Source organism: Nocardioides marmoraquaticus (assembly GCF_054777915.1).
On sequence record NZ_BAAHAA010000008.1, the window covers coordinates 108,987 to 164,456 of the forward strand.

A 55,470-nucleotide genomic window follows, 5' to 3' on the forward strand; every position below is an offset into this window, starting at 1 on the left:
GCCTGGGTCAAGGTCAAGCCCCGCCACACCCTCGACCTCGTCGTGCTCGGCGTCGAGTGGGGCAGCGGACGACGCCGCGGCTACCTCTCCAACATCCACCTCGGCGCCCGCACCGACGACGGCTTCGTGATGCTCGGCAAGACCTTCAAGGGCATGACCGACGAGATCCTCGCCTGGCAGACCGAGCGCTTCCTGGCCCTGGAGACGGCGCGGAAGGGGCACGTCGTCCACGTCAGGCCAGAGCAGGTCGTCGAGATCGCCTTCGACGGCGTCCAGCGCTCCACCCGCTACCCCGGCGGCGTCGCCCTCCGCTTCGCCCGCGTCCTCCGCTACCGCGACGACAAGCCCCCCTCCGAGGCCGACACCCTCGCCACCGTCCGCTCCCACCTGCCGTGACCCCGATCGGGGCATGGTTCGCCGCCCTCCTCCTCTGCATGGGCGGAGGCCTGGTCCTCGCGACCTCGTGGTTCGTCGACTGGCCGCCAGCCGTGCTGATCGGCGCGAGTGTGGCGTTCGTCGTGGGTAGCGCGGCGTTCGGCGTCCTCGCCCACCTCGACGCCCGTCACGAAGGGTTGTCCTGGCTCCGAGCGGTGCGCCGGGGGTTGTCGACCGCGATCCGTGCCTTTGTCAGCCTCCTCCCCTGACGCAGCGTCGGCCGAGATGCGACACGTGCCCTGCTCCCGCGCAGCGACCGTCGCTTGGTCCCTGAGGAGGTCGCGCAGCGACCGTCCCGAAGGGCCTCGCCGTCGCCTCGCCGGGTCTCGAGGCTCGTCGCTAGCGCTCCTCGCACCTCGACCACCGTAGGGCGCCGCATGGGTGGTCGAGGTGCGAAGAGCCCCCGGGCGAGGAGCCTCGAGACCGTACGATGAACGCACCGCTCTCTCGGGAGGCCCCTCGTCTCGCCGGGCCTCGAGGCTCGACCACCGATCGCGGGAGCTGGGCTGGTCGAGGTGTGACGAGCCCCTGGGCGAGGAGCCTCGAGACCCCGCAACCCGGACGCGACCCTGTGCACAACCCGCACCTTGTCGGCGGGCACAGTTAGAATCGAACACATGATCGACATCCTCGCCGACGCCGCCGCCACCCTGGTGACGCGCCTCGGCACCGAGGACGTCGACCACCTCCCACCCGAGGCACTTGTCGACCTGCTCGCCGCCTGCGAACGCCTGAAGGGCGCAGCCGCAGCCTGCCAGGCGAGGGCGACCGTCGCGTTCGCCGACCACGAACGCGCAGCCGGGCGGGGTGACGGGGTCGCCGCGCAGGTGGGGCTCGCCACGAGACAGTCGCCGTTCAAGGCCCGCCGGTTCGTGGGGTTCGCCCACGCGCTGGCCGAGCTGCCCCACACCCACGAGGCCCTCGCCGCCGGCGAAACCTCGGAGTTCCGGGCGTTCTCCATCGCGAAAGAGACGATGCTGCTCTCGCGCGAAGACCGCGCGGCGGTCGATCGGGAGCTCAGCCAGCGCCCCGGCGGCATTGGTGCGCTGTCCGACCGCGGCGCGGAGGCCGAGGCCCGGCTCATCGGGCAGCGTCTCGACCCTGCCGCCGCGGTCCGCCGCAACGCCGCCGCCGTGAAGCAACGCCGGGTCTCGCTGCGACCCGCCCCCGACGGCATGACCCGGCTGTCCGCCGTCCTGCCCGTCGTCGACGGGATCAGCGTGTGGGCCGAGCTCTGCCGCACCGCCGACACCGCCCGCGCCCAGAGCGATGGACGAGCACGGGGTGAGGTGATGGCCGACGAGCTCGTCGCCCGCCTGCTCGGCCGGAAGCCGACGGAGTCGACGGTCGAGGTGTCACTCGTGATGACCGACGCCGCCCTGCTCGGGTCCGACGACCCGGCCGCGCACCACGAACCCGCCCAGGTCGTCACCGACACCGGCCTGCAGGCCACCATCCCCGCCGACCACGCCCGCGCCATCGTCCGCGACGCCGCCGAGGTCTACCTGCGCCGGCTCTACACCGACCCGCAGCGCGGCGACCTCGTCGCGATGGACTCACGAAGACGCACCTTCACCGGCCAGCTCCGCAAGCTCCTCGTCCTGCGCGACCAGAGGTGCCGCACCCCCTGGTGCGACGCCCCCATCCGCCACCTCGACCACATCCGCCGAGCCAACGAACGCGGCCCCACCAAGGCGAGCAACGCCCAAGGCCTCTGCGAAGCCTGCAACCACGCCAAGGAGCGTGCCGGCCTCGCCCAACAAGCCAAGCTCGACGGGAGCGTCGTCACCCTGACGCCCACCGGCCACACCTACCGCGGGCACCGACCCAGGCCACCCGGCCCGCCACCCCCACCACGAGCCGACTGGTCACACCTCGAGACCTGGCTCCGCTCCGAGCTGCCCGCGTAGGTCGTCGTCTGGTCCGTGCGTGAGTCGCGGCGCTAACGCACGGGCCTGCGCAGTCGGGTCACCGACGCGCGAGCCGCCGCTGCAGCCGAGCGGCCCCTGGTCCGCTGAGCTCGTGGGCGACGCCCCGGCGGCCCGAGAGCACCATGAGCACCGCCTCTCCGGGGCCGCGGGCCTCGGGGCCCCGACCGTGGGCGAAGTCGACGTCGGTGGCGACGACGCGGGTGCCGCGCACGTGCCAGAAGCCGTGCAGGGGCGGGGCGGTGACGGCGAAGCCCAGGGCGTACCGCAGGCGCTCTGCCGGGATCTCACGCGGCCGCCCGAGCGGGCGCCGTACGTCCTGCTGGTGCACCACGCCGTCGACGAGCCCGACGGCGCCGCCGCGGGCGGCGGTGATGCCCGAGGGCCGCAGGTGGGTGCGCAGCCGGTCGACGAGACCGTCGTCGCCGAGGTCGCGCGTCCGGTCGAGGAAGTGCCGGTTGAGCCGGGCGAAGGAGAACCGGGACGGCAGCAGCTGCCGTCCGACCTCGCGGTAGCCGACGTCCTCGTAGCTGAGCAGGTGGGCGACGACGTCGCGCACCGACCAGCCGTCGCAGAGGCTGGGCGCGGCCCACTGCGCCGGCGTCAGCGACTCGAGGAGGGCCAGGAGCTCGCGGCGCTCGAGCTCGGCCTCGCGCATCACGTCCATGCCGCGCAGGCTACGCAGGAGGCGTGACCTGACTCTCGGTCACAGGTGTGCAACTCGCAGTTGCACTACCCTCGCACCATGTCCGCCACGTCCTCGACCTCCCGCAAGCCCGCCGCGGCCCGTCGCCGCGCACGGGAGGCCGAGATCCTCGCCGCGACGCGCGAGCTCTTCGACCGCGCCGGCGTGCGCGACGCCCAGGTGGAGGACATCGCCCGCGCGGTAGGCGTCAACCGGGCCATCATCTACCGCCACTTCAGCGGCAAGGAGGAGCTGTTCGCGCTCACCCTGGTCAGCTACCTCGACGACCTCGGCCAGCAGCTCGCCGACGCCGCCCAGCACGGCACGACGCCGCGGGAGCGACTGGTCGCGGTGACCGAGGCGTTCATCGACTTCGGCCTGTCCCACCCGGCCTTCGTCGACTGCGCGATGACGATCATGCGCCGGCCCGGGCCCGAGCTCCTCGAGGAGATCAGCGAGAGCGCGATGTTCCGCCTCGGCCGCGGCATGACGACCTGCCTGGCCACGCTGCGCGACGTGTTGTCGGCCGGCAACGAGTCCGGCGACTTCCACGTGGACGATCCCGAGCTGCTCGCCAACCACATGTACGCCAGCGGCCTCGGCGCCCTGCAGCTCGCCCGCGTCGGCATGCTGGTGCGCGAGCAGTCCCCCGGCGTCCCGGCCGTCGCCGACGTGTCGGCCGACGACGTGCGCCGCTACGTCGTCGCCACCGCGACGGCGCTCGCCGCGGGCGTCTGACCGGGCCCGGTCCCGGCTCAGCGCTCCAGGATCGCGACGACGCCCTGGCCGCCGGCGGCACAGACCGAGATCAGCACCCGTCCGGAGCCCTTCTCCTCGAGCAGCTTCGCCGCGTTGGCGATGATGCGCGCGCCGGTGGCCGCGAAGGGGTGACCGGCGGCCAGCGACGAGCCGTTGACGTTGAGCCTGGTGCGGTCGATCGAGCCCAGCGGCTCGTCGAGGCCGAGCCGCTCCTTGCAGAACACCGGGTCCTCCCACGCGGCGAGCGTGGAGAGCACCTGCGAGGCGAAGGCCTCGTGGATCTCGAAGAAGTCGAAGTCGGCGAAGCTGAGGCCGTTGCGGGTCAGCAGCCGGGCGGCGGCGTACGCCGGGGCCATCAGCAGGCCCTCGCCGCCGTGCACGAAGTCGACCGCCGCGGTCTCGGCGTCGACGAAGTACGCCCGGACCGGGATGCCGTGCGCCTCGGCCCACTCCTCGGTCGACAGCAGGGCGACCGAGGCACCGTCGGTCAGCGGGGTCGAGTTGGCCGCGGTCATGGTGGCCGCCTCGCCCTTGCCGAAGACCGGCTTGAGCTTGGCGAGCTTCTCCAGCGACGAGTCGGCGCGGAGGTTCTGGTCGCGCTCGAGGCCCTTGAAGGGGGTGATCAGGTCGTCCTGGAAGCCGCGGTCGTACGACGCGGCCAGCCGGTGGTGGGAGGTGACGGCCAGCTCGTCCTGCGCCTCGCGCGTGATTCGCCACTCCAGCGCGGTGAGCGCCTGGTGCTCGCCCATCGACAGCTTGGTGCGGGGCTCGCCGTTCTGCGGGATCGACGGGATGATGTCGGCCGGCCGGATCTTCGCCAGCGCCTTGAGCCGACCCTGGGTGGTCTTGGCGCGGTTGGCCTCGAGCAGGATCTTGCGGAGCTTCTCGCCGACCGCGATCGGGGCGTCGGAGGTGGTGTCGGAGCCGCCGGCGATGCCGGAGTCGATCTGGCCGAGCGCGATCTTGTTGGCGACGTAGATCGCCGCCTGCAGCCCGGTGCCGCACGCCTGCTGCAGGTCGACCGCGGCCGTCTCCGGCGCGAGGCGCGAGCCGAGCACCGACTCGCGGGTGAGGTTGAAGTCGCGGGCGTGCTTCAGCACGGCACCGGCGGCCACCTCGCCCACGCGCTCGCCGTCGAGGCCGTAGCGGACGACGAGGCCGTCGAGCGCGGCGGTGAGCATCTCCTGGTTGGAGGCCGTGGCGTAGGCGGTGTTGGACCGGGCGAAGGGGATCCGGTTGCCGCCGAGGACGGCGACGCGACGGGTCTGCTGCGGCATGGGGTCAGCTCCTGTGAGGTCAGAGGTCACGGGCCTGCGGCGGTCCCGCCGGAGCGGGTACCAGCACGTCGACCCTGGCTCATGGTGCCGGTCGCGGGCCGCGAACTGAACGCCATGAGGGGCAGGTCACGAAAGGTGGACGCGGAGTTACACGCGTCGTTACATTTCCGTCGTACTGTCGAGTAGCCCCACTGTAGAGGAAGCCATGAGCGACCGGTACCAGTTCTTCACCTCCACCCCCATCGGCAAGTTCCTGGTCAAGAACCTCGGCCTGCCGGACCCGACCCCGCTGGAGCGCTGGCACGAGGGCGCCCCCCTCGTCGACGGCACCGTCGTCGTCGGCGGCGACGGCCGGCTCGCGGGTCCCGTGACCACCACGCTCGACAAGCTCGGCGTCGCCGCGGTCCGCACCGGCACCCCGGAGCAGAAGTACAAGGGCCTCGTCCTCGACGCCACCGGCCTGACCTCCTCGGGCGACCTCGTCGCGCTGCAGGAGTTCTTCACGCCCCTGCTGCGCAGCCTGCATAGCTGCGCCCGGGTCGTCGTGCTCGGCACCGTGCCCGAGGGTCTCGAGGGCAGCGAGCGCGTCGCCCAGCGGGCGCTCGAGGGTTTCACCCGCTCCCTCGGCAAAGAGATCGGCCGCGGCTCCACCGTCAACCTGGTCTACGTCGCCCCCGGCGCCGAGGAGGCGCTCGAGTCGACGCTGGCCTTCTACCTCTCCCCGAAGAGCGCCTACGTCTCCGGCCAGGTCGCCCGGGTCGGGGCGACCGGCACGACCGAGGCCGCCGACGTGGTCGACCGGGCCCGCCCCCTGGCCGGCAAGACCGTGGTCGTCACGGGCGCCTCGCGCGGTATCGGCGAGCAGATCGCCCGGGTGCTGCACCGCGACGGCGCGACGGTGCTCGGCATCGACGTGCCGCAGGCCGCGAGCGAGCTGCAGGGCGTGATGCGCGAGATCGAGGGACACCACCTGGTCCTCGACATCACCGCCAAGGACGCGCCGCAGCGCATCGCGCAGCACGTCAAGGAGACCTTCGGGCAGGTGCACGGCATCGTGCACAACGCCGGCATCACGCGCGACAAGAAGCTGCAGAACATGAAGCAGGAGCGCTGGGAGCAGGTGATCGGGGTCAACCTGACCGCCCCCGAGCGCATCAGCCGCGAGCTGCTCGCGCAGGAGCTGATCGCCCCCAACGGCCGCATCGTCGGCGTCGCGTCGATCGCGGGCATCGCCGGCAACGTCGGACAGACCAACTACGCCGCCTCCAAGGCCGGCGTGATCGGCCTCGTCGACGCCCTGGCACCCGAGCTCGGCGCCGGCATCACCGTCAACGCCGTGGCCCCCGGCTTCATCATCACGCAGATGACCGCGGCGGTGCCGTTCGCGACCCGCGAGGTCGGACAGCGGCTCAACGCCATGTCGCAGGGCGGGCTGCCCGTCGACGTCGCCGAGGCGATCTCGTGGTACCTCGACCCGGGCTCAACGGCCGTCAACGGCAACGTGGTCCGGGTGTGCGGCCAGATGATGCTGGGCGCCTGATGGCCGAGCAGGAGCCCGGCGGCACCCACCGCACGGTGCGCGGCGAGCCCGGCGGGGTCGGCGTGATGCTCAAGGCGGCGCTGCCCGTGCTGCCGGGTGTCAACCTGCTCCCCGGGGTCGGCAAGTCGGGCGCGTCGGTCGAGCAGGGGCTGCCGCTGCTGACGCTGCACCGTGCCGACGTCGCGATCGACCCCGCGCACGTCGCGGCGTACGCCGCGGTGTGCGGGTTCGAGCCGAGCCAGACGCTGCCGTTCACCTACCCGCACATGCTGGCCTTCGGCCTGCACATGGGGATCATGACCGACGGCTCGTTCCCGTTCCCGGCGATCGGCACCGTGCACCTGGCCAACGCGATCACCGCCCACCGGCCGATCGCGCCGACCGAGCGGCTCGACGTCAGCGCCACCGCCCGCGACCTGCGGGCGCACCCCAAGGGCATGGTGTTCGACCTCGTCACGACGGTCCGCAGCGCTGGTCACGGGGAGATCGAGACCGTCTGGGAGTCGACCTCGACCTACCTGCGGGTCGGTCGCGGCGACGACCAGGCGGTCAGCCCGCCCGACCTCGACCTGGTGCCCGGGACGGGCACCGTCTGGTCGCTGCCGGGCGACCTCGGCCGGCGCTACGCCTCGGTCTCGGGCGACCACAACCCGATCCACCTCTACCCGCTGACCGCCAAGGCCCTGGGCTTCAAGCGCCAGATCGCCCACGGCATGTGGACCAAGGCCCGCAGCATCGCCCACTTCGCCAACCGGCTGGGCGACGCCGCGACCGTGGAGGTGCAGTTCAAGAAGCCGGTCTTCCTGCCCGGGAAGGTCGCCTTCGGCTCGCGCACCGTCGAGACCGGTCTCGACTTCTCGCTGAGCGACCCGCGCAGCGGCAAGCCGCACCTCCTCGGACGTGCCCGGCGGCGGTAGTCCCGCCGACGGGCGCGGCCGTGGGCGTCAGCCGCGTCGGGCCCCGAAGTACGTCGTGACCGTGCGGCCGGTGCTCGAGTGCTTCATCGTGCACAGCCCGCTCGACGGACGCCAGGTGCCGACGTCGTCGGTGCCGTCACCGTCGAAGTCGCCGACGAGCGGCAGGTCGCCGGCCTGGCCGAAGACCAGCGTGCGGGTGGTGGTGCCGACCTTGAGCCGCCACGTCGCCGTGGTCGGCTCGAAGGTGCCCACCTCCGCGACCCGGTTGCCGTCCCAGTCACCGACCACCGGGGTCTGACCGGTGCCGCCGAAGACGGTGGTGCGCACCGTGCCGTCGGGCCAGCGCAGCGAGAACGTCCGGTTGGACCAGCGGTACCAGCCCAGCTCGGCGCGGCCGTTGCGGTCCCAGTCGCCGACGACGGGCACGTCGGCGGTGCCGCCGACACCGGCCACGGTGGCGGTCGCACCGGAGGCGCTGCGCAGCTTCCAGGTGCTGCTGCCGAGGCCCTTGGAGCCGACCTGGGCGACCTTGTCGCCGTCGAAGTCGCCGGCCACCGGGGTGTCGCCGGCGGCGCCCCACCGGATGTCACCGGCGGAGGTGCCGCGCTGGGTGCGCACGTAGCTGCCGGTCAGGCGGGGTCGGAAGACCGCGGGCTCGTCGACGCCGTCGCCGTTCCAGTCGCCGACCAGGGGTCGGTCGGCGCAGCTGACCGAGGCGGAGGTGGAGCCGAAGCGCCACGTGGCGCGGTGGAAGTACGGCGGGAAGTAGCTGCCGTTGCGGCGCTGCTCGAAGTGCAGGTGGGGCCCGGTCGAGCCACCCGTCGTGCCGAGCAGGCCGATGAGGTCGCCCTGGTCGACCCGCTGCCCGACGGTCGCGGCGAGCGAGTCGAGGTGGGCGTAGAGCGTGCTGTAGCCGCCGCCGTGGTCGATGACGACGTACTTGCCGTAGCTGTAGGTCAGCGACCGCACCAGCGTGACCGTGCCCGGGGCCGACGCGAGCACCGGCTTGCGGTAGTCGTCGGGGGCGTTGAAGTCGATGGCGTACGCACTCGGGCTGTGCGAGCTGCGCGAGCTGCCCGTCCACGACGAGCCGCAGGTGAAGGGCATCTCGAAGTCGGGGCCCGTGCTGGGCGACGCTGCGACGACGCGCTCGCTGGCGGCCGCCATGCGGGTGCGGGCCGCCTGGGCGGTCGGCGCCTCGACGCCGAGGGCCTCGGCCAGCTCGGCGGCGTCGGCCGGCTTGAGCTGGTAGCCGGGACCGTCGATGTCGCGTCCGGGGTCGGTACGCCGCTCCGCCGAGCTGGAGGGGCCGGCGAAGGCGGCTCCGAGGGCCAGGACCAGCGCGATGGTGGGAGCCACCACGCGCCGCAGGGGGGTCGACACCGTCACCACATCCGTCTCTGTCGTCACACGAGTGAGCAGAAACTAACCCAGGTCACGGCGTGTCGTCTCGCAGATGTCCGAATCGTGCGGTAGCGCCCTACTCGCCCGTGCGGTGCCGGATGAGCCCCTCCTGCGCGACCGTGGCGACCAGGCGGCCGTCACGGCTGAAGACCCGGGCCAGGGCGAGACCGCGCCCGCCCGACGCGGACGGCGAGGTCTGGTCGTAGAGCCACCACTCGTCGGCGCGGAAGCTGCGGTGGAACCAGATGGCGTGGTCGAGCGAGGCCGCCTGCATGCCGGGCGAGGCGATGTAGAGCCCGTGCGGCACCAGCGCCGCCGCCAGCAGCGTCAGGTCGCTGGCGTAGGTGAAGGCCGCGACCTGCGTGCGGTCGTCGTCGGGCAGCCGGCCGTTGATGCGGATCCACAGCCGTGAGCGGGTCGCGACGTCACCGGCGTCGACCCCGCCGCCGGGGCGGCTGTCACCGGCGTAGCGGATGTCGAGCGTCGACCACTCACGATGCCAGCGCTCGGCGACCTCCGGCGGGCCCGGCATCAGCTCGGGCAACGACGGGCAGTCATCGGGCTCCGGCACCGACGGCATCGCGTCGGCGTGGTCGAGCCCCTCCTCCGGGATCTGGTAGTCGACCGTGAGCGCGAAGATCGGCCGCCCGTGCTGGCGGGCCAGCACACGGCGGGTGGCGAAGCTGCGCCCCTCGCGCAGCGTGTCGACGTCGTAGACGATCGGCACGGCGGTGTCGCCCGGCCGCAGGAAGTAGGCGTGCAGCGAGTGCACGACGTACTGCTCCGGCACGGTGCGGGTCGCGGCGGTCAGCGCCTGGGCGGCGACCTGGCCGCCGAAGACCCGCTGCAGCTCGGTGTCGGGCTGCTGGCCGCGGAACAGGTCGTTCTCGATGGTCTCGAGGTCCAGCAGCTGCAGCAGCTCATCGACGGACTGGGGCACGGGGCTACTCCTCGGGATCTTCGAGTCGGGCGAGGAACTGCTCGAACTGCTCGCCCAGCTCCTCGCCGCTCGGCAGCGGCTGGTCGTCGGCCAGCAGCTGCGCGCCGGCCTCGTGGAAGGCGTCGTACTGCTGCTCCAGCCCGGAGACCACCTCGCGCACCTCGTCGGAGTCGGAGATCTGGGTCGCGATCTCGACCTGACGGGCCTCGCCGGCCTCGCGCAGCGCGGTGGTGCCGAGCCGCAGCCCGGCCGTCTCGGCCAGCGCCTCGAGCAGCGTCACGCTGGCCTGGGGGTACGCCGCCTGCGCGACGTAGTGCGGGATGTGCGCGACGAAGCCCATCGCGTCGTGGCCCCACTCCCCCAGCCGCAGCTCAAGCAGCGCCTGGGCCGACGACGGGATCCGGATCTCGCCGCGCCAGACGTTCTGCTGGCTCAGCAGCCGCGACACTGTGGCGTGGTGGGTCAGCTGCACCGGCCGGGTGTGCGGCACCGCCATCGGCACCGAGCCGAGCGAGACGGTCAGGGTGACGCCGAGCCGCTCGACGACCTCGCGCACCGCCCGGGCGAAGCCCTCCCAGCGGATGTCGGGCTCGGGGCCGTGCAGCAGCAGGAAGGGACGACCGTCGTCGTCGACCATGCGTCGCACCACCAGCCGGGGGGCGTCGTAGTCGGCGTAGTGGTCCTCGAGGAACGACATCGGGGGCCGACGGGCGCGGTAGTCGTAGAGCTCGTCGACCTCGAAGCTCGCGACGACCCGGCCGGCCGCGGGCGCGGAGCCCTCGGCCACCAGGTGGTCGACGGCCAGCTGGGCGGCACTCCCGGCGTCGAGGAAGCCGGCGAGGGCGACCACGAGGACGAGGCCGTCGTCGCGCGCCGCACCGACCTCCTCCGCCACCTCGTCGACGACGTGCACGAGCCGTGACTGGCTCACCACCGACCTCCTCCGCACCGGGTGCGTCCCGGGCGGGACGACAGCCCGAGCCTAGTGACCGGCGCCGTCAGCCGTAGAGGCTGGTGATGCGTCGTGCCGCCAGCCGCGCGAGCCGGCGCTCGTCCAGGCCGGTGACCCGACGCAGGACCTCGGCGCCACGGCGGTCCATCGCGGGGGCGGCGACCCGGTCGAAGGCGGCGAGCAGCCGCCACAGGACCTCCTCGCCCTGTTCCGCGACGAGGGCGTCGACGGCCATCCAGCTCAACGCGTAGTGCCAGTCCTGGTCGGGCCCGTTGAAGGAGCGCGAGGCCGGCATCGCGCGCACCGGCTCCCGGGCCCGGGACAGCGCCGCGGTCGGGATCCGGCGCAGCCCGCTCGGCACCGACCGCGCGCCGACGTACTCGGCCAGCCCTTCGGAGAACCACGTCGGTGCTCCGTCGTCGCGCTCGGCGACGGCGACGTGGGACAGCTCGTGGCGCACGATGCGGCCGAGGAACGGCTGCCCGGCGGCCACCGAGGTCGGCAGCAGCAGCATCCGGGAGCCGGCCTGCTCGGTCCGGTCGGGCGTGGCGTGCACCGGGAAGGTCAGCGCACCGAGCAGGTCGACCGAGCCTCCCGGGACGTCGGTGAAGGTGTCGAGCACGGCGCGGTCGCGGACGACGTAGGCCATCACGCTCCGGGGCCAGTCGAAGGGCACGACGTCGTCGACCTCGCGGACGCCCTCCTCGAGGGCGGCCATGACCTGCGGCGCCGAGCCCAGCATGGCGTCGTCGAAGATCCCGAGGACCCCGTCGCCCTGCTGCACGTGGACCCGCACCAGGTCCCACGGCGCGGGAGAGCCCTCGAGGAGCTCGGCGCCGTCGGCGTCGCGGTCGCCGGCGACGACCAGGCGGTCGCCCCGGACGACCACGACGAAGCCGACGGTGCGCTCGACGACCTGGCTGTCGAACCCCCGCAGCCGGGTGCGCAGGGTGACGCGCGGCATCAGCACCTGGGCACCGGCCCGTCGTGGGACCGGTCGGAGCCACGCGGTGTCCTCGACCTCGTAGGAGAACCGCTGCCACGGGAGCTGGCGCACGTTGGAGAACAGCAGCCGCTGCCGCTCGCGCCACGCGCGACCACCACCGAGCTGCGCCAGGAAGGCCGCCTCGTCGCCCCGTCGTACGGCGCGGGCGCGCGCGTCGAGCAGCCGCTGGACCCGGGCCCGCAGCTCTGGCCCCTGCAGCGACTCCTGCGGCGCCGGGGCGCCGTCGGCCGTCGGGTCGCCGAGCGCCCCGCGGGACCGCTCTCCGGGGTCAGCTGCCCCGAGGCACCCGGTGAGCAGGGTCAGCGTCAGCAGGAGCGCCAGCAGGCTGGTCAGCCACCTCATCGTCGAGCGCCGTGACCTCCTCGACGATGCCGCGCGCCAGCGACTGGGCGGTGAGCCCGATGCGCTCGAGGATCGCGTCTCGCTTGGCATGGTCGAGGAACTCCTGGGGGATGCCGTGCTGGCAGAACGGCGTGCGCACCCGCTCCTTCGTGAGCAGCTGCTGCAGCGACGCTCCCACGCCGCCGACCGTCCCGTTGTCCTCAACGCAGACCACCAGGCGGTGGTCACGGGCCAGGGCGACGATCGCAGGATCCCACGGCTTGACCCAGCGCGGGTCGACCACGGTGACCCCGATCCCCTGGTCGACGAGGCGCTCGGCCACGTCGACACCAGTGGCCGCCATCGAGCCGACCGCGACGAGCAGCACGTCGCGCGCGCCCTCACGCACGAGCACGTCGAGCGAGCCGACCCGGTCGACGGCCTCGAGGTCGGCGACCGGCGGGGCGCCCTTGGGGATGCGCAGCACGGTCGGCGCGTCGTCGACCGCGAGGCACTCGCGCAGCAGCTCGGCCACCCGCGCGCCGTCACGGGGCGCGGCTAGGCGCAGGCCGGGCACGACCTGGAGGATCGACATGTCCCACATGCCGTTGTGGCTGGGCCCGTCGTCGCCGGTCACGCCGGCGCGGTCGAGCACGAAGGTGACCCCGCAGCGGTGCAGCGCGACGTCCATCAGGACCTGGTCGAAGGCGCGGTTGAGGAACGTGGCGTAGATGGCGACCACCGGGTGCAGGCCGCCCATGGCCAGGCCGGCGGCGCTGGTGACCGCGTGCTGCTCGGCGATGCCGACGTCGTAGACGCGCTCGGGGTACGCGGCGGCGAAGCGGTCGAGGCCGACGGGGTAGAGCATCGCGGCGGTGATGCCGACGACGTCGGGGCGCTCGGCCCCGATCGCCACCATCTCCTCGCTGAAGAAGTCGGTCCAGATGCGGCCCTTGGGCCGACCGACGCCGGTCTCGACGTCGAACGGGCCGATCTGGTGGTACTGGTCGGCCTCGTTCTGCACGGCCGGGTCGTAGCCGAAGCCCTTGTGGGTGATGACGTGCACGATCACCGGCGCCTCGAAGCGCTTGGCCTGCGTCAGCGCGCGCTCGACGGCGACGCGGTCGTGGCCGTCGACGGGGCCGACGTACTTCAGGCCGAGGTCCTCGAAGAGGCCCTGAGGCGCGAGGGCGTCCTTCATGCCCTTCTTCATGGCGTGGAGCGCGTCGTAGACGGCGGGGCCGACGCCGCGCACGCCGTGCAGGCGCCGCTTGACCAGGTCGAGCACCTGCTCGTAGCGCGGGCTGGTGCGCAGCGCGGTGAGGTGGTCGGCCAGGCCACCCACGGTGGGCTGGTAGGAGCGGCCGTTGTCGTTGACCACGATGACGAGGCGGCGGTCGGGGCCGTGGCCGGGCGTCGCCGCGATGTTGTTGAGCGCCTCCCAGGCCATGCCGCCCGTCAGGGCGCCGTCACCGACGACCGCGACGACGTGCCGGTCCTCGCCCCGCAAGGCGTAGGCCTTGGCGAGCCCGTCGGCGTAGGACAGCGCGGTCGAGGCGTGGGAGTTCTCGACCAGGTCGTGGTCGGACTCGGCGGGGTTCGGGTAGCCCGACAGGCCACCCTCCATGCGCAGCGTGTCGAACTGGGCGGCGCGGCCCGTGACCATCTTGTGCACGTAGGCCTGGTGGCCGGTGTCCCACACGACGCGGTCGCGCGGGGAGTCGAAGACGCGGTGCAGGGCCAGGGTGAGCTCGACGACGCCGAGGTTGGGGCCGAGGTGGCCGCCGCGGGGCGCGCAGGTGCGGACCAGCTCGTCGCGGATCTCGCTCGCGAGCTCGGCGAGCTCGTGGTCGTCGAGGTCGCGGAGGTCGGCGGGGCCGCTGATCTGGCGGAGGTGGCCCATGCGCGGTGGTCCTCCCGGGGGCTGGGTGAGTCCCCGGACGGTGGCCCGGGGCGCTGTCGAGTCTAGGCGAGGGGCCTCAAGCCGGATCGAGCACCGCGAGCGCTGCGTGCTCGAGGCTGGCCAGCCACACCGTGCCGTCGTGCTCGCGCACGCCGGTGACCATGGAGAAGGCCGCGCCGGGGCGCTCCCGCACCTCGCGCACGAGGCCGAGCGGCCCGTCGCCGAGGGCGTAGGCCTGCGCGTGCACGGAGGGCGTCGGGGCGGGCAGCAGCCGCTCGGGCAGCAGCCCGACCAGCAGCCCGAGCAGCCGCCGCACGACGCGGGGGGCGCGGCGGGCGACCTCGAGCGGGGCCACCCGGGGCGAGGCCAGCGCGACCCACAGCAGCCCGTCGGTGCCGAGGGAGAGGTTGTCGGGGTAGCCCGGCAGGTCGGTCACGACGACCTCGACCTCGCCCGTGCGCTCCCCCGCCACCCAGAGCCGGCGCACCCGCCGCGCGCCCGACTCGGCCACCAGCACGCTGGCGCCGTCGGGGGCGACCACGACCCCGTTGGCGAAGTCGAGACCGGTGAGGCGCTCCTCGAGCGTGCCGTCGGGGCAGCGCCGCAGCAGCCGACCGGTGCCCGAGCCCTCGACCATCTCGGCACGCCACCGCTCGCGCCGGTGCACCTGGCTGGCGTCGCTGAACCACACGCTGCCGTCGGGCGCGACCGCCGCGTTGTCGCAGAAGACCAGCCGCCGTCCGGCCACCTGGGTCGCCAGCACCTCGACGTCGCCGGAGCCGAGGTGCACGGCCAGCAGGCCGCGGGTGGCGTCGCAGACGACCAGCCGCTCGGCGTCGAGCAGCTCGACGCCCAGGGGCCGGCCGCCCGTGGTCGCGACCCGCTGCCAGGCGGCCGGGCCCTCGCCGAGGCGCGGGTCGACGCGCCACACCGCACCGTCGGCGCACCCGACGTACGCCGCTCCGTCGGGCCCGACGACGACGTCCTCGCCCTCGGCGGGCAGCGGCAGCAGCCTCACGACGCCAGCCGCCGGTAGGTCTCGCTCGCCAGGAACCTCGGCAGGAAGTGGGCGTTGGACTCCGCCAGGTCGAGGCCGAGGGCGACCTGCGGGTCGACGAAGACGATGGCGCGCCCCTCGCCGAGCACGACGTCGGCGTCGGTGGCCTCCGTCGGAGCGGCGTAGATGCGGTAGTGGCTGGTGTGGCCGTCGCGGTAGGAGAACTCCCCCTCGAACCACAGCCCGAGGGCACCGTCGGGGAGCCGGAGCCCGGTCTCCTCGGCCAGCTCGCGCACCACGGCGGCGTCGTGGTCCTCGCCGTCCTCCACGTGGCCGCCCACCATGCCCCACTGGCCTGCCGCCCGGGGCGCGTGCTCGTCGCGGTGCTGGAGCAGCACGTGACCCCGGCGGTCGACGAGGTAGCAGACGGCGATGCGCGGCAGCACCCGGCGAACCTACTGGGCTAGAGCCGCGCCACGAAGCGGCGCCCGCGCAGCGCCTCCTCGACCAGGCCGGCCGCGCGCCGCACGCCGAGCAGCCGCGCCTCCTCGCGCTGCCAGGTCTCGACGGCCGCGTCGACGGCGGGTGGCTCGACCAGGTCACGCAGCTCGCCCCGGGCACGGCTGAGACCGGCATGGACGCCCGCGCTGCAGGCCTCGAGGTGCACCACCGCGAAGCGCGCGAGCAGCACCGGGTGGCGACGCAGCGCCGGGTAGCCGCGGTAGTCGGGTGGGCACTGGTCGAGCAGCCACGCGACGGCGGTGGCCTCCCAGTCGGGAGCGTCCGGGGGGCGTACGCCGCTGGGCCAGCCGGGCGGGGTGTGGGTGGGCACGGCACGAGCCTACCCGTCGATCGAACACGTGTTCGACCTGTCGGCCCTGGGCTCGGCGACATCGACCTGCGACCATGGGGCGTGGCTCCCACCGAGCCCGGGCCCGGCGACGGACCGGGCGCCCCTCCTGCTCGACCCGGCCCGCTGCTGGACGAGGTCGAGGCGCGCGACGCGCTGCCCCGTGCCGTGCGGGCGCTGGCCACGTGGTGCCGTGACCTGGGCCTCGCCGACGACCTCGTGGCGCGGGCCCTGGCCCGTGCCGCGGCGCTGCCGGTCGAGGACCGGCCCACCGACCTCGCCGACTGGTGCGTCACCCTGGGGCGCCAGGCGCGACTCGACGAGCTGCGCCGCGAGCCCCGCCCCGACGAGCGGCTCCCCGCCACGTTCCTCGACCTGCCGACCGGCGGCGACGGCCGCACCGCCGGCGACCTGCCGCCGGGGCTCGACGACCGGCTCGCGCTGCTGTTCGCGGTGTGCGACCCGGCACTGTCGGAGGAGCAGCGGCTCGTCCTGGCCCTGCGGGTGGTGTGCGGGTCGTCGCTCGCCGAGGTGGCGGTGCACCTCGGGACCGGCGAGGCGGCGGCCGCGTCGCGGCTGGCCCAGGCCAAGCGCGCCCTCGCCGAGGCCCGCCCCCGCTTCGCGCTGCCCGGCGCCGAGGAGCGCGACGAGCGGCTGCCGCTGGTGCTCGACTGCGTGGCGGCGATGTACACCGTCGCCCACCGCACCAGCCCCGAGCCGCCCGACGCGCTCGAGGACCTCGGCGACCAGGCGCTCGCCATCGCCGACGGGCTCGTCGACCTGCACCCGGGCGAGCCCGAGGTGCGCGGCCTTCGCGCCGTGGTGCTGCTCGGCCTGGCCCGGCGCCCGGGTCGCGTCGACGAGCACGGCGTCGCCCTCACCCTCGACCAGGTCGACCGCGACCGCTGGGACCAGCGGATGCTCGCCGTCGGGCTGGCCGACGCCGCCTTCGCGATGCAGGGCCACGGCCGCTTCGCCCTCGAGGCGGCGATCTCGGCGCTGCACGCGACCGCGCCGAGCGCGACGCAGACCGACTGGGCGCGGGTGGTGCAGTTCTACGCCGTGCTGCGCGAGGTGTGGGCCTCGCCGAGCGTCGAGGTCGCCGAGCTCGCCGCCCGCACCCAGCACGTGCTGCACGGCTTCGGCGGCACCGACGTCGAGGCCGCGCAGGTGCTCGGCGGCATCGAGCAGCGCCTCGTCCAGCTCGTGGGCGAGGCGTCAGCGCCGGCCCGCCGCGACGCCGCCTTCGCCCTGGCCGACCTCCGCTGGCGCACGGGGCGCCACGCGGCGGCGGTCCCGACGTACCGTCGCCTGCTCGAGCACGTCACCAGTGCCCCGATCCGGGCCTTCTGCGAGCGCCGGATCGCGCAGGCGGGCGGCTAGCCGGCACCGCCCATCGGCCCGCCCGTGCGGCCGTGCCCCACCGCGACCACCTGGGCGAGCACCGACAGCGCCATCTCGCCGGGGCTGCGGCCCCCGGTGTCGAGGCCGGCGGGCACGTGCAGACGGTCCAACCCCCCGACCCCCTCGGCACGCAGCTCCTCGAGCAGGCCCTCGGCCCGGCGGCGGCTCGCCAGCATCGCGACGTACGTCGCCCCGGCCGCGAGCGCCGCGCGCAGCACGGCTGGGGCGTCGGGCGCGTCGTGGTCGCACAGCACGACCGCGTCGCCGGGGCGTGGGCGCAGCGCCGCGACGGCGGCGGCCCCCCGGCCGTCCTCGTCGTCGGCCACCACCTCGACGTCGAGGCCCACCACCTCGGCGAGGCGGACGAGCGCCTGCGAGACCGGGTTGTCGGAGAGCACGACGAGCCGGCCCCTGGGGCCGTCGTCGTCACGCCAGGACTGCTGCCGCGGGGTCGTCACGCCGACCAGCGTGGCACGCCCCTCAGCCGCCGACGAAGGAGAAGCGCACCTCGCGCTCGGCGTTGTCGACGTTGAGGTCGACCAGGCAGACGCTCTGCCACGTGCCGAGCGCCAGTCGGCCGTCGAGCACCGGAACGGTGGCGTACGGCGGCACCAGGGCCGGCATCACGTGGGACCGGCCGTGCCCGGGCGAGCCGTGGCGGTGGATCCAGCGGTCGTCGGCGGGGAGCAGGTCGCCCAGGGCGGCGAGCAGGTCGTCGTCGGACCCGGCGCCGGTCTCGAGCACGGCGAGCCCCGCGGTCGCGTGCGGCACGAAGAGGTGGAGCAGCCCGTCGGACTCGCCGCCGACGAAGGCCTCGCAGTCGCGGGTCAGGTCGAGCACCCGCTCGGCGTCACCGGTGCGGTAGCGACGGACCTCCGACCTCATGCGAGCCGCTCCTCCACCCGCGCGACCTTGGCGGCCAGCTGGCCGTCGTGCCCCGGCCGGACGTCGGCCTTGAGGACCAGACCGACCCGGGGGAAGCGCTCGGCCACGACGTCGACGGCCCGCTTGACGACCGCCATCACCTCGTCCCACTCGCCCTCGATGTTGGTGAACATGGCGTTGAGCTCGTGCGGCAGGCCCGACTCGCGGACGACGCGGACGGCCTCGGCGACGGCCTCGCTGACCCCGCCGTCGGGCTCGGACTCGCCGTGCAGGGGCGCTCCCCCGGGGCTGATGCTGATGGCGACGATCATCGTGCCATCCTCGCGGACGCCCCCCGAGGTGTGTCCAGGCATCGCCAGATCCGGCCCCGAGAAGGCAGTATGTGCAGGTCACGAGGCTCGGGGGTGCCATGTCCACGGTCCGTCACCCAGGACGGGAGCTGGAGGAGCAGCCGGCGGCGGAGCCGTCGGCCCCGTCGCTGCTGCCCACGCCGCGGGCCGTCGACGACGAGCCGACCGGCGACCCGGGGACGGTCACCGTCGCCGGGCTGACGGGCACCCCGCGGGTACCCGTCCTCCTGCTGCTCGTGCTGGCCATGCCCCTGACCGCGATGCCGGTCGTCGTCGGCAACGGCACCGACGCCTGGTGGCCGGTCAACGCCGTCGGCGTCGCGCTGGTGATGACGGCGCCCCACGGCTGGCGGCTGGCCGCCGCCGCGGCCGGCACCGTCGCGCTGGCGCTCGCGGTGGCGCCGGCGTACGACGTCGGGCCGCTGCTCGCGACCAGCGCGGCGCTCACCGCGACCCTCCCGGCGTGGGTGACCTACCTCCTGCTCGACCGCCTGGCCCGGGCCGGTCCCGGTGGCCGTGAGCCCTTCACCGGGCTGCGCTACCACGCGGTGCTCGTCGGCAGCGCCCTGTTCAACGGCCTGCTGGTGGTCGGGGTCGTCGGCTCGCGCGAGGGCTCGACCGCGGCGCTGCAGGGCTTCGTGGTCACGTCGGTCGGGTCGCTGGCCGGTCTCGTCGTGGTGCTGCCCGCGTTCTACCCGCTGGCGGGCCGCCCGCGCACCGGGTCGCGCTGGGAGCTGTGGGCGCAGCGGGTCGCCCTCGTGCTGACGGTGCCCGCCTCGGGCGTGCTGGGGGCCGCGATCGTCGTGGCCTTCCCGCTGCTGTGCTGGGCCGGGCTCCGCGCGTCGCGGCGCGAGACCCACGTGCAGACGGTGCTGTTCGCCCTGCTCGTCTACGTGGCGTCCGTCGCGGGCACCGGTCCGCTCGCCCCCGCCGTGCAGGGCGACGTGCTCCCGGGCCGCCTCGCGGTGCTGCCGCTCTACGTCTTCCTCGCCGCCCTGGCCTACCTGGTGGTGCCGCTCGCCTCGTCGGTCGAGCGGCTCTCGCAGCTGCGGCTCGAGGCCCAGCGCACGGCGAGCACCCTCGAGCGGTCCATCGCCGCGGCCCACACCACGATCTTCATCATCACCGACGACCGGGGCCGCATCACCCACTTCAACGACGGCGCGGTCACCGCCTCCGGCTACCCGGCGGAGGAAGCGCTCGGACGCGGTGGCGCCTTCCTCGTCCCGCAGCACGAGGTCGACCGCAAGGCCGACGAGCTCGGGGTGCCCGCCGACTTCGAGAGCGTGCGCCAGGCGCTGCTCGACCTCGAGGTCCGCACCGACTGGGAGCTGCGCACGCGCGACGGCGGCTCACGCACGGTCTCGCTCTCGCTCAACCGCATCTTCGACGCCTCGGGAGCCGTGGTCGGCTGCCTGGCCTGCGGCGACGACGTGACCGACCGGATCCGCAGCCAGCGCGCGCTCGAGACCGCGCTGCGCCACGAGCAGCGCTCGGTGCAGAAGCTGCAGGAGGTCGACGACGTCAAGCAGGAGCTGATCTCGACGGTCAGCCACGAGCTGCGCACGCCCATCACCTCGATCGCGGGCTACGCCGAGCTGCTCGCCGACAACAGCCTGGGCGACCTGACGCGCCAGCAGCGTGACGCCCTCCAGCGCATCGAGCGCAACGCGGTGCGGCTGCAGACGCTGGTCGACGACCTGCTGACGCTGTCGCGCTCGGAGTCGGGGCGGCTGCAGCTGAGCCGCGTCCCGCTCGACCTGCGCCACGTGGTGCGCTCGGCCTGGGAGCTGTTCGAGGCCCAGCTGACGCAGCGCCGGCTCGCGACCTCCCTCGTGCTGCCTCCGGAGCCGGTGATGGTGGTCGGCGACCACGACGCGCTCGAGCGCGTGGTGGTCAACCTCGTCAGCAACGCCGTGAAGTTCACGCCCGACGGCGGCGCGGTGACGGTGGCGCTGACCAGCGACACGGGGACGGCCCGGTTGCTCGTGCGCGACTCCGGCATCGGCATCGACCCGGGCGACCAGGAGAAGCTCTTCACCCGGTTCTTCCGGGCGCGCGAGGCCACCGACCAGGCCATCCAGGGCACCGGTCTCGGGCTGTCGATCGTGCAGGCCCTGGTCACGCAGCACGGTGGCCACGTGGCGGTGCGCTCGCAGCCCGGCACCGGCACCCGGGTGACCGTCGACCTCCCGACCGGCTGATCGCTCAGGTCCGGTCGGGAGGTCGAGGACGCGTCAGGCGCGGGTCAGCCTCGCGCCCGCAGGCTGCGGAGCACGTACGGCATGATCCCGCCGTTGCGGTAGTAGTTGGCCTCGCCGGGGGTGTCGATGCGCAGGGTCGCGTCGAACTCGACGTCGCCCGCCGTGACCTTGACCGTCTTCGGGGTGCGGCCGTCGTTGAGCTCGGTTACACCGGTGACCGAGAACTCCTCCTCGCCGGTGAGGCCCAGCGACTCGGCGCTCTCGCCGGCGGGGAACTGCAGCGGCAGCACGCCCATCCCGATGAGGTTGGAGCGGTGGATGCGCTCGTAGCTCTCGGCGATCACGGCCTTGACGCCGAGCAGCGCCGTGCCCTTGGCGGCCCAGTCGCGCGAGGAGCCGGAGCCGTACTCCTTGCCCGCGAGCACCACCAGCGGCGTGCCCTGCGCGACGTAGTTCTCGGAGGCCTCGAAGACCGTGGTGACCTCGCCGTCGGCGGTGAAGTCACGGGTCACGCCACCCTCGGTGCCGGGGGCCAGCTGGTTGCGCAGCCGGATGTTGGCGAAGGTGCCGCGGATCATGACCTCGTGGTTGCCGCGGCGCGAGCCGTAGGAGTTGAAGTCGCGCTGCTCCACGCCGTGCTCGGCGAGGTAGCGGCCCGCGGGGCTGTCCTTCTTGATCGCGCCGGCGGGGCTGATGTGGTCGGTGGTCACCGAGTCGCCGAGCTTGAGCAGCACCCGGGCGCCGGAGATGTCCTCGACCGCCTCGGGCTCGTCGGGCATGCCCTCGAAGTAGGGCGCCTTGCGGACGTAGGTGGAGTCGGGGTCCCAGGCGAAGACGTCGCCCTCGGGCGTCGGCAGCGACTGCCAGCGCTCGTCACCGGCGAAGACGTCGGCGTAGTCCTCGGCGAACATCTCGGCGGTGATCGCCTGGCCGACGACCTCCTCGACCTCGGCCGGCGAGGGCCAGATGTCGTCGAGGAAGACCTCGTTGCCGTCCGTGTCGACGCCCAGCGGGTCGTTGAACAGGTCGACGTCCATCGAGCCCGCGAGCGCGTAGGCGACCACCAGCGGCGGCGAGGCCAGGTAGTTCATCTTCACGTCGGGGTTGATGCGGCCCTCGAAGTTGCGGTTGCCCGAGAGCACCGAGGTGACGGCGAGGTCGTGGTCGTTGACCGCCTTGCTGACCTCGGGGATGAGCGGGCCGGAGTTGCCGATGCAGGTGGTGCAGCCGTAACCGACGAGGTTGAAGCCCAGCTTGTCGAGGTACGGCGTGAGGCCGGCGCGCTCGTAGTAGTTGGAGACGACCTGCGAGCCCGGGGCCAGGGTGGTCTTGACCCACGGCTTGCGCTCGAGGCCCCGCTCGACGGCCTTCTTGGCCAGCAGCGCCGCGCCGATCATCACCGAGGGGTTGGAGGTGTTGGTGCACGAGGTGATCGCCGCGATCGTGACCGCGCCGTGGTCGATCGTGACCTCCTGGCCGTCGATCGAGATCGTGGCGGGGTTGCTCGGCCGACCGCCGTCGGCGGGCACGCACGAGAGGTAGTCGCGCGGGGCGCCGTTGGTCTGGCCCGACGCGGTGGGAGCGTCGGAGGCCGGGAAGGTCTCGTCGAGGGCCTCGTCCTGGGCGCCGTCGATGCCGTCGTCACCCGAGTCGACGTAGTTGGCCAGCGCGCCGCGGAACGACTGCTTGGCGTCGGCGACCGTGACGCGGTCCTGCGGGCGCTTCGGGCCGGCCAGCGACGGCACGACCGTCGAGAGGTCGAGCTCGAGCTTCTCGCTGTAGCGGGGCTCGTGCGACGGGTCGTGCCACAGGCCCTGGGCCTTGGCGTACGCCTCGACGAGGTCGAGCTGCTCGCGGCTGCGGCCGGTGAGCTCGAGGTACTTCACGGTCTCCTCGTCGATGGGGAAGACCGCGATGGTGGAGCCGAACTCGGGGCTCATGTTGCCGATCGTGGCGCGGTTGGCCAGCGGCAGCGCCGAGACGCCCTCGCCGTAGAACTCCACGAACTTCCCGACCACGCCGTGCTCGCGCAGCATCTCGGTGATGGTGAGCACGAGGTCGGTGGCGGTGGAGCCGGCGGGCAGCTCGCCCGAGAGCTTGAAGCCGACGACGCGCGGGATGAGCATCGAGACGGGCTGGCCGAGCATGGCCGCCTCGGCCTCGATGCCGCCGACGCCCCAGCCGACCACGCCGATGCCGTTGACCATCGTGGTGTGGGAGTCGGTGCCGACGCAGGTGTCGGGGTAGACGACGGTGGCGCCGTCCTCGTCGCGGGTGAAGGCGACGCGCGCGAGGTGCTCGATGTTGACCTGGTGCACGATGCCGGTGCCCGGGGGGACGACCTTGAAGTCGTCGAACGCGCCCTGGCCCCAGCGCAGGAACTGGTAGCGCTCCTTGTTGCGGTCGTACTCGATCTCGACGTTGCGCTCGAAGGCCTCGGGGGTGCCGAAGACGTCGGCGATCACGGAGTGGTCGATGACCAGCTCGGCCGGGGCGAGCGGGTTGATACGGCTCGGGTCGCCGCCGAGCTCCTCCATCGCCTCGCGCATGGTGGCGAGGTCGACGACGCACGGCACGCCGGTGAAGTCCTGCATGATCACGCGGGCCGGCGTGAACTGGATCTCCTTGTCGGGCTCGGCGTCGGCGTCCCAGCCGGCGAGCGCCTTGATGTCGTCGGCGGTGATGTCGGCGCCGTCCTCGGTGCGCAGCAGGTTCTCCAGCAGCACCTTGAGGCTGAACGGCAGCGAGGCGACGTCGAGGCCCTCCCCCGCGACCGCGTCGAGGCGGTAGAACTCGTAGCTCTTCTCGCCCACCTCGAGGGTGTCCTTCGCTCCGAAGCTGTCCTGGCTGGCCATGCGCGCTCCTCGATGAGTCTCGTGGTCTGCCGCCATCTTGCCGCCGAGGCGGTCACCCCGGGAAGCAAGGCCACCCTTACTCCCGGGACGGCGGTGATCTCTTGACGTCAAGATACATGACGTCAAGTGATCTGTGCACCCCGCGGGGCGGCGGGTACGGGCCGCCCATGCGCTACCGCACCCTGGGCCGCTCCGGCTGCTCCGTCTCCGACCTGACGCTCGGCACCATGACCTTCGGCGCCGAGACCGACGAGGCGGGCAGCCACGAGCAGCTCGACGTCTTCGTCGAGGCCGGCGGCACCCTGGTCGACACCGCCGACGTCTACAGCGCCGGGGTGAGCGAGGAGATCATCGGCCGGTGGTACGCCGCCCGCCCGGCAGCGGTCACCGACCGCGTCGTGCTGGCCACCAAGGGCCGCTTCCCCATCGGCACCGACGAGCCCAACCACGTGGGTGCCTCGCGTCGCCACCTCGCGCGGGCGCTCGACGGGTCGCTGCGCCGCCTCGGCCTCGACCACGTCGACCTCTACCAGGTGCACGCGTGGGACCCCCACACCCCGCTCGAGGAGACGCTGCAGACCCTCGACGGCTTCGTGCGGGCCGGAAAGGTCGGTTACTACGGCTTCTCCAACTACACCGGGTGGCAGCTGACCAAGGCGGTGCACCTGGCGCGAGAGCTCGGGCTCGTCGCCCCGGTCACCCTGCAGCCGCAGTACAGCCTGATCTCGCGCGAGCTCGAGTGGGAGGTCGTGCCGGCCGCCGAGGACGCCGGCATCGGCCTGCTGCCGTGGAGCCCGCTCGGGGGCGGCTGGCTGTCGGGCAAGTACCGCCGCGACGAGCGGCCCACCGGCTCCACCCGGCTCGGCGAGGACCCCGGCCGCGGCATGGAGGCCTGGGAGCGCCGCGGCACCGAGCGCACCTGGCGCATCGTCGACGCCGTCGACCGGGTGGCCGGCGAGCGCGGGCTGAGCATGCCCCAGGTCGCGCTCGCCTGGCTCCGCGCACGCCCGACCGTCACGTCGGTGATCCTGGGCGCGCGCACCACCGAGCAGCTGCGCGACAACCTCGGCGCCGCCGACGTGGAGCTCGAGCCGGCCGACACGGCCGTCCTCGACGGGGCGAGCGCGCTCGAGGTGGCCGACTACCCCTACGGCGAGCTCGGCCTCGATCAGCGCTCCCGCAGCATCACGGGCTGAGCGTCAGCGACTGGTCCTCAGCGGCTCAGCCCGACGGCCTCGACCCGGTCGGCGGCGGTGTCGGGCGAGGTCGCGTGGTGCCGCCCGATCGGCAACACCATCGGGCGCCCGGAGACCGGGTCGGCGATGACCTGGTTGCGCATCCCGAAGACCTCCTCGACGCACTGCTCGGTCAGCACCTCGGTCGGGTGACCACTGGCGTGCAGCCGGCCCTCGCAGACGGCGACGAGGTGGTCGGCGTACCGGGCGGCCAGGTTGAGGTCGTGCAGCACCATGACGATCGTGGTGCCGCGGGCGCGGTTGAGGTCGGTGAGCAGGTCGAGCACCTCGACCTGGTGGGCCACGTCGAGGAAGGTCGTCGGCTCGTCGAGCAGCAGCAGGTCGGTGCCCTGCGCGAGCGCCATGGCGATCCAGACGCGCTGGCGCTGACCGCCGGAGAGCTCGTCGACGGGGCGGTCGGCGAGCTCGAGCGTGTCGGTGACGCGCAGCGCCTCCTCGACGGCGGCGTCGTCGTCCTTGCTCCACCGCGCCAGCACCCGCTGGTGGGGGTGTCGCCCGCGCGAGACGAGGTCGGCCACCACGATGCCCTCGGGGGCCACCGGCGACTGCGGCAGCAGGCCCAGCACCCGGGCGACCTCCTTGGTCGGGGTGCGGTGCAGCTGCTTGCCGTCGAGCAGCACCTGGCCGGCCTGCGGCGCCAGCAGCCGCGACATCGCGCGCAGCAGCGTCGACTTGCCGCAGGCGTTGGCGCCCACGACCACGCTGACCAGGCCGGGCGGGACGACGAGGCTGAGGTCCTCCACCACGCGACGCTCGCCGTAGGCGAGGGTGACGTGCTCGACGCTCAGGGAGTGCCCGGTCGATTGCCTGGTCGAGGGGTGGGTCACAACGAGCCTCCGGCGCGGTTGGTGCGGACGAGCAGGTAGACGAGGTACGGCGCACCCAGCATCCCGGTGATGACACCGACGGGGTAGCGCGCGCCGAAGGCGTACTGGCCGACGAGGTCGGCGGTGGTGACGAGCAGCGCGCCGACGAGCGCCGACGGCACCATGAGCGAGCCCCCGCTGCCCACGACGCGCGCCGCGATCGGTCCCGAGAGGAAGGCGACGAACGCGATGGGGCCCGAGGCCGCGGTGGCGAAGGAGATCAGCGCGACGGCGGCGAGGATGACGACGAGGCGGGTGCGCTCGACGCGCACGCCGAGCGCGGTCGCCGAGTCGTCGCCCTGCTGCATCAGCGAGAGGTTGCGCGCCTGCGACAGCAGCAGCGGGCCGAAGCAGGCCACGGCGAGCGCGAGCGGCCAGACCGACTCCCAGCTGGCGTTGTTGAGGCTGCCGGTCAGCCAGCGCATCGCGACCTGCAGGTCCCACTCGGCCGCGCGCACGATGACGTACGACACGACGCTGTCGAGCATGGCCGAGAGCCCGATGCCGATGAGGATGAGCCGCGTGCCGACCATGCCGTCCTTGTAGGCCAGCACGTAGATCAGCAGCGCGGTGGCGAGCGCGGCGACCAGCGCGACGACCGAGACCAGGCCCTCGCCGAGACCGAGGACGACGAGGCCCACGACGGCGGCGGCGCTGGCACCCGCGCTGATGCCGATGATGTCGGGCGCCGCGAGCGCGTTGCGGAGCATGGTCTGGAAGGCGATGCCGGCCAGGCCGAACGCCGCGCCGGTGAGCGCCGCGAGCACGACCCGCGGCAGGCGCAGCACCCCGACGGTGAAGGAGGCGCCCGGCACCTGCTCGCCCAGGACCACCCGGAGCACCTCGCCGGGGCCGTAGAAGGTCTGGCCCACCATGAGGCTGGTGGCCATCACGGCGAGCAGCACCAGCACCAGGACGCCGGTGACGGTACGGCGCCGCCGCGCCCGGCGGGTGCGGCCCGCGGCCGTGCCGGGCGGTGCCGCGGGGGCGGCCAGGACGCTCGTCACAGGGCACGCACCTTGGTCCGGCGGACGATCCAGATGAAGACGGGGGCGCCGATGAAGGCGGTGACGATGCCGACGTCGACCTCGGAGGGTCGCGCCACGACCCGCCCGACCACGTCGGCGGTCGTGAGCAGGGCGGCCCCCAGCACCATCGACGACGGCAGCAGCCACCGGTGGTCGACTCCGATGAGCAGCCGGCACAGGTGGGGCACCACCAGACCGACGAAGGCGATGGGCCCCGCGACCGCGGTGGCGGCGCCGCAGAGCGTGACGGCGCCGAGGCCGGCCAGAGCCCGGGTGCGTGCCACCCGCTCCCCCAGGCCCGCCGCGACGTCGTCGCCGAGCGCCATGGAGTTGATGCCTCGCGCGCAGACCAGGCACAGCAGCGCGCCGACCACGAGGAACGGCAGCACCTGGCCGAGCTTGGTCCAGCCGGCACCACCGACCCCGCCGATCTGCCAGAACCGGAACTGCGTCATCACGTCGATGCGTGGCAGCAGGATCGCGCTGATCAGCGAGGTGAAGGCGGCCGAGGAGGCGGCCCCGGCCAGGGCGAGCTTGAGCGGCGTCGCGCCGCCACGCCCGAGCGAGCCCACGGCGTACACGAAGCAGGCGGCGGCCGCCGAGCCGGCGATGGCCACCCAGATGTAGGTCGCGGGCGAGGCCAGGCCGAAGAAGGCGATGCCGGTGACGACGGCGAGCGAGGCGCCGGGCGTCACCCCGAGGATCCAGGGGTCGGCCAGCGGGTTGCGGGTGATGCCCTGCATCACCGCGCCCGACGCGCCGAGCGCGGCGCCCACGAGCACGGCCAGCAGGGTGCGGGGCACCCGCTTCTCGACCGCGGCCTGCGCGACGCCCCCGGCATCGTCACCGGTGAGGACCCCGCGCAGCCCGTCGAGCACCTCCTGCAGCCCCATCACCCGCGCACCGAGCGCGACCGAGGCCAGGGCCGCGGCGAGCAGCAGCGCCAGGGCGACGAGCAGCCACAGGGTGCGCGCCACCGCAGGAGGCCGTCGCGCGGCGACGACCTCCTGCGGTCGGGCGGGCAGGACCCCGGTCACCGAGGGTCAGCCCTGGACGTTCTTCGCGGCCTCGGCGAGGAACGCGGTGTAGTCCTCGATGCCCCACGGGATCGACAGCGGCGTCGGGTTGGCCGACGCGGCCAGCGGGGTCGAGTCGGGCAGCACGGCGTAGGCGCCGTCGCGGATCGCCGGGATCTCGCTCAGCAGCGGGTCGTCCTGCACCTGGCCCAGCAGCTCGTCGGTGCCGTAGGTCACGAACAGGTCGGTGTCGGCGAACTTGTCGGCCTCCTCCGCGCTGATGGTCTGGTAGAACTCGTCGCTGTTCTCGGACGCCTCGGTGACCGCCGGCGACTCGGCCATGCCGTTGTCGACCAGGAACTCCGGGCGCGGGTCGAGGTCGCTGTAGAACCCGATCTGGCTCAGGTCGGTCGGGTCGGTGAAGGTGAAGGCGACGCTCTTGCCCTCGAGCTCGGGGTGGGCGTCGAACGCCTCCTTGCTCTGGGTCTCGAGGTCCTCGACGAGCTGCTCGCCCTCCTCGGGCAGGCCGATCGCCTCGGAGTTCATCGTGATCATCTGCTCGAGCGAGGTGCTCCAGGCGACGTCGGGGAAGGCGACGACGGGCGCGATCTGCGACAGCGTGTCGTAGTCCTCCTGGGTCAGGCCGGAGTAGGCGGCGAGGATGACGTCGGGCTGGGTGTCGGCGACGCCCTCGAAGTCGATCCCCTCGGTCTCGTCGAACAGCACCGGGGTCTCGGCGTCGAGCTCGGTGAGCTTCTCCTCGACCCACGGCAGCACGCCGTCGCCGTCGTCGTCGCCCCAGCTGGCCTCGCTCATGCCGACCGGCACGACGCCGAGGGCCAGCGGCACCTCGTGGTTGGCCCACGCCACCGAGGCGATGCGCTCGGGCTTCTCCTCGATCGTGGTCTCGCCGAAGGCGTGCTCGATGGTGACCGGGAAGGCGTCCGCGGACGCCTCGTTGGCGCCGGCGTCGCCGGAACCGTCGCTCTCGCCCTCGGAGCCGCCGCTGCCGCAGGCGGTCAGGACCAGGGCCGCGGCGGACGCGGCGACGATCCCGGGAAGGTGGGCTCTACGCATGGAGTGGTGCTCCTGTCTGGGGATTAGGTAAGGCAACCCTAAGAGACAGTCGAGCCCGTGGGAACACCGGGGGCGTGTGACGTGTTCGGCGCGCGAGGTTCACGCGTCGGTCACGAACCTCGCCACGCACTCCACGTGGTGCGTCATCGGGAACAGGTCGAACGCCCGGAGCACGTCGAGGCGGTAGCCCTGCTCGGCGAGGTACGCCGCGTCGCGTGCGAGCGCGGCGGGGTCGCAGGCGACGTACACGACCGCGCGGGGCCGCAGCGCCGCGACCTGGCGCACCACCTGGCGCTTGGCGCCGACCCGGGGCGGGTCGAGCACGACGACGTCGGCCGGGCCGACCCCGCGGTGCAGCACCCGGTCGACGCGGCCCGGGCGCACCGAGACCGGCAGGCCGGCGAGGTTCTCGCGCGACAGCTCGGCCGCGGTGCGGTCGCCCTCGACCGCCGTGACCCGGCCCGTCGGGCCGACCGCCTCGGCGAGGAACGCGGAGAACAGGCCGACCCCGGCGTAGAGGTCGAGCACCCGCTCCCCCGCCCGCGGCGCGGCCAGCGCCAGCACGGTCTCGACCAGCACGCGTGGCGCCTCGACGTGGGGCTGCCAGAACCCGTCGGCGGCGACCCGGAACGAGCGGCTGCCGGCAGCGGTGGTCACGGTGGTCTCGACAGGCCCGACCGACGACCGGCCCGTGGTGACCACCGCGCCGGGCGCCTGGATCGGGCAGTCGTCGACGGCGACGACCTCCTCGGAGCGGTGCACGTGCAGGCCGCGCTGGGGCCGGCCGTCGAGCGGGGGCGGGGCGACGTACCGCATCCGGGAGCGCCAGCGCAGCGACGGCGGCACCTCCTCGACCTCGACGAGCGCGTCGAGGCCGGCCAGCCGCTGCAGCTGCTCGCGCACGACGTCGGCCTTGAGCGCGCGCTGCCGGGCCGGGGCGACATGCTGCAGGTCGCAACCGCCGCAGAGCCCGGGACCGGCGAGCGGGCACGGCGGCTCGACCCGGTCGGGCGAGGCCTCGAGCACCTCGACGGCGTCGGCGCGCAGGAAGCGGCCGTCGTCCTCGGTCACGACCGCGACGACCTGCTCGCCGGGCAGGGCGTGCCGCACGAAGACGACGAGGTTCGTCGGCCCCCAGCGGGCCACGCAGTGACCGCCGTGGGCGACGGGCCCGACCGCCAGCTCGAGGCGGTCGCCGACCTCCGGGCGCTCGCTCACCGCAGGGTGCGGCCGCGACGCTCGTCGCCGGGCCGGACGCGGTTGAAGTCGGCCTTGACGCGCTCCTTGGCCAGCTCGGAGCTGCGCAGCTGGTACGGCACGGAGATGACCATGACGCCGGGGGTGAACAGCAGTCGGCCCTTGAGCCGCAGCGCGGTCTGGTTGTGCAGCAGCTGCTCCCACCAGCGTCCGACGACGTACTCCGGGATGTAGACGGCGACGACCCCGCGGGGGTTGGCCTTCCGGATCTCGACGGCGTACTGCACGATCGGCCGGATGACCTCGCGGTAGGGCGAGTAGAGCATCTTCAGCGGCACGTCGATGCGGCGCGCGTCCCACTCGTCGACCAGCTTGTCGGTGCGGTCGGCGTCGGCCTGGACGTAGACGGCCTCCAGGATGTTGGGGCGGGTCGCCTTGGCGTACGCCAGCGCGCGCAGCGTCGGCTTGTGCAGCTTGGAGACGAGCACGATGGCGTGCACCCGGGTCGGCAGCACCTGGTCGGTGTCGCCGGCCAGCAGCTCCTCCTCGACCCGGGCGTAGTGCTTCTTGATGGCGCTCATCAGCACGTAGAAGGTGACCATCGCGATGATCGTGATCCACGCGCCGAGCAGGAACTTGGTGATCAGCACGATCACGAGCACGACCGCGGTCATGCCGAGGCCGAAGGTGTTGATGGCCCGGCTGCGCATCATCCGGCGGCGTGCCTGGGGGTCGGTCTCGGTGGCCAGGTGACGGGTCCAGTGCCGGATCATCCCGAGCTGGCTGAGGTTGAAGGAGACGAAGACGCCGACGATGTAGAGCTGGATCAGCTTGGTCGTCTGGGCGTCGAAGGCGACGATCAGCACGATCGCCATCACGGCCAGGAAGACGATGCCGTTGCTGTAGGCCAGCCGGTCGCCGCGCGAGCCGAAGGCCCTCGGCATCAGGCCGTCGCGGGCCAGGATCGAGCCGAGCACCGGGAAGCCGTTGAAGGCGGTGTTGGCCGCGAGCACCAGGATGATGCCGGTGACGACCACGACGAAGTAGAAGCCCGGCGGGAAGTCGGCGAAGATCGCGCGGGCCAGCTGGGCGATCACGGCGTTCTGCACGAAGCCGTCGGGCAGCGGGCTGCCGTCGGCCCGCCTCAGCTGCTCGATGGCCTCGGGGTCGACGTACTTCAGACCCATCTGGCGGGCCAGCACGATGACGCTGACGAGCATCGTGATGGCGATCAGGCCCAGCATGAGCAGCGTGCTCGCGGCGTTGCGGCTCTTGGGCTTGCGGAAGGCCGGGACGCCGTTGGAGATCGCCTCGACACCGGTCAGTGCGGCACAGCCCGACGAGAAGGCGCGCGCCAGCAGGAAGGTCAGCGCCAGCGTGCTCAGCGGCTGGTCCCAGCCCGGCTCGGCCTCGAGCTGGTAGCCCGCGCTCTCGACCTGCGGGAGGGTGCCGAGCGCGAGCTGCGAGAGCCCGATGGCGCACATGCCGATGATCGCGACCATGAAGGCGTACGTCGGCACGGCGAAGAACCCGCCCGACTCGCGCACGCCGCGGAGGTTCATGGCGGCCAGGACCACCACGAAGGCGCTCGCGACCAGCACCTGGTGGTCGTGGATGAAGGGCACGGCGGCGCCGGCGTACTGCGAGGCCGAGGAGATCGACACCGCGACGGTGAGGATGTAGTCGACGAGCAGCGCGCTGGCCACCGTCTTGCCGGCCTTGGGGCCGAGGTTGACCGTCGCCACCTCGTAGTCGCCGCCGCCCGAGGGGTAGGCGTGCACCGTCTGCCGGTACGACGCCACCACCGTCAGCATCACGACGGCGACGGCCAGCGCGATCTTCCAGGAGAAGACGTAGGCGGACGCCCCCGCGATCGACAGCATGATGAAGACCTCGTCGGGCGCGTAGGCGACCGACGACAGCGCGTCGCTGGCGAAGACGGGTAGGGCGATGCGCTTGGGCAGCAGGGTCTCCCCCAGCTGCGAGCTCCTGAGCTTGCGTCCGAGCAGGATCCGCTTGGACACGTCGGTGACGCCCACGTCCGAGAGGTTAAGGCACGGACCGCGTCGCGGGGTGGCAGACCCGGGTGACGGCCTCCACTACTGTCCAGGTGTGCACGTCGTGATCATGGGCTGCGGCCGCGTCGGGTCGACGCTGGCGCGCAGCCTCGAGGACCGCAACCACACGGTGAGCGTCATCGACAGCAACCCCGACGCCTTCCGCCGGCTGGGGCCGACCTTCAACGGCACCAAGGTCACCGGCTACGGCTTCGACCAGGCCACGCTGACCGAGGCGGGCATCCAGCGCGCCGACGCCTTCGCCGCCGTCAGCAGCGGCGACAACTCCAACATCATTGCCGCCCGCGTGGCCCGCGAGACCTTCTCGATCCGCTCGGTGGTGGCCCGCATCTACGACCCGGGGCGCGCCGAGGTCTACCAGCGGCTCGGCATCACCACCGTCGCCACCGTCAAGTGGACGGCCGACCAGGTGCTGCGCCGGATCCTGCCGGCGGGCGCCGAGCCCGACTTCCGTGACCCCTCCGGCACCATCCGGGTCGACCAGGTCCCGGTGCCGCAGGCGTGGATCGCCCACCGCAGCATCGTCTTCCAGGCCCAGTCGCGCAGCCGCATCGCCTGGATCGACCGGCTCGGCGAGGGCACCCTGCCCGACCGCGAGACCGTGCTGCAGGAGGGTGACATCCTCCACCTCGTGATGCGCGAGGACTCCGCCTCGCACGTCTACGCCGTGCTCGAGAAGGGGCCCGAGGCCGAATGAGAGTGGCGATCGCCGGGGCCGGCGCCGTCGGGCGCTCCATCGCCCGCGAGCTCATCGACAACGGTCACGAGGTGCTGCTGATCGACAAGTCGCCGCACACCATCAAGCCCGACCGCGTGCCCGAGGCCGAGTGGCTGCTCGCCGACTCCTGCGAGCTCTCCTCGCTCGAGGAGGCCCGCCTCGACCGCTGCGACGTCGTCATCGCCGCCACCGGCGACGACAAGGTCAACCTCGTCACCTCGCTGCTCGCCAAGACCGAGTTCGGCGTGCCGCGCACGGTGGGCCGGGTCAACCACCCCGACAACGAGTGGCTGTTCACCGAGGCGTGGGGCGTCGACGTCAACGTCTCGACGCCGCGCATCATGTCGGCGCTGGTCGAGGAGGCCGTGACCGTCGGCGACCTCGTGCGGCTGTTCACCTTCCGCCAGGGCAACGCCAACCTGGTCGAGATGACGCTGCCCGACGACTCGCCCTACGTCGGCACCCCGTCGGGCCTGATCCCCTTCCCCGACAACTGCGCGCTGGTGACGATCCTGCGCGACGGCCAGGTCTACGTGCCCGACGCCGACCAGCCGGTCGAGGCCGGAGACGAGCTGCTGCTCGTCGTGCCGGCCGAGGCGGAGGAGCACCTCGAGCGGCTGCTCGCCCCCGAGGAGCACCCCGACCGGTGAGCCTCAGGCCGCGGTGGGGCCGGCGACCGGCGTGCGGTTGCGCGAGAGCAGCCACACCATGCCGGCCAGCGCGGCGACCTGCAGCGGCCAGCCCATGACGAGCTTGGCGCCGCCGAGGACGGCGATCGCGGCGTCCTGGTCCCACCAGCCGTTGCGACCGGCGAGGTAGACCGGGGCCTGCACCACCACGCGCACCATACACGGCAGCGCGAGCAGCCAGGTCAGCCGGCTGCACAGCCGCACCACGGCCGGGTCGGAGCGCCACGCGGTCGGGTCGCCGGTGACGCTGCCGACGATGAAGCCGACGAGCGGCCACCGCAGCACGATGCTCAGCACCATCAGCACGCCGTAGCCGGCGTTGTAGAGGATGCCGGGCAGGAAGTAGGCCAGGGCCTGGTCGCCCGCGTCGCCCCCACCCTGCCCCGCACGCCACGCGAAGAGCGCGCCGAGCCCGATGCCGACGCAGGCGTTGAGCACGAACTGCACCGACGAGCGCTGCACCAGCCGTACGACGAGCAGCACGGCCGCCGCGCCGAGGCTGAGGCCGATCGCGAGCCGCAGGTCGCGGGTGGTGAGGAAGACGACGGTGAAGGCGATCGTCGGCACGGCCGCCTCGAGCATGCCGCGCACGCCACCCAGCGCCTGGGAGAGCTGGCGGCGCACCGCCTGCTCGACGGTCTGCTGCGCCTCGGTCACGAGGGGCGCAGCGCGTAGCGCGGGTTGTACATCACCCGCTGGTCGTCCTGCTGGCCGATGCGGCCCTCGACACGGATGCCCCGGCCGGCGTCGATGCCGGTGATGCGACGCCGGCCCAGCCACACCAGGTGCAGCGAGCCGGAGCCGTCGTACAGCTCGGCCTCGAGGGCGGGCACACCGCCGCGGGGCCGCAGCAGCACGGTGCGCAGCGTGCCCTGCACGACCACGGGCCGCCGCAGCGGGGCGTCGGCGACGCAGACCAGGCCCGCGCGCTCGGCGTCCTCGCGGAGCTCGCGGGCCTCCTCGCGCTCGGAGCTGGCCCAGCGGGAGATCGAGCTGCGCAGCCGGCTCACGACGGGGCCTGCTCGTCGGGGGTGGGATCGGCGCCCGGGGCGCCCTCGCCCGGCTGCATCTGGCGGGCCTCGGGCGGCAGGGTGAGCGGCAGCGGGGTGCCGGGCGCCATCGGGCCGGCGCCGCGGCGGACGACGACCGAGCGGATCAGGTCGTGCCAGGGTCCGGCCGACTCGGGCTCGACGGCCGGCTGTCCCAGCAGGTTGCTGCGCAGCAGCCAGGTCGGGCCCTCGTGGCCGGCGAAGCGGTTGGCCTGGGTGGCCTGCTCGCCCTCGGGGCTGGTGACGGGCACCAGGCACACCAGCTCGGGGCCGAACTCGCCCTCGCTCTCGGTCGCGGTGCCGCCGACGCGGGCCGTCTCGGCCGCGATGCGGGGCCGCAGCTCGTCCCAGGCGCCGCCGCCGCGGGAGGCGGCGAAGGGGCGCAGCTCGAGGGCGCCGGTCTGGCCGACCAGCAGCACCGCCGCGACCTGCTGCGTCGACTCGTCGACCTGCAGCCGCAGCTCGACGTCGGTCGGCGGGGGCAGCAGCAGGCTGCCGAGGTCGATCCACTGGCCCTCGTCGAGGTCGACCTCGCTGGCGTCGTAGGGGCCGGCGTCGGGTCGCTGCCGGGTGCGCTCGGGGGCCTGCTCGGCCTCCGGGGTCGGCGTCGGCTCGACCGCCGCCTCGTCCTCGGTGGCGGCGCGCTGCTTCCTGCCGAACCTCACGATGGTGCGTCCTCCGCTGTGGTGGTGGGGTCGTGCTCGTGGTCGCCTGCTGCGGAGGCGCCGAAGCCCCCTGTGGAACCGTAACCCCCGGTCCCGCGCGCGGTGCTCCCCAGGTCGTCGGCCTCCTCGAAGGCCGCGGTCTCGACCCGCTGCACCACCAGCTGGGCGATGCGGTCGCCGCGGCGGACCTGGAACGGCTCGTGCGGGTCGGTGTTGAGCAGGCAGACGTGCACCTCGCCGCGGTAGCCGGCGTCGACGGTGCCCGGGGCGTTGACGATGGTGATGCCGTGGCGCGCTGCGAGTCCCGAGCGGGGGTGCACCAGGCCGACGTGGCCGTCGGGCAGGGCCAGCGCCAGGCCGGTGGGCACCAGAGCGCGCCGACCGGGCTCCAGCAGCACGTCGGCCGCCGCGTGCAGGTCGGCGCCGGCGTCGCCGGGGTGCGCGTAGGAGGGCAGCGGGACGTCGGGGTCCAGGCGTCGGACCCGGATGGTGACCATGGGCCCCGACCCTACTGAGGCCGGGGCCGGGTGGGAGGCTGGTCCCCGTGTCCCGCACCAGCGAGGACTACACCGAGCGCCTCTTCGTCCCGCTGCGCTGGTGGGTCCAGACGACGATGCTCCTGGCCACCCTGTGGCTCGCCTTCGTCGTCGCGCTGCCGTTGTGGGTGGCGAACCTGGTCACCGGTGTCATCGTGGCCGCGGTGTACGGCGTGATGGTGGCGGTCGGCCGCGTCAGCGTCCGGGTCGCCGACGGGGAGCTGCACGCCGGGGCGGCCCGGATCCCGGTGCACCTGCTGGGTCCCGCCGAGGCGCTCGACCCCGAGGCCACCCGCCGGGTGCACGGCGTCGAGGCCGACGCCCGCGCCTACCTGCTGACCCGCCCCTACCTGCGACGCTCGGTGCGGGTGCCCGTGACCGACCCGCGCGACCCCACGCCGTACTGGCTGGTCTCGACGCGCCACCCGCGCAGGCTCGCCGAGGCCATCACCGCGGCATCGGGGCGCGCGGGTGCGGGTTCGCCCTAGGGTTGGGTACTGCGGCTCGTAGCCGCCCAGCGGCAGCGGGCCAGCACGGGACCAGCCCGGTCCCGTCCCGACTCGAGAGGACCTCGATGGCCAAGAACTCCTCCGCGGTGAAGACCGCGCCGAGCGCACCGAAGGACAGCTCCAAGATCTGGACGGTGTTCTCGTTGGTGGCGGCGCTCGGGGGCGCCACCGTCGCTCGCAAGAGCATGACCCAGGCGTGGCGGACCGCCACCGGCAAGAACCCGCCGGCCAACCCGGCCGACCCCGACGTCGACCTGTGGGAGGCCGTGCTGTGGGCCGCCGCCAGCGGCGCGGTCATCCAGCTCATCAGGATGCTCGCCTCGCGGCGTGCGGCGGAGTACTACACCCGCTCGACCGGTCACCTCCCGCCCGGGCTCGGACGCGACGACCAGAGCAGCAAGGCCGACCCGGCCACCACCTGACACGAGCACGCAGAAGGGGCCGCCTCCCGGCTGGGAGGCGGCCCCTTCGTGGCGCGTGCGGCGTGCTCAGGCGCAGTCGACGCAGATGAGCTTCTTCTCGTCGGCCAGCTGGCTGCGGTGGTGCACCAGGAAGCAGCTCATGCAGGTGAACTCGTCCATCTGCTTGGGCTTGACCTCGACGGCCAGCTCCTCGTGCGAGAGGTCGGCGCCGGGCAGCTCGAAGGACTCGGCGGCCTCGGTCTCGTCCTCGTCGACCTTGCCCGAGTTCTTGTCGTGGCGTCGGGCCTTGAGCTCCTCGAGGCTGTCCTCGTTCTGGTCCTCCTCGGTCTTGCGAGGGGCGTCGTAATCGGTGGCCATGGTGCTTCTCCTGCTCCCCTGGAAAGTCTGGTGTCTCGGGGGTCCTGCGTGGGTCTCGTGACCCAGGCTCCGAGCCCCGCTGCTCGGGCCGACCCGCTACGTGACGGCGCGATTGTGCACGAGTCACGCGCGATGTGCACGCTCGCCCCGGCCGCTTGCGCCCGGTCGTGGTGAGCCTCACGCCAACACCTGCTCGCGGCGATGTGTTCCCGTTCCCCGTGGGGCCGGTTCGATGCCGCCCGGAAGGGGTCCGGGGACGGCCGGCGACTGCTCGGGCGACCCGTCAGGCGGGGATCAGGCCGCACGCCGCGACCAGCGACGACCACCGGTCGTGAGTCGTGGCAGGAGCGGCGACGACCACGTCGGCCGTGGGGCCGGCGACGACGCTGACGCTCGCGCCCGCCTCGGTGGCGACGAGCCCGGCGGCGGCGTGGTCCCACCAGTGGGGGCCCTCCTCGACGTAGCCGTCGAGCGCGCCCTCGGCCACGGCGCAGAGGTCGAGCGCGCACGAGCCGGCACGGCGCACGTCGCGGACCCGACCGAGCAGCTCGGCGACCCCGCGGCCCTGGCGCACCCGCAGGTCGCGGCCGTAGGAGAAGCCGGTGCCGGCGAGCCAGGTGGCCTCGTCGTCACCCGGCTCGCGGACCCGGAGCGGCTCGCCGTCGCGGGAGGCGCCGGCGCCGCGCGCCGCGGCGTACTCGCGCCCCAGGACGGGGGCGACGACGACGCCCGCGACGACCTCGTCGCCCCGGGCCGCGGCGACCGAGACCGCCCAGTGGGGCAGGCCGTAGAGGTAGTTGACGGTGCCGTCGATCGGGTCGAGCACCCAGCGCACGCCGGACGACCCCACCACGTCGTCGCCCTCCTCCCCCACGACGCCGTCGTCGGGACGCGCCGCGAGGATGCGCGAGCGCAGCAGCTCCTCGGTGGCGCGGTCGGCGCGGGTGACGACGTCGGTCGGGCTCGACTTGGTGTCGGCCACGTCGATGCCCTCGGCCCGCATGCGCAGCGCCAGGCCGGCGGCCTCGCGCGCGACCGTGCGGGCGAGGTCGAGCAGCTCGAGGTCGGCAGGGTCCGCGGCAGGATCCGCTCCCACGGCTCAGTCCTCCCCGCACAGGGCCGGGCGCGGACCCCGGCCGTTGGCGCAGCAGCCCGCCGGGCAGGTGTCCCACGACGGGCGGCCCGTCACGACGCGCCGCTCGGGCGTCTCGCCGCGCTCGGCCGCGGCCCGCTCGAGCACCAGCTCGCGCACCATCGACACGAACCGCGGGTCGACGCCGGCCGTCGCCGCACGGGCGTAGGGCAGGCCGAGCTTCTCGGCGGTCTCGGCGGCCTCGGTGTCGAGGTCGTAGATGACCTCCATGTGGTCGCTGACGAAGCCGATCGGCACGACCACCGCGCCCGGCACGCCCTGGGCGTGCAGCGCCTCGAGGTGGTCGTTGACGTCGGGCTCGAGCCACGGCACCTGCGGCGGCCCGGAGCGCGAGCAGTAGACCAGCGCCTGGGGGTAGCGGTGGCCGGTCTCCTCGCGCACCCGCTCGGTCACCGCGGCCGCGACCGCCTCGTGCTGGCGCACGTAGGCCGACTCGGGCCCGTCGACCGGGCGCCCCGACGCCGCGGACATCGACGTCGGGATCGAGTGGGTGACGAAGGCGAGGTGGCCGCCGCGGCGGGCCTCCTCGGGGAGCTCGGCCAGCGCGGCGAGCGTGGCGTCGACCATCGGCTCGATGAAGCCGGGGTGGTTGTAGTAGTGACGCAGCTTGGACAGCGCCGGGCCGTCGGTGGGCTCCAGCGACCCCGTCACCTCGACCATGGCGTCGGCGAGGTTCTCGCGGTACTGCCGGCAGCCGCTGTAGGAGGAGTACGCCGACGTCACCAGCACCGCGGCCCGCTCGACCCCGTCGGCCCGCATCTCGCGCAGCGCGTCGGCGAGGTAGGGGTCCCAGTTGCGGTTGCCCCAGTAGACCGGCAGGTCCAGGCCGGCGGAGGCGAGGTCGTCGCGCAGCGCCGCGAGCAGCGCCCGGTTCTGGTCGTTGATCGGGCTGCGGCCGCCGAAGGAGTAGTAGTGCTCCCCCACCTCCTCGAGCCGCTCGTCGGGGATGTCCTTGCCCGCGGTGACGTTGCGCAGGAAGGGGACCACGTCGTCGGGCTGCTCGGGCCCGCCGAACGAGACCAGGAGCAGCGCGTCGAACGGCCGGGCGTCGGGACGGGTGTCAGAACGGGTAGCAGGACGGGTGGCAGCGGGGGCGTCGGGGCTGGCGACGGAGTCGGGCACGACTCCAGCCTAGAGTCCGACCCGATGCTCGACACCTACCGTCGGGTGCTGACCCGGCCCGGGGCGGCCGCCTTCAGCGGCACCGGGGTCGTGGCCCGGCTCCCGACCTCGATGATGACCCTCGGGATCGTGCTGCTCGTCAGCGCGCTGACCGGGTCCTACGCGCTGGCCGGGCAGCTGTCGGCGGCGTACGTCGTGGGCAACGCGGCGTTCGCCGTGCCGCACGGACGGCTGGCCGACGTGCTGGGCCAGCTCAAGGTGCTGGGCGCCGACGCCCTGGTCTTCGGGGTCGCCTCGTCGGTCATGGTGGTGACGATCAGCGCGGGGTGGGCCACGCCGTGGCCGCACCTGATGGCGGTGGTGGCCGGCATGGCCCAGCCCCAGGCGGGCACCCTGGTGCGCTCGCGCTGGGCGCACCTGCTCGACGACGAGCAGGACAAGCACACGGCGTTCGCGGTCGAGGGCGTCGCCGACGAGGTCGTGTTCGTCGCCGGGCCGGCACTGGTGACGGTGCTCGCCACTGCGGTGGCGCCGCAGGCCGGGCTGGCGGTGGCGATCGTGGCCGGCACCGTCGGGGCCCTCGGCCTCGCCGCGCAGCGCAGCACCCAGCCTCCGGCGCACCGGCCCGACCGGGCCGTCGGACGCGCCCCCATGCCGTGGGGCCTGCTGGCACCGCTCGGGGTCGGTGCGCTCGCGCTCGGGTCGCTGTTCGGCGCGCTCGAGGTCGCCACCGTGGCGTTCGCCGACGACGAGGGCCGGCCGGCGCTCGCGGGCCTCATGCTCGCGGCGTTCTCGCTCGGCAGCCTGGTCGCGGGCGTGTGGGCCGGCGCGGTGGTCTTCCGTCGTACGCCGCTCGCCCGTGCGCGCCTGGGCGTCGTGCTGCTGGCGGTCGGCACCCTGGTGCTGCCCCTGCTCCGGGGCCTGCCGCTGGTGACGCTGGTGCTGGTGGTCACGGGTCTCGCGCTCGCCCCCACGCTGATCGCGCTGTTCTCGCTCGTGCAGGCCACGGTGCCGCCGGGGCGGCTCAACGAGGCCATGGGGATCGTGCAGACCGGCATCAGCGCCGGCATCGCCCCGGGGGCGTGGGGCGCGGGGGTCGTGGCCGACGCCGACGGCGGCTCGGCGGCCTACTGGGTGTGCGCGGTGTCGGCCGTCCTGGCCGCCCTCGCCGGCGGACTCGTGCGCGTACCCTCGCGAGCGTGACCATCTGGACGAACTGGGCGGGCCTGGAGTCCGCCGACCCCGTCGAGGAGCGGCGTCCCGTCACCACCGACGACGTCGTCGCTGCGGTCCAGGAGGCGCGTGACCGGGGCCTGCGGGTCAAGATGCCCGGCACCGGCCACTCCTTCACCGGCATCGCCGTCACCGACGGGCTGATGCTGCGCCCGGACTCGCTGACCGGGGTGACCGCCGTCGACCGCGGCGCCGGCACCGTGACGGTGCGGGCGGGCACCACGCTGCGTGAGCTGAACGAGGCGCTGCTGCGGCTCGGGCTGTCGCTGCACAACATGGGCGACGTGCAGGAGCAGACCGTGGCCGGGGCCGTCTCGACCGGCACCCACGGCACGGGCGGGCGGGTCGCGTCGCTCTCGGCGCAGGTGCGCGCAGTCGAGCTCGTCGACGGCACCGGCAAGCCCCGCACCGTGGGCCCCGACGACCCGGGCGTGCTCGACGCGGTGCGCGTGGGGCTCGGCGGCCTGGGGGTGCTGACCAGCGTCACGCTGGCCGTCGAGGAGCTCTTCACCCTGGAGGCGCACGAGCGGCCGATGCGCTGGTCGGAGGCGGTCGACGGCTTCGACGACCACGTCGCGGCCCACGACCACTTCGAGATGTACTGGTGGCCCCACACCGACCGGCTGCTCACCAAGGCCGACGACCGCAGCACCGAGCCGCCGCGGCCTCTTTCCCGCCTCCGCGGCTGGTTCGACGACGTGTTCCTCGCCAACACCGTCTTCGCCGGCACGCAGCGGCTCGGCAACGCCCGCCCGGGCCTGGTCCGCCCCCTCAACCGCATCAGCGCCGTCGCCCTCACCGAGCGCCGCTACCGCGACGTGCCCTTCCGCGTCCTCACCTCGCCGCGCTCGGTGCGCTTCCGCGAGATGGAGCACGCCGTGCCCCGCGAGGCCGGCACGGCGGCCCTGCGGGAGGTGCGGGCGCTGGTGGAGCGCTCCGGCTGGCGCGTGGGCTTCCCCGTGGAGGTCCGCACGGCCCCCGCCGACACCGCCACGCTCTCCCCCGCCTCCGACCGCGACGTCGTGTGGATCGCCGTGCACGTCAACGCCGCCACCGACCACCGCGACTACTTCGCCGGGGTCGAGGCGGTGATGCGCGACCACGGCGGCCGGCCGCACTGGGGAAAGCTGCACACCCGTACGGCGGCCGACCTCGCCCCGGCGTACCCGCGCTGGGCCGAGCACGCCGCCGCCCGCGACGCGCTCGACCCCGACCGGCTGTTCACCAACGCCTACCTCCAGCGCGTGCTCGGGCCCTGATCCCGATTTTCGGCCTCCGCGTGGGTAGGGTCGGCGCGACGGCGACGAAGGGCACACGCGGATGCAGGACCTCATGCCGGCAGGCCTGACCGAGGACGGCACCTGCCTGCTCCTGGTCACGGCCTCGGGCGAGCGGTTCGTGCTGCCCATCGACGACCAGCTCCAGCGTCTGGTCGGCACCTCGCGCCACCCCGGTACGCCGGCCCGACGGGCACCGGAGCTCGCCCCCACGCCTGCGCCCGCCGCGCCGACGCCTGCTGCAGCAGCAGCCCCCGTGACCGACCCGCGACCCGCCGGGAGGACCCGGCCGCAGAAGCAGGAGACCACCATGGAGAGCGCGCTGCGCCCCCGAGACATCCAGGCCCGCATCCGCGGGGGCGAGAGCGCCGAGACCGTGGCGGCCGCAGCCGGCACCAGCGTCGAGGCGATCATGCCCTTCGCCGGGCCCGTGCTCGCCGAGCGCGCCCACCAGGCGCAGACCGCCCAGCGGGCCTCGCTGCGCCGCGGCGGCGGGCCCGGTGGCGCGCGCACCCTCGGCGAGGCGGTCGCGGCGTTCCTCTCCGGGCACGGCCTGCACGACGACGACGTCGCCTGGGACTCCTGGCGCCGGCCCGACGGCCGCTGGGCGCTGACCGCCGAGGTCGAGGCCGACGGCCGCACCCACCAGGCGCAGTTCCTGCACGACGTCGCCGGTCGCTACGTCGTCGCCGAGAACGACGACGCCCGGCTGCTCACCGGCGAGCTCGACCCGCCGGCCCCCGCCGGGCCGAGCAGCCCCGGTCGCAGGCTCAGTGCCGTCGCCGGACCCGAGACGACGTACGCCCCCGGCTCCCCCGACCACCTCGGCGACGACGCCATCGCGCTGGTGCGCGACCCGTCCGAGCCGCCCCTGCTCGACGGCCCCGCCCGCCCCGAGCCCGCCGCGACCGTGAGCGAGCCTGAGCCGGTCGCCGCCGAGGGGGCCGAGCCGGAGCCTGTCGCGGTCGAGGAGCCGGAGCCGGTCGCCGTCGAGGAGGCCGAGCCGGAGCCCGAGCCCGTCGCGGAGCCCGCCGCGGAGCCCGTCGCGGAGCCGGGCGACGACGAGGACGGCGAGCAGTCCGAGCTCGACCTCGGCGTGCCGGCCGACGACAAGCCGAAGCGCGCGCGACGGGGCCGGTCGTCGGTGCCGTCGTGGGACGAGATCATGTTCGGCGGAGGCCCCGAGAAGGGCTGACGAGCGGGTCGCAAGCCCTGCCGCACGTCCTGACCCGGGAGTAACCTCCCGCCATGGCGTACTTCATCACCGGCGCGACCGGGTTCATCGGTCGCTACCTCGTCGCGGAGCTGCTCACCCACCGCGAGGGCCCGATCTACGCCCTGTGCCGCGCCGGCTCGCGCTCCCGGCTCGACGCCCTGGTCGAGCAGTGGGGCACCGACCGGGTCGTCCCGGTCGTCGGTGACCTCGGCGAGACCGACCTCGGCGTCGACCCCGCGTGGGTCGAGGAGCACGCCGGGTCGGTCGACCACTTCTTCCACCTCGCCGCGGTCTACGACATGACCGCCTCCGACGAGCTCAACGAGCAGATGAACGTCGGCGGCACCCGCCACGCCCTCGGCCTCGCCGAGCGGCTCGGCGCCGGCACCTTCCACCACGTCTCGTCGGTGGCGGTCGCGGGCGAGCACCGCGGCGTCTTCGAGGAGTCGATGTTCGACGAGGGCCAGCGGCTGCCCTCGCCCTACCACCGCACCAAGTTCGAGTCCGAGCGCATCGTGCGCGAGGAGGCGGCCGTGCCGTGGCGGGTCTACCGGCCCGCGATCGTGGTCGGCGACTCCCAGACCGGCGAGATCGACAAGGTCGACGGCCCCTACTACTTCTTCCCGCTGCTCAAGCGGCTGCGCGACTCGGTGCCCGGCTGGCTGCCGCTGGTCGGCGTCGACCTGGGCGACACCAACGTCGTGCCGGTCGACTACGTCGCCTCCGCGATGGACCACCTCGCCCACGTCGACGGCCTCGACGGCCGCGCCTTCCACCTCGTCGACCCCGAGCCCCGTCCGGTCGTCGACCTGGTCAACACGATCTGCGCGGCCGCCAAGGCACCGCGGTTCGCGGTGCCGGTCGACCGCTCCGTCACCGGGTTCCTGCCCACCGGTCTGCTCAAGCGGGCCCTCGGGCTCGGACCGGTGCAGGCGCTCCTCGACCAGACCGTGGGCCGCGCCGGCATCCCGCCCGAGGTGCTCGGCCACGTGTCGTTCCCGTCGGTGTTCTCCTCGCGCGAGACCGAACGGGCGCTGTCGGGCTCCGGCATCTCGGTGCCCGACCTCGAGTCCTACGCCACGGCGCTGTGGTCGTGGTGGGAGGACGTCCTCGACGACGCGGTGGCCCGCGACGCCGCCGCCGTGCGCGCCCTGACCAACAAGACCGTCGTCATCACCGGCGCCTCGTCCGGGATCGGCCTCGTCACGGCCGTGCAGGTCGCCAAGGCGGGCGGCGTACCGATCCTGGTCGCGCGGGGCGCCGAGAAGCTCGAGTCGACGGTGCGGCTGATCGAGGGCATGGGCGGCACGGCCTACGCCTACCCGTGCGACCTGTCCGACCTCGAGGCCATCGACGGGCTGACCAAGCAGCTGCGCGAGGACTTCGACCACCTCGACTTCGTGGTCAACAACGCCGGCCGCTCCATCCGGCGCTCGCTGCGGCTCTCCGAGGACCGCTTCCACGACTTCGAGCGCACGATGCAGCTCAACTACTACGGCGCCATCCGGCTCGTGATGGGCCTGCTCCCTGCCATGCGCGAGCAGAAGTCGGGCCACGTGGTCAACATCTCGAGCATCGGCGTGCTCACCAACCCGCCCCGGTTCTCGGCGTACGTCGCCTCCAAGGCCGCGCTCGACGCGTGGAGCAACGTCGTCTCCAGCGAGCTCGTCGGCGACGGCATCTCGTTCACCAGCATCCACATGCCGTTGGTGCGCACGCCCATGATCGCGCCGACCAAGCTCTACGACCGGTTCCCGACGATCAGCCCGGCGCAAGCGGCGCGCAAGATCATCACCGCCATGGTCGAGCGACCGCACGAGATCAACACCCTCACCGGCAACCTGGGCGCCCTGTCGCACTACCTGATGCCGAAGACGTCGTTCAAGGTGCTGCACATGGCCTACCAGGTGTTCCCCGACTCCTCGGCCGCCAAGGGCACCTCCGGCGACGGTCAGGGCGGCACCGACAGCGAGCAGATGATGCTGGCCCGCCTGCTCAAGGGCGTGCACTGGTGACGATGCGCATCCACCACGTCGCGACCGCCGCCGACTGGCGCGAGGCGCGTCGCACGGGCCGCTACACGACCTCCACGCTGGGCCGCACCCTCGAGCAGGAGGGGTTCGTGCACGCGGCCCGGCCCGAGCAGGTGCAGCGGGTGTACGACGCCTACTACCGCGACCACGTGCGCCGCACCGGCGAGCCGATGGTGCTGCTCGCCATCGACACCGACCGGCTCGACGCCCTCGGCGTGCCGTGGCGCGAGGACCCGGTCGGCGACACGACGTACCCGCACGTCTACGGCGCGGTGCCCCGCGAGGCGGTGGCGGCGGCGCTGCCCCTCGACACCCACGGCCGGCCGCCGTCGCTGACGACGCTGTTCCTGCGCGAGGCGCTGCCCCCCGTCGGCATCGCCGTCGTCGTGATGCTCGTGAGTGGCCTCGGGGCGAGCCTGGTCGACGGCGCGGCCCGGCTGCCGCTGGCGCTCGTGCTGCTGGTCGTCGGCGGCGTCGTCGGGTGGTGGGGGCTCAGGCGGGCGCGGTCGCGCTGACCATCACGCGCTCGACGCGGTCGAAGCCCTCGAGCACCCGACGGCCCTCCTCGGCCAGGCCCTCCAGGTCGGCGTCGTCGCCGGCGTCGAGGGCGACCGCCTCCTCCCACAGGCCCCGCTCGACCCGCGACCAGTCGTCGCAGACCTCGCGCTCCACGTCGGTGAACCCCGCCTTGCGCAGCGCCAGCGCGACGTCGAGGGTGCGCAGCGCGAGGGTGACCTCGTGGTCCCCACGGGCGCGCGCCTCCCAGTGCGTCATCACCACGCGGCCACCCGGGCGCAGCACCCGGCGCACCTCGAGGCAGGTGGCGTCCTCGTGGGAGGAGAACTGCACGGAGTCGAGGCAGACCACCGCGTCGACCGACGCGTCGTCGAGCCCGGTCGCGCCGAGGTCGCCCACGCGGAAGTCGGCCTCGGCACCCCCCGCCTCGGCGTTCGCCACCGCCTGGCGCACCGCCTCCTCGCTGAAGTCGACGCCGATCAGCCGGGCCCGCGTGCGCGAGGCGATCTCGAGGCCGTAGCCGCCACGGCCGCAGCCGAGGTCGAGCAGCACGTCGTACGGCGCCAGCCGCAGCGCCGAGGTGACGGCGTCGAGCCCGCTCCACGGGACGAGCCCGGTGACGAGCCGCACCGGCGGCAGCCCGAGGTGACGCTGCACCAGCTCCTCTCGCGCGGCCGACGTGGCCAGGCGGGCGTACCAGTCGTCGAAGTGCTGCTGGTCGTGCTCGGTGCTCACGGCTGGTCTCCTGTCGTGACGGGACGGTCCCCCTGGGTTACCCACTCGCTCCACGAACCCGGGTAGAGGGTGGCGTCGAGCCCGGCGACGGCCATCGCCAGCAGGTCGTGGGTGGCGGTGACGCCGGAACCGCAGTAGACCCCCGTCTCGCGGCCCTCCGCGGCGGCGTACGTCGCTCGCAGCTCGGACGCCTCACGGAAGCGGCCGTCGGACCGCAGGTTGCCGCTCGTCGGCGCGTTGACCGCGCCCGGGACGTGGCCGGCGACCGGGTCGACGGGCTCGACGTCGCCGCGGTAGCGCTCGGGCTCGCGGGCGTCGAGCAGCAGGCCCTCGCGGGCCACCCGCGCCGCACCGTCGGCGTCGAGCGTCGGCACCGACCCCGGCCGCACCACGAGGTCTCCGGGCTCGACCTGCACCGACCCGGTCTCGACCGCACCACCGGCCTGCTGCCAGGCCGACCAGGCGCCGTCGAGCACGCGCACGTCGTCGTGCCCCGCCCAGCGCAGCAGCCACCAGCACCGGGCCGCGGCGCGCGAGCCCCAGTCGTCGTACACGACCACGGGACGGGCACCGCTGACCCCGGCCGCCCGCATCGCCCGCTCGAACCGTGCGGGGTCGGGCAGCGGGTGCCGCCCGCCCGCGCCCGGTGGGTCGGCGAGCGCGGTGTCGAGGTCGACGTACGCCGCCCCGGGCACGTGGCCGCGCGCGTGCTCGTCGGCCCCGGGGGGCCCGCCGAGGCGCCAGCGCACGTCGAGGACCGTCACCTCCGCGAGCCGCTCGGCCAGCTCGCGAGCGTCGATGAGCGGGGTCATGACGCCATCACACCAGAGGCGGCCCGGGCCGATCGGTGTGGGAGGATCCCGCCGATGGCCGAGCTGCAGTTCTTCACCGGCACGATGGACTCCGGGAAGTCCACGCTGGCGCTCCAGACCAACCACAACCACGCCGCGCGGGGCCGCATCGGGCGGCTCTTCACGCTGCACGACCGCGCCGGCGAGGCGCTCGTCTCCTCCCGGCTGGGCCTGACCCACGACGCGCTCGAGGTCGACCCCGACTTCGACTTCTGGCGCTACGTCGTCGACGAGCTCACCCGCGGCCGCCGGATCGACTACCTGGTGTGCGACGAGGCGCAGTTCTACACCGCCTCGCAGGTCGACGAGCTCGCCAAGGTCGTCGACGAGCTGCAGATCGACGTGTTCTGCTTCGGCATCCTCAGCGACTTCCGCACCGAGCTGTTCGCGGGGTCGCGACGGCTCGTCGAGCTCGCCGACCGGATGCACGTGCTCCAGGTCGAGGCGCTGTGCTGGTGCGGCAAGCGGGCCACCCACAACGCCCGCTCCGTCGACGGTGTCATGGTCACCGAGGGCGAGCAGGTCGTGGTCGGCGACGTCGGGTCGGACCGGCCCGCCGAGGTCGTCTACGAGGTGCTCTGCCGCGCCCACCACCGTCGGCGCATGACCGCGGCCCGCGCCCGCGCCGTCTCGATGATCGCGGAGCCGCTGCCGTTCGGCTGAGGCACCGCGGGTCGGCGAGGCATCCTGACCCCAGGTCGGCCCGCTCGCCCGCGGTGTCGGCCTTGGACCCGGGAGGCTCAGGTGGACGGCGACGACGGCCCGACCGCTGACCTCGGTCGGCGACTCCTCCGGTGGGCCAACCTCGGCGCCGTCGTGTTCTTCGGCCTCGGGTTCGTGCTGTTCCTGACGCTCTTCGTGACCTCGGACAACCAAGCAGACCGGAGCTCCACCCTGCGGACGGTCATCATCTGCGGCGGTGGCTGCTTCCTCGCGGCGAGCGCGACGTCGAAGCGCCGAACAGTGGCCAGGGCCCAGCGGACGTCCCGGCTCCAGGCTCGAGTCATCGCCGCTCGCAGCACGGTCGACGGTCCTGATCGGAATGCTGCGCGCCGCTCACTCCGGCGGCAGGCACGCAGGTACGCCGCGGTCTCCGGCGTCGTGGCGGTGCTGACCGTTGCGGCTGCCCTCGTGCTCTGGTCCCGCCTGAGCGTCTTCATCCTCCTGGTCCTCACGCTGCCGACCTCCACGCTCGCGCTGATCTCGCTTCGCAGCGCTCGCGTGTGGAGCCGATGACGGGGTGACCGGGCGGCACTCTCGCCAGGAGCCGCTCTCTAGGGCCGTCGGTGGAAGCGGAGGGTGCCGTCGGGGAGCCGTTCGTGGCGCAAGGCGGGGTCGTGGACCCGGCGGTGGTGGGGACCGCAGAGCAGCCGGCCGGTCCCGGTGTCGGTGGTGCCGCCTTGTGACCAGGGGGTGTCGTGGTGGGCGTGGCACTTCGCGGCGGGGACGTCGCAGTGCTCGGCGGTGCAGCCACCCTGCTCGACGGCAAGAGCGAGTCTCTGTGCCTTCGAGTGGAGGCGGCGACTGCGGCCGAGGTCGAGCACGTGGGAGCCGCCGTCGAGGACGGCGGGCAGGAGCTTGTGGCGGCACGCGAGGCGCCGGGCTTCAGCGGCAGAGATGCGGTGGCCGGTGTCGAGGGTCGCGACCCCCGCGGTGTCGAGCGCCGCGGTCAGGTCGTCGTGGCGGATGGTGACGACGATGGTGGCGTCGCCTCCGGCGGTGGCGGGCAGGTCGCGGGCCGAGAGGCGTTCGAGGAGCTCGCAGAACGCCTCGCCGCGACGGACGGTGACGGGCCGGGTGTCGTGCGGGTCGGTGTCGATCGCGGTTGTCTCGACAGGCTCGGTCGCGGTGGTCTCGACAGGCTCGACCGACGACGGGGCGGTGTCTCGTAGCGGGGACATGATGGCGTCGAGGGCCTTCTTGAGCATGGCGCCGTGCAGCTTCGGGATGCGGAAGCGGCCGTGGGTGAGGCCTTGGTGGTCGGTCCAGGTCTCGAAGACCGTCGTGCGGGCGGCGCGGGCTTCCTCGGCCTCGAGGAGCCGGCCTTCGTAGGCATCCGCGGCCTCGGGGGCGATGACGGCATAGAGGCGTCGGCCGAGGTGGTCGAGGTCGGCGGCGTCGTGATCGTGGGCGAGGTCGACGAGGTGGGCCTCCGCGACCTCGCGCTGGTCGCCGTCGACCGCGAACTCACCGGAGACCGGCAGCAGGTCCAGCGACCGCTTGATCGCGCGGGCCTGGTCGAGCGACACCCGTCCGGTGGCCATGCCGGTGGCGAGGTGAGGCATCGCATCATCTGTCGCCTGGGCGAGGCGGAGGTCGGCGCGGGCGAGGCTGCGGCGGCTGCGGGTCTCGCGGGCGTACCAGTCGGCGATCGACCGGTCGCCGGGGTCGAGGATCGAGCCGTTGCGCTCCGCCTCCGCCATCACCGTGAGTCGCAGTGCGTCGAGCTGGGCCTGGGCGGTGGCGAGGTCGAGCAGGGTGTCGGCCAGCTCCTCGGCCCGCATCGCCCACACCGGCCGCGCGGATGGTGCGGCGAGCTGGTCGAGCCGGTGCCGCAGCCGGCGGGTGAAGTCGGCTACCGGGTGGCGAGGCACCCCGGCGTCTGGCTCGCTCGTGCCCGTGACGGAACCACCCAGGGTCGTGGGGGTGTCGTCGGTGGTGCGAGCCATGCCCCATCCTACGACAACAGTGACGCATTCGAACAGATGTGCGACACCATGTGGACGCGGTTGTGAGTGGTGGGCGGTTGGGTGCGGGGGTCTCGAGGCTCCTCGCTGGGGCTCGTCGCGCCTCGACCAGCGGCAGCAGCGCGGCCCTTCGGGAGGAGCAGTCGCGCACGGGGCGGCGTCCGAGCTTCCCGCGGGCCTCGTGGTGGGTCACTGTGCGAGGTCCACGACCACACGACGCCGGTCAGGCCTCCGGGGCGGCGAAGCCCGGGGACGGCGTCGGGGCCGGGGGGCCGTAGCCGCCGTCGCGCGACGAGGCGTCCCGCACGACCGGCACGCCGCCGCTCGCGCGGGGCAGGGCGTCACGGCGGCGGAGCCAGGGCCGCCAAACGCGGGTGAGGGGCTCGGCGGGGACGGCAGCGCTGCTCCAGCTCGCGCCACCCTGGCTCGCGATCCAGCCTTCCTCGAACCACGGCTCGGGATCGCCCGCGCCATCGTCCGCGACCCGGCGGAACTCCGCGAAACCGCGGGTGGCCACCCAGACCGCCATCTCGGCCTGGGCCACCAGGTCGTCGCGGTCGTCCTCCGACTGCGGCAGCAGGGCGCACTCGTCGCAGCACGGCACGGCCTCGTGGGCGAGGTCACCGAAGAACAGCGTGACGCCGGTGCCCGTCATGAGCTCGTGGCGCAGCACCACCAGGGTCGCGGCCTCGTCGGACGCCGGGACCGCGGCGAACGACCCCTCCGGGGAGGCGGGACCGAAGACCGACGGGGTGTGCGGCAGGCGAGCCAGCTCCGAGGTCGCCACCGGACGCACCTCGCACACGAAGAAGTCGACCAACCGGTCACCGACGCCACCCAGCCACTCCGCGAGGGGCTCGGTCGCCTGCTGCACCCTGCGCTCCAGGTCGTGGTCGGTCATGACGCCCCTCCTCTGCTCGTGGTCGACGGCGGGCCGCGAGGACCGTACGCGGGCCCCACGCTTCCCCGCGAGCGGATTCCCCGCTCCCGCAATCGGGGTACTCCCCGCCCATGGCCCACGAGCGCGTGCTGGACGCCCTGCTGGAGCGGTACGGCCGCACGTTCGCCGACGAGGCGGGCATCCCGCTGGCCGACAAGCCGTCGCCGCTGTTCCAGCTGCTGGTGCTGACCTCGCTGCTCTCGGCCAACCTCGACGCCCACCTCGGCCTCCGAGCGATGCGGACGCTCGGAGGGGCCGGGCTGCGCACGCCGCGGAGGCTGCTCGACGCGGGCCACGAGGGTCGCTGGCAGGTGCTGTCCGACGCGCGCTACCTGCGCAAGGAGCAGACCGCGCGCCAGCTGGGGCAGCTCGCCGAGGAGGTGCTCGACCACCACCGCGGCGACCTGCGTCGGCTGCGCGACGAGACGAGCACGGCCGGCGAGCTCGAGGAGGCGCTGCAGGGGTTCACCGGCATCGGTGCGGTGGGCGCGGCGATCTTCTGCCGGGAGGTGCAGGCGGTCTGGCCGTCGCTGCGACCGTACGCCGACGACAAGGTCGAGCAGAGCGCCGAGCGGCTCGGGCTCCCCCACTCCCGGAAGGGCCTGGCCGGCCTGGCGAACAGCGACGACCTGTCGTTGCTCGGCGCCGCGCTCGTCCGCTGCGACCTGGCCGGTGACGCCGAGGAGCTGCGTCGGGGCTGAATCGCCGTCAGCAGACGAGGAGCGGGATCTCCATCTCCGCGGGCGTCAGCGAGCCGTGCATCCCGATGAGCCTGGTCTCGTAGGGGAAGTCGGCGCTGCTGAACAGCGCCCAGGTGCCGTGGGCGGCGACCACGACCTCGCCGAGCCGCGGGCGGACGGCGGGCTGCAACGGCCCGAACCAGCCGCGCGCCTCGGCGTCGTCTCGGGCCAGCACCGTCGCGCGGTCGCCCAGGACGTCGCGCCAGGTCGCGACCACGTCGTCGACGGCCCCCGGCCGGCACCACAGCTGGCGGAAGCGGGCCTCCCCCCCGAGCAGGGCCACGCCGTCGCGTAGGCCGGCGTGCTGGGGGGCGTCGACGTCGAACGACGTCTCGGGGGTGGTGTCGACCATGCCGTGGTCGGCCACCACGACGACGCGCACGTCGTCGGGCACGGCGTCGCGCAGCTCCTCGACGTCCTCGTCGATGTCGCGCAGCTGCAGCCGCCAGCGCTCGGAGTCGACGCCGGCCCGGTGGCCGTGCCAGTCGAGGTCGCCGTCGTAGACGTAGGTGACCGACGGACGCCGCTGCGACCCGGCGAGGGCGCCGGTGACCCGCTCGGCGACGTCGTCGGCGGCGACGTACGCCGCCCCCCGGTGCGCGCAGCGGGTGAGCCCGGACCCCGCGAACTTCGCCTTGCTCACCACGGTCGTCGCGACCCCGGCGGCGGCGAGCCGCTCGAAGGCGGTCGGGTGCGGCTGCCACTGCTCGGGCTCGACGGGCTGGTCCCACTGCAGTGCGTTGAGGAGCGTCGAGGTGCCCGGCACCCGGGTCGTGAAGCCGCCGACGCCGTGGGTCCCCGGGGGCAGTGCCGTGCCGAGCGAGGTCAGCGACGTGGCCGTGGTCGACGGGACCCCGGCGGTCAACGGCTCGGCGCCCAGCAGGCCGTGGAGGTACGTCGCCTGGTTGCGGTGGGCGGCGAGCTGCAGGTGGCCCATGCCGTCGACCAGCACGACGACGTACGCCGGGGCCGCGGGCAACCCGAGGTCGACCTCGGGCAGCACCCCCGGCACGCCGATGGCGGTGGCGACGGCGGGCAGCAGGTCGCCGAGGGAGCGGCGACCGTAGGCCGGGAGCACGAGTGCGGGGTCGACCACCTCAGGCCTGGGTGCGCCCGGAGAGCGCCTCGGCGAAGCCGAGCAGGGCGTCGACGGCGTCCTGGCCGTCGGCCGCGGAGCTGACGCGCAGCGAGAAGTCGTCGGAGGCGAGCACGCCGGTGTAGCCGTGGTCGGCCTCGCACTCGGGGTCGGCGCACCCGGCGGGCTCGAGGTCGAGCCGGCTGACGCCGCCCCAGCCGACGGTCAGCACGGCCTCGCTGGGCAGCGGCTGGGCCTTGCCGCGGTGGTTGGCGGGGTTGGCGACCATGCGGTTGACCACGACCGAGCGCACGGTGCTGAGGCTGATCGCCTCGGTCGAGGTCGAGGTGTAGGGCTCTGGGAGCAGGTCGTCGGGGGCGTGCTCGTCGGTGTGGCACAGGATCAGCCGCGACGAGGTGAGCACCGCGACGGTGATGTGGCGGCGCACCTCGTCGCGCTCGATGGTCGGCTCGTGGTGCACCAGGTACGCCTCGACGTCCTCGCCGGCCACCGCGGCGCGCACGCCCGCGGCGACGACCTGCGGGTAGTAGCCGGTCTTGTCGATGGCCACGACCAGGTCGTCGAGGCCGCGCGCCGGAGGGTGTCCGGCGTCGTGGGGGTGGCTGGCGCGACGCATGGGCGTCATTCCACCACGACGGGCGGACACCCCACGGATCGAGGGCTCAACCCGGGAGGGTGTCCTCGACCGGGCTCGAGAGACGCCGCACGAAGGAGTCGGAGCGGGGGTCGGCGACGTTGTCGACGCGTGCCACCGCGTGCAGCACGCTGACGCCGTCGGCGGTGGCGTGGACCAGGTCGAGGTCGAGCCGGCTCACCTGCGGGAGGTCGTTCTTGAGCTGGGCGACCCGGCGCACGAGGTCCTCGACGGCCTCGACGTCGACGGGCTCGCTGCCGCGGTAGCCGAACAGCAGCGGCGCGGCCTTGATGCCGCGCACCGTCTCGGCGGCGTCGAGCGCCGACAGCGGCGGGATCCGGTAGACCCGGTCGCCGACGAGGTCGGTCAGCGCCCCGGAGATGCCGAAGCTGACCGCCGGCCCGAACAGCGGGTCCTCCAGCCCGGCCACCGCGACGGGGACGCCGGAGCTGGCGGTCCGCTGCACCACGAACTCGGCGGCGCCGGGGTCGCCGAGGTCGGACGACAGCGACTCCCACGCCTGCTCCATCTCGTAGGCGTCGTCGATGTTGCGCCACACGTGCCCGAGGTCGGGACGCTGGCGCAGCCGCTCGGCGGTGGCCTTGAGCACGACGTCCCAGCCCAGCCGCTCGCCCGCGGCGACCGCCTCCTCGGCGCTGCTGACCCACACCCGCTCCCACAGCCCCACGCCGTAGTGGCGGAGCAGCGTGCCGACCTCCTCGTCGGTGAGGTCGTGGCCCTCGGGGTGGTGCATCAGCAGCTCGTTGACCTGCCGGGTCGCGGCCTCGCCGTCGATCCCGTCGGGCACGTCGGTGGGCACGTCGCGGCGCTCGAGCCAGGCGGCGTACTCGGTGACCCGGGCGAGCGCGCGCACCGCGGCCTCGACGGCCTGGTACGACGGCACGCTGCCGCGGCCGGCGGTGTCGCCGGCGACGTCGGGCACGCGCAGCAGCTCGGGGACGCCCTCGCGGCCCAGGAACGAGGAGACCAGCGGCTTGTCGGACTGCTCGCCCACCGCGGCCAGCACGTTGGCGACCTCGGCGCCGCCCTGGTCGAGGGCGGGGATGTAGACCGCGACGACGGCGTCGACGTGGTCGTCGTCGATGGCGGCGTCGAGCGCGTCCTCGAAGTCCTCGGCGCTGGCGTTGGCACCGAGCGCGGTCGCGGAGGTGACGGTGAGCCCGCTGGCGACGGCGGCGTCGACGGCGAGCAGGCCCAGGGCGTCGGAGTTGCCGACGATGGCGACGCGCGAGCCGGCCGGCAGCGGCTGGTGGGCCAGCAGCTGGGCGACGTCGAACATCTCGTCGAGGGTGTCGACCTGGATGATCCCGGCCTGCTTGAACATCGCGTCGACCGCCTCGGGCGGGGCCGCGATCTGGCGCACCGCGTGGCCCATCGGCACGCCCTGGGTGGTGCGGCCCGAGCGCACCGCGATGATCGGCTTGGAGCGCGAAACCCGGCGCGCGATGCGCGAGAACTTGCGCGGGTTGCCGATGCTCTCGAGGTAGAGCAGGACGACCTCGGTGGCGTCGTCCTCCTCCCAGTACTGCAGCAGGTCGTTGCCGGAGACGTCGGCGCGGTTGCCCGCGCTGACGAAGGTCGACAGGCCCAGCCCGCGGCCCCGCACCTTCTCGAGGATGGCCGTGCCGAGCGCGCCGGACTGGCAGAAGAAGCCGGCGCGGCCCCGCGGCGGCATCAGCGGGGCCAGGGAGGCGTTGAGGCTGACCGACGAGGCGGTGTTGATGACGCCGAGGCAGTTCGGACCGATCAGCCGCAGGCCGTAGGAGCGCGCCAGGCCCAGCAGCTGGCGCTGCCGGCGGCGTCCCTCGTCGCCGACCTCGGCGAAGCCGCTCGAGACGACCACCAGGCCGTGGACGCCCTTGGCGGCGCAGTCGAGCACGACGTCGTTGACCGACTCGGCCGGCACGGCCACGACCGCGACGTCGACGTCGCCGGGCACGTCCTGGACCGTGGGGTACGCCGGCATCCCGGCCACGCTGTCGGCCGCCGGGTTGACGACGTACACCTTGCCGGCGTAGTCGCCGAGCACGAGGTGGCGCACCAGCACCGCCCCGACGGTGTCGCGCCGGCGCGAGGCGCCGATCACCGCGACCGAGCGGGCGTTGAGGAAGGCCGCGATCGAGGCCGCCTCGGCGCGGTGC

At 73.8% G+C, this 55,470-nt stretch carries 55 protein-coding genes (2 of these 55 running past the window's edge); 21 read left to right on the forward strand and 34 right to left on the reverse strand.

Translation table 11 applies throughout. From position 1 onward, the window contains the following. The 3 genes from ACYU8I_RS08375 to ACYU8I_RS08385 all read left to right on the forward strand — a co-directional run. Positions 1–396, forward strand: partial view of an ATP-dependent DNA ligase gene (locus tag ACYU8I_RS08375; protein WP_460839458.1) — the 3' end only. The gene continues 1,119 nt to the left of window position 1, outside the view; the window shows 396 of its 1,515 coding nt (coding positions 1,120–1,515); its start codon lies off the left edge, out of view; it ends in the stop codon at positions 394–396. Continuing rightward, the gene (locus ACYU8I_RS08380) at positions 393–644 is read left to right on the forward strand and encodes a hypothetical protein (RefSeq protein ID WP_460839461.1); all 252 of its coding nucleotides are present in this window, start codon (positions 393–395) and stop codon (positions 642–644) included. Before ACYU8I_RS08375 ends, ACYU8I_RS08380 begins: the two co-directional genes overlap by 4 nt. Positions 645–1,052: 408 nt before the next feature. Continuing rightward, complete coding sequence (locus ACYU8I_RS08385) at positions 1,053–2,345, forward strand: HNH endonuclease (protein WP_460839464.1); 1,293 nt, start codon at positions 1,053–1,055, stop codon at positions 2,343–2,345. Positions 2,346–2,403: 58 nt separating this feature from the next. On the opposite strand, the gene ACYU8I_RS08390 is transcribed toward ACYU8I_RS08385, so the two are convergent. Continuing rightward, entirely contained in the window at positions 2,404–3,030 is a 627-nt protein-coding gene (locus tag ACYU8I_RS08390; RefSeq protein WP_460839466.1) for a maleylpyruvate isomerase family mycothiol-dependent enzyme, read from the reverse strand. A 78-nt stretch (positions 3,031–3,108) separates the two neighbouring features. Here ACYU8I_RS08390 and ACYU8I_RS08395 point away from each other — a divergent pair, with 78 nt between their 5' ends. Further along, positions 3,109–3,786, forward strand: coding sequence for a TetR/AcrR family transcriptional regulator (locus tag ACYU8I_RS08395; RefSeq protein ID WP_460839469.1), 678 nt, complete (start codon positions 3,109–3,111; stop codon positions 3,784–3,786). Positions 3,787–3,803: 17 nt separating this feature from the next. On the opposite strand, the gene ACYU8I_RS08400 is transcribed toward ACYU8I_RS08395, so the two are convergent. Next, the gene (locus ACYU8I_RS08400; RefSeq protein ID WP_460839471.1) at positions 3,804–5,084 is read right to left on the reverse strand and encodes an acetyl-CoA C-acetyltransferase; all 1,281 of its coding nucleotides are present in this window, start codon (positions 5,082–5,084) and stop codon (positions 3,804–3,806) included. A 205-nt stretch (positions 5,085–5,289) separates the two neighbouring features. On the opposite strand from ACYU8I_RS08400, the gene ACYU8I_RS08405 reads away from it, so the two are divergent. Continuing rightward, positions 5,290–6,624: a 3-oxoacyl-ACP reductase gene (locus tag ACYU8I_RS08405; protein ID WP_460839473.1), complete on the forward strand. Its 1,335-nt coding sequence runs from the start codon at positions 5,290–5,292 to the stop codon at positions 6,622–6,624. Next, positions 6,624–7,541: a MaoC family dehydratase gene (locus tag ACYU8I_RS08410; protein WP_460839475.1), complete on the forward strand. Its 918-nt coding sequence runs from the start codon at positions 6,624–6,626 to the stop codon at positions 7,539–7,541. Before ACYU8I_RS08405 ends, ACYU8I_RS08410 begins: the two co-directional genes overlap by 1 nt. Positions 7,542–7,568: 27 nt before the next feature. On the opposite strand, the gene ACYU8I_RS08415 is transcribed toward ACYU8I_RS08410, so the two are convergent. From ACYU8I_RS08415 to ACYU8I_RS08450, 8 genes are all read right to left on the reverse strand, one after another. Continuing rightward, positions 7,569–8,924, reverse strand: a complete 1,356-nt coding sequence (locus ACYU8I_RS08415; RefSeq protein ID WP_460839476.1) for a M23 family metallopeptidase — start codon at positions 8,922–8,924, stop codon at positions 7,569–7,571. Positions 8,925–9,021: 97 nt separating this feature from the next. Then, positions 9,022–9,885: an acyl-CoA thioesterase gene (locus tag ACYU8I_RS08420; protein WP_460839479.1), complete on the reverse strand. Its 864-nt coding sequence runs from the start codon at positions 9,883–9,885 to the stop codon at positions 9,022–9,024. Positions 9,886–9,889: 4 nt separating this feature from the next. Then, positions 9,890–10,816: a PAC2 family protein gene (locus ACYU8I_RS08425; RefSeq protein ID WP_460839481.1), complete on the reverse strand. Its 927-nt coding sequence runs from the start codon at positions 10,814–10,816 to the stop codon at positions 9,890–9,892. A gap of 67 nt (positions 10,817–10,883) precedes the next feature. Beyond that, positions 10,884–12,185, reverse strand: a complete 1,302-nt coding sequence (locus ACYU8I_RS08430) for a hypothetical protein (protein ID WP_460839483.1) — start codon at positions 12,183–12,185, stop codon at positions 10,884–10,886. Next, a complete protein-coding gene (gene dxs / locus ACYU8I_RS08435; RefSeq protein WP_460839485.1) occupies positions 12,112–14,067 on the reverse strand; it encodes a 1-deoxy-D-xylulose-5-phosphate synthase in 1,956 nt (651 codons plus the stop codon). The genes ACYU8I_RS08430 and dxs overlap by 74 nt, the downstream gene beginning before the upstream one ends. Before the next feature lie 76 nt (positions 14,068–14,143). Beyond that, the gene (locus ACYU8I_RS08440) at positions 14,144–15,085 is read right to left on the reverse strand and encodes an SMP-30/gluconolactonase/LRE family protein (RefSeq protein ID WP_460839487.1); all 942 of its coding nucleotides are present in this window, start codon (positions 15,083–15,085) and stop codon (positions 14,144–14,146) included. Next, complete coding sequence (locus ACYU8I_RS08445) at positions 15,082–15,510, reverse strand: NUDIX domain-containing protein (protein WP_460839489.1); 429 nt, start codon at positions 15,508–15,510, stop codon at positions 15,082–15,084. The genes ACYU8I_RS08440 and ACYU8I_RS08445 overlap by 4 nt, the downstream gene beginning before the upstream one ends. A gap of 17 nt (positions 15,511–15,527) precedes the next feature. After that, positions 15,528–15,896, reverse strand: coding sequence for a hypothetical protein (locus ACYU8I_RS08450; RefSeq protein WP_460839491.1), 369 nt, complete (start codon positions 15,894–15,896; stop codon positions 15,528–15,530). 81 nt (positions 15,897–15,977) lie between these two features. Between ACYU8I_RS08450 and ACYU8I_RS08455 the strand changes: the two genes are divergently transcribed. Then, entirely contained in the window at positions 15,978–17,297 is a 1,320-nt protein-coding gene (locus tag ACYU8I_RS08455) for a DUF6596 domain-containing protein (RefSeq protein WP_460839493.1), read from the forward strand. On the opposite strand, the gene ACYU8I_RS08460 is transcribed toward ACYU8I_RS08455, so the two are convergent. The 3 genes from ACYU8I_RS08460 to ACYU8I_RS08470 are packed head-to-tail and all read right to left on the reverse strand — an operon-like array spanning position 17,294 to position 18,514. Next, positions 17,294–17,776, reverse strand: coding sequence for an XdhC family protein (locus tag ACYU8I_RS08460; RefSeq protein WP_460839495.1), 483 nt, complete (start codon positions 17,774–17,776; stop codon positions 17,294–17,296). The genes ACYU8I_RS08455 and ACYU8I_RS08460 overlap by 4 nt on opposite strands. 22 nt (positions 17,777–17,798) lie before the next feature. Then, on the reverse strand, positions 17,799–18,203 hold the full coding sequence (locus tag ACYU8I_RS08465; RefSeq protein WP_460839499.1) for a YjbQ family protein: 405 nt from the start codon (positions 18,201–18,203) through the stop codon (positions 17,799–17,801). Beyond that, positions 18,200–18,514, reverse strand: a complete 315-nt coding sequence (locus ACYU8I_RS08470) for a thiamine-binding protein (RefSeq protein ID WP_460839501.1) — start codon at positions 18,512–18,514, stop codon at positions 18,200–18,202. Before ACYU8I_RS08470 ends, ACYU8I_RS08465 begins: the two co-directional genes overlap by 4 nt. Positions 18,515–18,612: 98 nt before the next feature. Here ACYU8I_RS08470 and ACYU8I_RS08475 point away from each other — a divergent pair, with 98 nt between their 5' ends. Next, positions 18,613–20,757: an ATP-binding protein gene (locus ACYU8I_RS08475; protein WP_460839504.1), complete on the forward strand. Its 2,145-nt coding sequence runs from the start codon at positions 18,613–18,615 to the stop codon at positions 20,755–20,757. A 44-nt stretch (positions 20,758–20,801) separates the two neighbouring features. On the opposite strand, the gene ACYU8I_RS08480 is transcribed toward ACYU8I_RS08475, so the two are convergent. Continuing rightward, positions 20,802–23,612, reverse strand: coding sequence for an aconitate hydratase (locus ACYU8I_RS08480; RefSeq protein ID WP_460839506.1), 2,811 nt, complete (start codon positions 23,610–23,612; stop codon positions 20,802–20,804). 167 nt (positions 23,613–23,779) lie between these two features. Here ACYU8I_RS08480 and ACYU8I_RS08485 point away from each other — a divergent pair, with 167 nt between their 5' ends. Next, positions 23,780–24,808 (forward strand): aldo/keto reductase, encoded by a 1,029-nt coding sequence (locus tag ACYU8I_RS08485; RefSeq protein WP_460839508.1) that lies wholly within the window; start codon positions 23,780–23,782, stop codon positions 24,806–24,808. 17 nt (positions 24,809–24,825) lie between these two features. Here the strand turns inward: ACYU8I_RS08485 and ACYU8I_RS08490 are convergent, their stop codons facing one another. From ACYU8I_RS08490 to ACYU8I_RS08515, 6 genes are all read right to left on the reverse strand, one after another. Beyond that, positions 24,826–25,695 carry an ABC transporter ATP-binding protein gene (locus tag ACYU8I_RS08490; RefSeq protein WP_460839510.1) on the reverse strand — a complete coding sequence of 290 codons (870 nt, stop codon included), beginning with the start codon at positions 25,693–25,695 and terminating at the stop codon, positions 24,826–24,828. Next, positions 25,692–26,741: a FecCD family ABC transporter permease gene (locus ACYU8I_RS08495; protein WP_460839511.1), complete on the reverse strand. Its 1,050-nt coding sequence runs from the start codon at positions 26,739–26,741 to the stop codon at positions 25,692–25,694. The genes ACYU8I_RS08490 and ACYU8I_RS08495 overlap by 4 nt, the downstream gene beginning before the upstream one ends. Next, complete coding sequence (locus tag ACYU8I_RS08500; protein WP_460839513.1) at positions 26,738–27,739, reverse strand: FecCD family ABC transporter permease; 1,002 nt, start codon at positions 27,737–27,739, stop codon at positions 26,738–26,740. The genes ACYU8I_RS08495 and ACYU8I_RS08500 overlap by 4 nt, the downstream gene beginning before the upstream one ends. Positions 27,740–27,805: 66 nt before the next feature. After that, positions 27,806–28,855, reverse strand: a complete 1,050-nt coding sequence (locus ACYU8I_RS08505) for an iron-siderophore ABC transporter substrate-binding protein (protein ID WP_460839516.1) — start codon at positions 28,853–28,855, stop codon at positions 27,806–27,808. A gap of 99 nt (positions 28,856–28,954) precedes the next feature. Continuing rightward, positions 28,955–30,073 (reverse strand): class I SAM-dependent RNA methyltransferase, encoded by a 1,119-nt coding sequence (locus ACYU8I_RS08510; protein WP_460839518.1) that lies wholly within the window; start codon positions 30,071–30,073, stop codon positions 28,955–28,957. Then, complete coding sequence (locus ACYU8I_RS08515; RefSeq protein ID WP_460839520.1) at positions 30,070–32,091, reverse strand: APC family permease; 2,022 nt, start codon at positions 32,089–32,091, stop codon at positions 30,070–30,072. The genes ACYU8I_RS08510 and ACYU8I_RS08515 overlap by 4 nt, the downstream gene beginning before the upstream one ends. 88 nt (positions 32,092–32,179) lie before the next feature. On the opposite strand from ACYU8I_RS08515, the gene ACYU8I_RS08520 reads away from it, so the two are divergent. After that, positions 32,180–32,827 carry a potassium channel family protein gene (locus tag ACYU8I_RS08520; RefSeq protein ID WP_460839618.1) on the forward strand — a complete coding sequence of 216 codons (648 nt, stop codon included), beginning with the start codon at positions 32,180–32,182 and terminating at the stop codon, positions 32,825–32,827. Then, positions 32,824–33,498 carry a potassium channel family protein gene (locus ACYU8I_RS08525; RefSeq protein WP_460839522.1) on the forward strand — a complete coding sequence of 225 codons (675 nt, stop codon included), beginning with the start codon at positions 32,824–32,826 and terminating at the stop codon, positions 33,496–33,498. The genes ACYU8I_RS08520 and ACYU8I_RS08525 overlap by 4 nt, the downstream gene beginning before the upstream one ends. 3 nt (positions 33,499–33,501) lie before the next feature. Here the strand turns inward: ACYU8I_RS08525 and ACYU8I_RS08530 are convergent, their stop codons facing one another. The 4 genes from ACYU8I_RS08530 to dut are packed head-to-tail and all read right to left on the reverse strand — an operon-like array spanning position 33,502 to position 35,748. Further along, entirely contained in the window at positions 33,502–34,194 is a 693-nt protein-coding gene (locus ACYU8I_RS08530; RefSeq protein ID WP_460839525.1) for a DUF3159 domain-containing protein, read from the reverse strand. Beyond that, the gene (locus ACYU8I_RS08535) at positions 34,191–34,547 is read right to left on the reverse strand and encodes an OB-fold nucleic acid binding domain-containing protein (RefSeq protein ID WP_460839527.1); all 357 of its coding nucleotides are present in this window, start codon (positions 34,545–34,547) and stop codon (positions 34,191–34,193) included. Before ACYU8I_RS08535 ends, ACYU8I_RS08530 begins: the two co-directional genes overlap by 4 nt. After that, a complete protein-coding gene (locus ACYU8I_RS08540) occupies positions 34,544–35,251 on the reverse strand; it encodes a DUF3710 domain-containing protein (RefSeq protein ID WP_460839529.1) in 708 nt (235 codons plus the stop codon). The genes ACYU8I_RS08535 and ACYU8I_RS08540 overlap by 4 nt, the downstream gene beginning before the upstream one ends. Next, positions 35,248–35,748 carry a dUTP diphosphatase gene (gene dut, locus ACYU8I_RS08545; RefSeq protein ID WP_460839533.1) on the reverse strand — a complete coding sequence of 167 codons (501 nt, stop codon included), beginning with the start codon at positions 35,746–35,748 and terminating at the stop codon, positions 35,248–35,250. The genes ACYU8I_RS08540 and dut overlap by 4 nt, the downstream gene beginning before the upstream one ends. Positions 35,749–35,795: 47 nt before the next feature. Between dut and ACYU8I_RS08550 the strand changes: the two genes are divergently transcribed. Together ACYU8I_RS08550 and ACYU8I_RS08555 are read left to right on the forward strand one after the other, a co-directional pair. Continuing rightward, a complete protein-coding gene (locus tag ACYU8I_RS08550; RefSeq protein ID WP_460839535.1) occupies positions 35,796–36,275 on the forward strand; it encodes a DUF3093 domain-containing protein in 480 nt (159 codons plus the stop codon). Positions 36,276–36,361: 86 nt separating this feature from the next. Beyond that, positions 36,362–36,718, forward strand: coding sequence for a DUF4235 domain-containing protein (locus ACYU8I_RS08555; RefSeq protein ID WP_460839537.1), 357 nt, complete (start codon positions 36,362–36,364; stop codon positions 36,716–36,718). Between the two features lie 66 nt (positions 36,719–36,784). Here ACYU8I_RS08555 and ACYU8I_RS08560 read toward each other — a convergent pair whose 3' ends face one another. The 3 genes from ACYU8I_RS08560 to ACYU8I_RS08570 form a co-directional block, all read right to left on the reverse strand. After that, positions 36,785–37,075 (reverse strand): DUF4193 domain-containing protein, encoded by a 291-nt coding sequence (locus ACYU8I_RS08560; RefSeq protein WP_460839539.1) that lies wholly within the window; start codon positions 37,073–37,075, stop codon positions 36,785–36,787. A gap of 283 nt (positions 37,076–37,358) precedes the next feature. Further along, positions 37,359–38,171: an inositol monophosphatase family protein gene (locus ACYU8I_RS08565; RefSeq protein WP_460839541.1), complete on the reverse strand. Its 813-nt coding sequence runs from the start codon at positions 38,169–38,171 to the stop codon at positions 37,359–37,361. Positions 38,172–38,174: 3 nt separating this feature from the next. After that, positions 38,175–39,350, reverse strand: a complete 1,176-nt coding sequence (locus ACYU8I_RS08570; RefSeq protein ID WP_460839543.1) for a ferrochelatase — start codon at positions 39,348–39,350, stop codon at positions 38,175–38,177. A gap of 24 nt (positions 39,351–39,374) precedes the next feature. Here ACYU8I_RS08570 and ACYU8I_RS08575 point away from each other — a divergent pair, with 24 nt between their 5' ends. From ACYU8I_RS08575 to ACYU8I_RS08595, 5 genes are all read left to right on the forward strand, one after another. After that, a complete protein-coding gene (locus ACYU8I_RS08575) occupies positions 39,375–40,553 on the forward strand; it encodes an MFS transporter (protein ID WP_460839545.1) in 1,179 nt (392 codons plus the stop codon). Next, entirely contained in the window at positions 40,550–41,842 is a 1,293-nt protein-coding gene (locus ACYU8I_RS08580) for a D-arabinono-1,4-lactone oxidase (RefSeq protein WP_460839547.1), read from the forward strand. Before ACYU8I_RS08575 ends, ACYU8I_RS08580 begins: the two co-directional genes overlap by 4 nt. A 73-nt stretch (positions 41,843–41,915) precedes the next feature. Then, positions 41,916–43,055, forward strand: a complete 1,140-nt coding sequence (gene sepH, locus ACYU8I_RS08585; RefSeq protein ID WP_460839549.1) for a septation protein SepH — start codon at positions 41,916–41,918, stop codon at positions 43,053–43,055. A 53-nt stretch (positions 43,056–43,108) separates the two neighbouring features. Then, positions 43,109–45,091, forward strand: coding sequence for an SDR family oxidoreductase (locus ACYU8I_RS08590; protein WP_460839551.1), 1,983 nt, complete (start codon positions 43,109–43,111; stop codon positions 45,089–45,091). Positions 45,092–45,093: 2 nt separating this feature from the next. Then, a complete protein-coding gene (locus ACYU8I_RS08595; protein ID WP_460839620.1) occupies positions 45,094–45,624 on the forward strand; it encodes a DUF952 domain-containing protein in 531 nt (176 codons plus the stop codon). On the opposite strand, the gene ACYU8I_RS08600 is transcribed toward ACYU8I_RS08595, so the two are convergent. Next, positions 45,602–46,360, reverse strand: coding sequence for a class I SAM-dependent methyltransferase (locus tag ACYU8I_RS08600; protein WP_460839555.1), 759 nt, complete (start codon positions 46,358–46,360; stop codon positions 45,602–45,604). The two genes, ACYU8I_RS08595 and ACYU8I_RS08600, sit on opposite strands and share 23 nt — an antisense overlap. Beyond that, positions 46,357–47,172: a sulfurtransferase gene (locus ACYU8I_RS08605; RefSeq protein WP_460839557.1), complete on the reverse strand. Its 816-nt coding sequence runs from the start codon at positions 47,170–47,172 to the stop codon at positions 46,357–46,359. The genes ACYU8I_RS08600 and ACYU8I_RS08605 overlap by 4 nt, the downstream gene beginning before the upstream one ends. A gap of 54 nt (positions 47,173–47,226) precedes the next feature. Here ACYU8I_RS08605 and ACYU8I_RS08610 point away from each other — a divergent pair, with 54 nt between their 5' ends. Further along, positions 47,227–47,874, forward strand: coding sequence for a thymidine kinase (locus ACYU8I_RS08610; RefSeq protein ID WP_460839560.1), 648 nt, complete (start codon positions 47,227–47,229; stop codon positions 47,872–47,874). 81 nt (positions 47,875–47,955) lie between these two features. Then, the gene (locus ACYU8I_RS08615; RefSeq protein WP_460839563.1) at positions 47,956–48,447 is read left to right on the forward strand and encodes a hypothetical protein; all 492 of its coding nucleotides are present in this window, start codon (positions 47,956–47,958) and stop codon (positions 48,445–48,447) included. Positions 48,448–48,485: 38 nt separating this feature from the next. On the opposite strand, the gene ACYU8I_RS08620 is transcribed toward ACYU8I_RS08615, so the two are convergent. Both ACYU8I_RS08620 and ACYU8I_RS08625 read right to left on the reverse strand, forming a co-directional pair. Continuing rightward, the gene (locus tag ACYU8I_RS08620) at positions 48,486–49,880 is read right to left on the reverse strand and encodes an HNH endonuclease signature motif containing protein (RefSeq protein ID WP_460839565.1); all 1,395 of its coding nucleotides are present in this window, start codon (positions 49,878–49,880) and stop codon (positions 48,486–48,488) included. A 241-nt stretch (positions 49,881–50,121) separates the two neighbouring features. Continuing rightward, complete coding sequence (locus tag ACYU8I_RS08625) at positions 50,122–50,799, reverse strand: hypothetical protein (protein ID WP_460839567.1); 678 nt, start codon at positions 50,797–50,799, stop codon at positions 50,122–50,124. Between the two features lie 110 nt (positions 50,800–50,909). On the opposite strand from ACYU8I_RS08625, the gene ACYU8I_RS08630 reads away from it, so the two are divergent. Continuing rightward, positions 50,910–51,539: an endonuclease gene (locus ACYU8I_RS08630; protein WP_460839570.1), complete on the forward strand. Its 630-nt coding sequence runs from the start codon at positions 50,910–50,912 to the stop codon at positions 51,537–51,539. 7 nt (positions 51,540–51,546) lie between these two features. On the opposite strand, the gene ACYU8I_RS08635 is transcribed toward ACYU8I_RS08630, so the two are convergent. The 3 genes in view from ACYU8I_RS08635 to ACYU8I_RS08645 are tightly spaced (at most 46 nt apart) and all read right to left on the reverse strand, a layout consistent with a single transcriptional unit that may run on beyond the window. After that, entirely contained in the window at positions 51,547–52,674 is a 1,128-nt protein-coding gene (locus ACYU8I_RS08635) for an alkaline phosphatase family protein (protein WP_460839572.1), read from the reverse strand. Between the two features lies 1 nt (position 52,675). Then, complete coding sequence (locus ACYU8I_RS08640; protein ID WP_460839574.1) at positions 52,676–53,290, reverse strand: DUF5998 family protein; 615 nt, start codon at positions 53,288–53,290, stop codon at positions 52,676–52,678. 46 nt (positions 53,291–53,336) lie between these two features. Continuing rightward, positions 53,337–55,470, reverse strand: partial view of a bifunctional acetate--CoA ligase family protein/GNAT family N-acetyltransferase gene (locus ACYU8I_RS08645; RefSeq protein WP_460839576.1) — the 3' portion only. It continues 557 nt past the right edge of the window; only the last 2,134 of its 2,691 coding nucleotides appear in the window; the start codon falls outside the window, past its right edge; its stop codon occupies positions 53,337–53,339.

Excerpts from the sequence above, each read along its gene's own strand:
- dxs (WP_460839485.1), bottom strand. The coding sequence starts at position 14,067 with ATGGGCCACCTCCGCCAGATCAGCGGCCCCGCCGACCTCCGCGACCTC.
- ACYU8I_RS08475 (WP_460839504.1), top strand. The coding sequence starts at position 18,613 with ATGTCCACGGTCCGTCACCCAGGACGGGAGCTGGAGGAGCAGCCGGCG.
- ACYU8I_RS08520 (WP_460839618.1), top strand. The coding sequence starts at position 32,180 with ATGGGCTGCGGCCGCGTCGGGTCGACGCTGGCGCGCAGCCTCGAGGAC.
- ACYU8I_RS08575 (WP_460839545.1), top strand. The coding sequence starts at position 39,375 with ATGCTCGACACCTACCGTCGGGTGCTGACCCGGCCCGGGGCGGCCGCC.
- sepH (WP_460839549.1), top strand. The coding sequence starts at position 41,916 with ATGCCGGCAGGCCTGACCGAGGACGGCACCTGCCTGCTCCTGGTCACG.
- ACYU8I_RS08560 (WP_460839539.1), bottom strand. The coding sequence starts at position 37,075 with ATGGCCACCGATTACGACGCCCCTCGCAAGACCGAGGAGGACCAGAAC.
- ACYU8I_RS08410 (WP_460839475.1), top strand. The coding sequence starts at position 6,624 with ATGGCCGAGCAGGAGCCCGGCGGCACCCACCGCACGGTGCGCGGCGAG.
- ACYU8I_RS08480 (WP_460839506.1), bottom strand. The coding sequence starts at position 23,612 with ATGGCCAGCCAGGACAGCTTCGGAGCGAAGGACACCCTCGAGGTGGGC.
- ACYU8I_RS08465 (WP_460839499.1), bottom strand. The coding sequence starts at position 18,203 with ATGAGGTCGGAGGTCCGTCGCTACCGCACCGGTGACGCCGAGCGGGTG.
- ACYU8I_RS08590 (WP_460839551.1), top strand. The coding sequence starts at position 43,109 with ATGGCGTACTTCATCACCGGCGCGACCGGGTTCATCGGTCGCTACCTC.
- ACYU8I_RS08385 (WP_460839464.1), top strand. The coding sequence starts at position 1,053 with ATGATCGACATCCTCGCCGACGCCGCCGCCACCCTGGTGACGCGCCTC.
- ACYU8I_RS08555 (WP_460839537.1), top strand. The coding sequence starts at position 36,362 with ATGGCCAAGAACTCCTCCGCGGTGAAGACCGCGCCGAGCGCACCGAAG.
- ACYU8I_RS08470 (WP_460839501.1), bottom strand. The coding sequence starts at position 18,514 with ATGATCGTCGCCATCAGCATCAGCCCCGGGGGAGCGCCCCTGCACGGC.
- ACYU8I_RS08610 (WP_460839560.1), top strand. The coding sequence starts at position 47,227 with ATGGCCGAGCTGCAGTTCTTCACCGGCACGATGGACTCCGGGAAGTCC.
- ACYU8I_RS08595 (WP_460839620.1), top strand. The coding sequence starts at position 45,094 with ATGCGCATCCACCACGTCGCGACCGCCGCCGACTGGCGCGAGGCGCGT.
- ACYU8I_RS08625 (WP_460839567.1), bottom strand. The coding sequence starts at position 50,799 with ATGACCGACCACGACCTGGAGCGCAGGGTGCAGCAGGCGACCGAGCCC.
- ACYU8I_RS08640 (WP_460839574.1), bottom strand. The coding sequence starts at position 53,290 with ATGCGTCGCGCCAGCCACCCCCACGACGCCGGACACCCTCCGGCGCGC.
- ACYU8I_RS08620 (WP_460839565.1), bottom strand. The coding sequence starts at position 49,880 with ATGGCTCGCACCACCGACGACACCCCCACGACCCTGGGTGGTTCCGTC.
- ACYU8I_RS08485 (WP_460839508.1), top strand. The coding sequence starts at position 23,780 with ATGCGCTACCGCACCCTGGGCCGCTCCGGCTGCTCCGTCTCCGACCTG.
- ACYU8I_RS08405 (WP_460839473.1), top strand. The coding sequence starts at position 5,290 with ATGAGCGACCGGTACCAGTTCTTCACCTCCACCCCCATCGGCAAGTTC.
- ACYU8I_RS08525 (WP_460839522.1), top strand. The coding sequence starts at position 32,824 with ATGAGAGTGGCGATCGCCGGGGCCGGCGCCGTCGGGCGCTCCATCGCC.
- ACYU8I_RS08505 (WP_460839516.1), bottom strand. The coding sequence starts at position 28,855 with ATGCGTAGAGCCCACCTTCCCGGGATCGTCGCCGCGTCCGCCGCGGCC.
- dut (WP_460839533.1), bottom strand. The coding sequence starts at position 35,748 with ATGGTCACCATCCGGGTCCGACGCCTGGACCCCGACGTCCCGCTGCCC.
- ACYU8I_RS08605 (WP_460839557.1), bottom strand. The coding sequence starts at position 47,172 with ATGACCCCGCTCATCGACGCTCGCGAGCTGGCCGAGCGGCTCGCGGAG.
- ACYU8I_RS08630 (WP_460839570.1), top strand. The coding sequence starts at position 50,910 with ATGGCCCACGAGCGCGTGCTGGACGCCCTGCTGGAGCGGTACGGCCGC.
- ACYU8I_RS08430 (WP_460839483.1), bottom strand. The coding sequence starts at position 12,185 with ATGAGGTGGCTGACCAGCCTGCTGGCGCTCCTGCTGACGCTGACCCTG.
- ACYU8I_RS08395 (WP_460839469.1), top strand. The coding sequence starts at position 3,109 with ATGTCCGCCACGTCCTCGACCTCCCGCAAGCCCGCCGCGGCCCGTCGC.
- ACYU8I_RS08400 (WP_460839471.1), bottom strand. The coding sequence starts at position 5,084 with ATGCCGCAGCAGACCCGTCGCGTCGCCGTCCTCGGCGGCAACCGGATC.
- ACYU8I_RS08390 (WP_460839466.1), bottom strand. The coding sequence starts at position 3,030 with ATGGACGTGATGCGCGAGGCCGAGCTCGAGCGCCGCGAGCTCCTGGCC.